This window comes from Amycolatopsis pithecellobii, assembly GCF_009707865.1.
GTDB classification, from domain to species: domain Bacteria; phylum Actinomycetota; class Actinomycetes; order Mycobacteriales; family Pseudonocardiaceae; genus Amycolatopsis_E; species Amycolatopsis_E pithecellobii.
The window spans coordinates 1-56,767 of record NZ_WMBA01000041.1 but is presented as its reverse complement, the minus strand read 5'-3'; the positions used below and the strand labels follow the sequence as shown (position 1 = coordinate 56,767).

The window sequence follows — 56,767 nt, the reverse complement described above, 5'->3', positions numbered from 1 at the left end:
GAGCGCGAGCATCCCCCACCGCCCGGTGATGTGGTCCAACGTGGGCCGGGACGGGCATTGGCTGGAGTAGACGTCGTACTCCTGGTCCTCGGTTTCCACAGCACTCATGATACCCAAGTCACACCAGTATCCAATCCGTTGCGGTTTCCAAAAGTTACTGCAAGGCTGTGGTAACCGCCCGACTGAGGAGAGGCCTGGACATGCTCAACCGACGTTCGTTGATCACCAACAGCACCGCCGCCGCGTTCGGTGCGCTCGCGATGACCGCCGTCGCCAGCGGAACCGCCGAAGCGACCCCGTACCCGCTCGGCGGGCACCAGCCGTTGCCGGACCCGGCCGTCACCCCGGTCCCCAACCCGCCGTACCCGAAGAACCTCACCGCCACCGAGCGCAGGCACCTCCAAACGTTCGATGACCTGGACTTCCAGATTTTCAGCAACGCCGAGTGGTCGCGGCTCGGCGAGAGCCACGCGCGCACCATCCGCGTGCACTGGCCGGACGGGCACTACACCGACGGCATCGACAAGCACCTCGACGACTTGAAAGCCATGTTCGTCTGGGCGCCGGACACGCACATCCACTCGCACCCGTTCCGCATCGCGAAGAACGAACTGACCGCCGTCACCGGCGTCATGCAGGGCACGTTCAGCCGGCCGATGCCCGACGGCAAGGGCGGTTTCATTCAGCCGACCGGCAAGAAGTACTCGATCAGCATGTGCACCGTGGGAATCTGGAACCGCCAGGGCACCATGGACGAGGAATTCCTGTTCTGGGACAACCTGACCTTCAACCAGCAGCTCGGGCTGGCCTGATCACGAGGACTGCAAGGGTTTGTCGATCAGCGTCGTCGCGCCGGATTCGACGGCCTTCTTGGGCCGGCGCTCGCGGAACAGCCAGCCGCCGACGACCCCGGCGATGAAACCGAACAGGTGCGCCTGCCAGCCGATGCCCTCACCGGCGGGGATCAGCAGTGAGAACTGGTAGGCGAAGCACAACGCCATCACCAGCCCGATCACGAGGTCGATGGGGCGCCGGTCGAACAGCCCGCGCACGATGATGTAACCGAAGTAGCCGAACACGACACCGCTGGCGCCGGCCCCGACCGTGCCGGCGCCGGAGGTGAACCACGCGCCGAGCCCGCTGCCGATGACGATCAGCGCACTCACCCCGAGGAATTTCTTCACCCCGCGATAGGCGGCGAGGAACCCGAAGATGAACAACGGTCCGGAGTTGCCTTCGATATGCGCCCAGCTGAAATGCAGGAACGGGGCACTGAAAATTTCCGGCAGTGAGCCGGGCTCCCGGGCGCGGATGCCGTAATCGAAACTCAGCTCGTAGCCCAGCGCGGCGTTGATGATCTGCACGATCCACAGCACCATGAGGATGCCGACCATGACCCACAGCGCTTTGCGAGCTTCGGCAAGCAGCGCTTCGGCTTCCTCGCCGCGCGGCATGCTCATGCTGGCCTCCCGTGTCCGCTTTGAGCAAAGAGTAACGGAGGGTCCCTACTTACGGCGGATACCTCCTGGGAAAATCGGGGCTAATGTTGCGTCGCGTGAAACGTCTCGTGGCCCTCGCGGCGTCCGCATTGACTGTGGCTTCGATGATGGCGGCGACGCCCGCGTCGGCGGCCACGGAGTCCATCACCTGGGGTCCGTGCACGGACCCGGCGCTGGTCGCGGCGGGCGGTGAATGTGGTTACCTGCCGGTCCCGGTGGACTACGACAATCCCGGGGGCGCGAAGATCCAGCTCGCCGTCGGGCGGGTCAAGCACAAGGTGGCGGATTCGCAGTACCAAGGCGTGATGCTGACGAACCCGGGCGGGCCTGGTGGGTCCGGGCTGTACTTGGCGGCGCGGGGTTCGAAGCTGCCGGACCACGCGGGGGACGCCTACGACTGGATCGGCTTCGACCCGCGTGGCGTCGGTTCGAGCAAGCCCGCGCTTTCGTGTGATCCGTTGTACATGGACTACAACCGGCCGAACTACCTTCCGCTCACTCCGCAAGTGGAACAAACTTGGCTGCGGCGCTCGAAGGATTACGCGGGCGCGTGCGCGAAGAACAATGATCCGGCGCTGTTACAGCACATGAAGACCGTCGACACGGTCAAGGACATGGACTCGATTCGCGCTGCGCTCGGTGCGCAGCAGGCGAATTTTTACGGCTATTCGTATGGCACTTATCTCGGGCAGGTGTACGGCACCCTTTTCCCGAACCGCGTGCGCCGTATGGTTCTGGATAGTAACGTGGACCCGCGTTACGTTTTCTATCAGGCGAATTTGAACCAGGATATTGGTTTCGATCGCAATATCCGGATCTGGTTCGACTGGGTGGCGAAGTACGATTCGGTTTACCATCTTGGTGGCACCGGCGATGCGGTGAAGAACGTTTTCGACGAACAGCTTGCGAAGCTCTCCTTCCAGCCGGCGGGCGGTGTCATCGGCCCGGACGAGTGGCTCGATGTGTTCCAGCAGGCTTCGTACTATCAGATCCGCTGGCCGTCGCTGGGTGATGCCTTCGCGAAGTTCGTGAACCAAGGTGATTGGCAAACCATGAAGTCGCTTTTCGAGACCTTCGGCGGTCGTGGTGACGACAATGGTTTCGCGGTTTACCTTGCTGTTCAATGCACTGACGTACAGTGGCCGACAAACTGGAACCAGTGGCGCTTCGACAACTGGCGCACTTTCACGCAGGCGCCGTACTTCACTTGGCAGAATGCCTGGTACAACGCACCATGCCTGTACTGGCCGGCGAAAGCCGGTACACCGGTGCGCGTCGACGGCAGCAAGGTGCCGAATGTGCTACTGATTGACGAGACGCTCGATGCGCCGACGCCCTATGAAGGCAGTCTCGAAGTCCGCCGCCGCTTCCCCGGTGCGGTCCTGATCGCCGAACCGGGCGGTACAAGCCACGCCATAACCCCGCGCGGCAATTCCTGTGTGGACGACAAAATCGCGGACTACCTGCTGACCGGAAACCTCCCGGCGAGAAAACCGGGCAACAAAGCGGACGTAACCTGCACCCCCCTACCACAACCAACCCCACCAACGACAACAGCACAAAGCCGCCCGACCACCCACTCAAGATGACGTCGTGGCAGTGGGCGGTGGGTCCGTTGGTTGGCTTTCGTGACACGGCGGCGGTTTTGTGGGTGGAGCGCCTCGGGGCTTGACCGTTACCCCGGGTAACACTTACGTTCGTTCCCATGCAGACGGTGGTCTCCGGTGGCGTCCGGCTCGCGGTGTTCGAGGAGGGGCCTGCGGATGCGCCGACAGTATTGCTCGTGCACGGTTACCCTGACACACACCAGGTGTGGGACGACGTGGCAGCCGCGCTTTCGGGGCGCTTCCACGTGGTCCGCTACGACGTCCGGGGCGCGGGTCAGTCCGATGCTCCACGGAGCACGGCCGCATACCAATTGTCCCAGCTCAAAGATGACCTCTTCGCCGTCATCACCAAGCTGAGCCCGGACCGCCCGGTGCACATTGTCGCGCATGACTGGGGGTCCATCCAGGCGTGGGAAGCGGTCACCGAACCGGGCGCGCACGAGCGGATCGCGTCGTTCACGTCGATTTCCGGGCCCTGCCTCGATCATGTCGCGTACTGGGCACGCCGTAACCGCAGCCCGAAGCACCTCCGCAAGGTTCTCGCCCAGCAACTACGTTCCTGGTATATCGCGGCATTCCACGTGCCGATTGTCCCGGAACTGTTGTGGCGCACCGTCATCGCGCGGCGCTGGCCATCGTTCCTCAGCCGCGTCGAGGGCGTGCCACCGCGCCCCGGCCATCCCGCACCCACGATGTCATCCGACGCGGCACGCGGAGTTTCCTTGTACCGGGCCAACTTCCGCCACCGGTTCACGAAGCCGCGCGAACGGTACACCCAAGTCCCCGTGCAGGTGATCGTGCCGACCCGCGACCGCTACGTCACCCCGGCCGTCACCGAAGGCCTCGAACGATGGGTACCACGCCTGTGGCGCCGGCGTCTGCACGCCGGCCACTGGTCAACCCTGTTGCGCGAGGGCACGCAGGTCGCTCGGATGGTGACCGAACTGATCGACCACCTCGACGGCGCACCCGAACCACGCGGCCTGCGCCGAGCCCGCACCGAGACCCCGCCGCTGGTCGTGGTCACCGGCGCGGGCAGCGGGATCGGACGCGCCACCGCGCAAGCGTTCGCCGCCACGGGCGCGGAGGTCGTGGTGTGTGATCTCGACGAGGACGCGGCCCGCGCCACCGGTGGGCATGCCTACCAGGTCGACGTGTCCGACGAGGCGGCCATGCGCAAGTTCGCCGACGAGGTGATCGCCCAGCACGGTGTACCGGACATCGTGGTGAACAACGCCGGCGTCGGCCACGCGGGCAGTTTTCTTGATACCACAACAGAAGAGTGGCAGCGGGTGCTCGACGTCAACCTGTGGGGCGTGATCCACGGGTGCCAGGTGTTCGGGCAGGCGATGGCCGAGCGCGGCGAGGGCGGGCATATCGTCAACGTCGCGTCCGCAGCCGCCTACCTGCCGCTGAAATCACTCGCCGCGTATTCGACGAGCAAAGCGGCGGTGCTGGCACTCTCCGACTGCCTCCGCGCCGAGGTGAGCGGCCGAGGGATCGGCGTGTCCGCGATCTGCCCCGGCTTTGTGGCCACGAACATCACCCGCACCACCACGTTTTCCGGTGTGGACGCGGCCGAGCAGGAACGCAGGCGGGCCGGCGCCACGAAACTCTACCGCCGCAGGAACTTCGGCCCGGAAAAGGTGGCGGCGGAAATCCTGCGTGCGGTGGCCACCGGGAAAGCGACCGTCCCAGTCACCGCCGAGGCGAAGGCGGGCCTGGTCCTGTCACGCATTTCCCCGGCGGCATTACGCGCCGCGGCCCGGCACACGTAGTCACCGCCGCGCCCCTCCGTGCGACCGTCGCATGTGGACTGTCCACCTCGGCTGTCCGGCCTCGCCGGGACGCCGCCTAGGATGACTGACCATGGAGCACATTCACGCGGGCAAGGTTCGTGACCTCTATCGCGACGGCGAGGACATCCTCCTGGTCGCGTCCGACCGGGTCTCGGTCTACGACGTGGTTTTGCCCACTCCCGTACCCGGCAAGGGCGCGCTGCTCACCCAGCTGTCGAACTGGTGGTTCGAGTACTTCGGCGCGGTCGTGCCCAACCATGTGCTCTCCACCACCGACGTGCCCGAGGAGTTCGCGGGGCGCGCGGTCCGCTGCCGGCCGTTGAAAATGGTCCAGGTCGAGTGCATCGCACGCGGCTACCTGGCCGGGCTCGGCCTGCGTGAGTACCAGAAGTACGGCACGGTTTCCGGTGTCACGCTGCCGCCCGGGCTCGAAGAAGGCAGCAAACTGCCCGAGCCGATCTTCACCCCCACCACGAAAGCCAGCGAAGGGCACGACGAGTTCATCACGTTCGACGATGTCGTACAGCAGGAAGGCCGCGAAACCGCGGAGCGGCTGCGCGAGCTGACCCTCGAGATCTACCGCCGGGGCGCCGAACACGCGGCAAGCCGCGGAATCATCGTCGCGGACACGAAACTGGAGTTCGGCTGGGATTCCGCCGGTGTGCTCACGCTTGGCGACGAGGTACTCACCTCGGACTCGTCCCGGTTCTGGCCGGCGGACCAGTGGGAGCCCGGCCGGCCGCAGTACTCGTACGACAAGCAGTTCGTCCGCGAATGGTCGACAAGCACGGGCTGGGACAAGACCGAGCCGGGCCCGGAGATTCCCGCGGACGTCGTCGAAGCGACCCGTCGCCGGTACGCGGAGGCCTACGAGCGGATCACCGGCAACAGCTGGGCAGCCTGAGTCCACAGTGGACTGCATGGCTGCCCAGCCGGTGCGCTACCGGTAAGTGTCGACGACGGCCCCGTTGGAGAACCAGAACGTGATCCACCCGTGCACGAAGTCGTTTCGCCGCCCGCCGTCGATGCCGTATTCATCGGACGTCGGATAGCCGAGGGCACTGCGTTCCCAGCCCAGCGACGCCCACTTCTGCCGGATGAGACCGTAGATCGCGGACGCGGGAGTGGACGGGCTCCAGTAGATCGACGCCGCCTTACTGAAATGGTTGTAGCGTCCGAAACCGTCCGGAGTGGTCGACTCGTCGGTCACCGGATAACCCATCGGGCCTGTTTCCCAGCCCGTCGCGGCCCACTTGTCCCGGATCGCGCCGTGGATCGACCACGGGCCTGCCGACGGAGTCCAGTAGATCGAGCCGTCATTGCTGAAATGGTTGTAGCGCCCGATCCCGTCCGGGGTCCCGAGTTCGTCGGTCACGGGATAACCGAGCGGCCCCGTTTCCCAGCCCAGCGCGGCCCACTTGTCCCGGATCTGGCCCTGAATCGACCACGCGCCCGTCGCGGGCGTCCAGTAGATCGACGCGCCATCGGGACGTGAGAAGTGGTTGAACTTGCCCACACCGTCCGGAGTGGTCAGTTCATCCGTGACCGGGTAACCCTGCGGCCCCGTCTCCCAGCCCATCGAGGCCCACTTACCCCGGATCGCGCCCTGGATGAAATGCGCGCCGGTGCCGGGCGTCCAGTAGATCGACGCACCGCCCGAGCCCGCGAAATGGTTGTACCGGCCGACACCGTCCGGTGTCCCGCTCTCGTCGGTGACCGGGTAACCCAGCGCGCTCGACGGACCGCCGATCGACTTGTACTTGGCGAGGATGTCGCCGATCACCACATGCGGACCGGTGGCCGCGGACCAGTAAATCGAGCCACCGCGGAAGTCCTGCGCCTTACCGCCGTCCGCCGTCGGGTACTGAGCCGAAACCGGATCGCTCAGCACCGAACCACGCGCGCCACCGATCTTGTTGTAGTAGTCGGTGATCGGATCGGTATTTCCTTTCAGGGTCACGTATTGCGCGCCCTGCCCGTCATCACCGGTGATCTCGTACACCGCTGTCGCCGGGTACGCGTCCGTCGGCGTGAAGGTCACACTCTGCTGCAGCGAATCACCAGGAGGAATCGACTGGAACTCGCCCAGCGGATCGTCGGTGTGGAACACACCCGCCGGTGCCTTGGCCTTGGTGATGGTCAGCGGCACGGTCCCGGTGTTGGCCACGGTGAAGGAAAGCGTCACCGACTGTCCAATCGGGACAGTGTGATAGTCCACCACGGCGGGATCGAGCGTCAGCTCCGGCTTACCGGTCAGCGCGGTACCCGTGATCGGCACCGTCACCGAACCCTGGTTGCTGGACACCGTCAGCTGAGAGCTTTCGGGTGTCCCGGCGTCCGTGCCTTGCGTCGGCTCATAGGTGACGGGGATCGTCACCGAAGCCCCGGCTGCCAGCACCGTTCCGGAAGCGGGCAAGTTGTCCGCAGTGAAGGACCCGGTCGGCACGGTCACGTCGCTGATGGTCTCGGCTGTGGTACCGGTGTTGAGGATGTTGACGCTCAGTTCCTTGGCCGCTCCGGTGCGCACCTGTCCGAAGTCGAGTGACGGCGGCGTCGCACCCAGACCGGGTTGCGTACCCTGTCCGTGCAGGTCCAGCGCGGTGTCACCGACGTTCGTCCGGAACGTCAGGCTTCCCGTCGAAGCGCCCCAAGTCGTTGGCGTGTAAGAGATCGGCACGCTCAGCTGCTGACCATTGAGCAGATTCACCGGCGTGGCAAGCGAAGTCGTGAACGGCGCATCCGCGGCCACGCTGTTCAGCGTCAGGTCGCGGTTCGCGGTCACCGTGACCGTCGTGTCCTTTGTGGACCCGACGGCGACCGAGCCGAAGTCGTACGGTTTTGTCGCCAGCACCGCGGTGGTCGGCCGGCCGAACCCGAGGACCTTCCCGTCGCGCGTGCCGACATACACGCGGCCGTTATCCGTGGCAGGCACGGAAAACTTGACCGCGGTGCCGATCGGTGCGGAGTAACGCATCTTCAGCACACCGTTGACCGGAACCGGGTCATACGCGCGCAGCTGCGCGTTCGCCCCGTTCGGACCGGTGCTGTAGACGACCCAGACGAGCGCCGAACCCGACGTGGTGCCCGTCGAGGTGATCACCGGCGAACCCGAGGTGTAGCCGAAGTTGTCGCTCGTCGTACCAACGGAAGTCAGCGACGGACCGTTCGCCGAGTACTTCAACGCCCGCAACGGCCCGTTGCTGCCGACGACGTAGACGTAACCGCCGTCGCCACCCCAGAATCCGGGCCGTCCCCACACGCCCTGGAACGGGCCGGTCATGCCGACGACCGCGTCGCCACCGTTCGGGCCCTGCCCCGCCCCGCCGAGGTGGTCGGCGTCGAGCAGGTAGATCCGGCCGTCCTTGCCGACTTCGACGACGAGTCGGGGATGCGCCGTGGTGCCGAAGTCCGCCGGCAGCGCCATCGGGCCGCCCGAGCCGAGGTCGGCGTCGTCCTGGTTGAGCTTCGTGTTGTCGTGCGGGCTGAAGAAGCTTTGCGGGGTAAGGGATCCGTCATCGTTGACGCCGAGGCGCACCATCGACTCGCCCAGCGTCGCCGGCGGGTCCTCGCCGGGACCGGGCGCGGGCGCGACGCCGTTGCCGGTGGCGAAGATGATCCGGCCGGGGCCATCGGAGACCAGACCGGAGCCCGCCTGCCAGATCCCGCCTTCGTCCGAAGCGGACGCTTCGGTGGCCCACATAGTGGTCTGGGCCCCGGTCGAGGCGTTGACGCCGACGATGTAGCCGACGTAAGGCGTGTAGTCGCAGTGGCTGGCGAACCCGGCGTAGACCACGCCGTCAAGGAGCAACAGGCCGGGCCGCTGCATCGCGGTCATCGGGTTGAACGGCACGTTCGGGTTGTTGGTCGGCGAGCCCTTGATCGCGGTCGGGAACCCCGCGCGCTCGGCGCCGTTGCGTGCGTCCAGCGCGTGCAGGTACCAGTGCGGATGCTGCGGATCGGGGCCGTCATTGACTTTCGCCGTCAGGTAGACGGTGCCGGTCGACGGGTCGTAGACGGGCGTCGACGTGACGCCGATGGTCGGCACCAGGTCACCACAGCTGACCGTCGAAACGGGCCAGGCTGGGCCGAGGTTGAGGCTCCAGCGCTGCGCACCCGTCACCGCGTCGAGCCCGTAGACCTTGTTGTTCTCTGTGGCGGTGATCACCACGCCGTTCGCGACGACCGGCTGGGCATAGACCTGGCCATCCACGTTCGCGGCGAACAGTTGACCGAAATCGGCCGCGCCTACCTGCGATGGGACCAGACCGGCCTCGTCGTCATCCCAGCCGTTACGCAGGGCATTGTGGCCGGCAGTCGTGTTATCCGCGGACGCCACGGGAGCGGCGCCAAGGCCGACCAGAATGGCAACAACGGACAACAACAGAATCCGAACAGGCAGACACTTTCGGGTCGACAAAACGCCTCCGTAACCCCCACTAGGCGCAACACCCCGTCACGCCGTCCCCCGGGAGAGACTTCGCTATATGACCCGATCGTGTTACATACCGACATAACGGATAGATCACGAACCTCGGCAGGTCGCTACGCTGGACGCATGGCATCCGCGAACGAAACTGCTGTCGAGTTCTACTGGCGCCCGGGTTGCGGGTTCTCGATGATGCTCCGGGCACACCTGGAACGCGCCGGCTTGCCGTTACACGAGGTCAATATCTGGGAGGACGAGACGGCCGCAGCACGTGTTCGCGCGGTTGCGGACGGCAACGAGACCGTGCCGACGGTTTTCGTCGGACCGGCGGCGATGGTCAACCCGGACATCGACCAGGTGCTCGCCGCCGTCCGCGAGCATGCACCGCAGCTGCTCGACGCCCGCACCAAGTAGTAACCCTGGACCTGCACTTGAGACCTCGCGTGGTCTCCCGTTAGGCCGGTTGCGGAATGTCGCGAAAATCAGCGCCTAACCTTGTTCAGCGACACGGTCAGTGATTTCCGCACTTTTTCCGCACCCTGACACGTCACGGACTGGCGGGCTACGCTAGAAATACCCTCGGCGCTTTCCCCCGTTCGAAAGGTATGTCCGGTGAACGACGAAGTGTCGGTGGCCGAGCTGCTCGAACGCGAGGGCTGGGGTGGGCCCGCTCGCAAGTCCAACGGGCGCATGCGGATGACCGCCGTGATGCTCGCTGTGGTGCTGGGCTGCGGGCTCGCCGCACTCCTCGTCCACTTCGGATCGAAGGAACCGCAGGCCGATTCACCGTCCGTGTTCAACCTGCCACACCCGCCGACGGGTGGGCTCGCGGGCGGCGGAGTTGCTGTCACACCAAGTGGTTCCGAGGTTACTGCGACCAATAAGACCATCGTGGTGACCAACCAGGCACCCGGCGCGGTCGGTGCGGGCATCAACGAAATCCCGCGCACACACCGCGCGGGCGAAAGCGAAACGCAGACCGTCACGGTCACCGATTCCGCAACTCCCGGGCATGATGATTCGACCGCCGGTCCTTCGGTCACCACAACTCCGACGAGCAGTAGCCAGCCGTCGAATTCGACATCGAAAACGTCGAGCACGGCACAACCGAAACCGTCATGCCTGCTCGTTATTTGCTGGTAAAATAAAATAGCCGAGGCAGGCTCGAAAAAGCCCCAGAGTTGGGCGGTCATCCCGTCGCCTGACAAAGGAACAATCACTTTTGCTCAGGGCCGCAACAGGCGCCGGGACCGCCGCCCGAGAACACAAAGCTTGCGGCCCTGAGGAAAAGTGATATTCGAAAACCGCAGGCGACGGGATGACCACTCAACTCGACCACCTTGCCAAGGTGAGGTCCCGTTGGGCCAGTTATCCCGGAGCCTGCCCGCCGGCGAGGCATTCTTTTGATCTTGAAGTCGCGCTTCGCGCGATGCCCTTCGGGCTCTGGCGGTTGTCCGGGCGCTGGACGCCCTCGTTCTCGAGTGGGCCCACCCCCGCCCCGATCTGTGAGTGTTCGCGGACGGGGGTGGGTATGGGCGTTGGGCCCTGCTCGCTTCGCATCGACGGCCGCCGGTTTTCGCGGTGGGGCGTGGCCGGTTGGGCCCTCTCGGTTTTCGTTGACGGCCGCCGGTTTCGTGGATGGCGCAACGGTTTCCTACGCAACCACCGCCGACGGCCCGCACCACCGCCAACAACCCACCCGCTACCGCCGCAAAAGCTCGATGATCCGTGCGAACTGGTCCAGGTAGCCGGAATTCACCGTCACGTAAGAAATCCCCAGCTCTGCTCGCCAGCGCCGCAGGGTCTCCGCGCCCTGCTCGGGTGTGCCCGGCAGCACGGTGACCGCACCGGCGGCGGCCAAGTCCGCCACGGTCGCGCCGACGAAGCGTTCCAGCCACGGCGCAGGGTCGTCGCCAACGGCAAGCAGGTTCACCGCCAGCTCAACGTCATCCAGTCTGTCACAACCCGCCCGAAAACTGTCCACAATAGACCGCGCATCGGCTTCGGTGGTGCGTGGCAGCCAAGCCATGGTCACGATATCAGCTTCCCGCCCAGCCAATTTGATCATTTTCGGCCCACCGGGAGCCAGCAGCAACGGCGGACGATCGGGCTGCTTCTTCAGGAAATCAATGGTCTCTACCAAATGCGAGTACCGATGGTCCCAAGAACCCCCAAGCGCCACAACACGTTCAGCGGCATCCGGGCGCCCGGTACCGAGACCCAGTTCAAATCGCCCGCCGGTGAACTGGTGTAGCGAGCGTGCCTGCCAGTCCAGTAAACGCCGGTCCCGGAACTTGTCCACCGCGACGAAAGTGCCGACATGCAAACGTTCGGTCACCGCGGCAGCAGCGGACATGATCGTGAACGGATCCAGATTTACCTGCGGATCAGGCGACACCAGGGTGTCATAACCGGCAGCTTCTGCCCTGCGCGCGAGGGCGGTCCAGGTGGCGAGATCGGTGCCGGTACCGACCACACCGAACCGGAAGGCTCGATCAGTCATGAACCGATGGTGACTCGTCACCGCCGCCGGAACATCCACCCGGAAGCGGCAATTCCTGATACGCGCCTCAATGTACGGCGACGCTCAACGCCTGCGCGATCTCTTTGCCCAGCGCATGCGTGGTCACCTCGGGCGGCGCCCCCACCCGCACCACGAGCGGCCCGCCGAACGGCTGCCGTTCGACCACCTCGATCCGCTCCCCGATCCCGATCTCATGGTCGGCCAGGTACCGCAGCATGTTCGGGTTCGTGTCCCACACTCGCACGATCTGACCAACCGCCCCCGGCTCCAGCTCATCCAGCAACCGCGTCGGCAATTCCTCGACGCTGCCATCCGTCGCCGGGATCGGATCCCCATGCGGGTCACGCGAAGGGTGGCCGAGCTTCGCCGAGATCCGTTCGACCAGCCGATCCGACACCGCGTGCTCCAGCGCGTCGGCCTCCAGGTGCACCTCGTCCCACGTGTAGCCCAGCTCCTGCACCAGATACGTCTCGATCAGCCGGTGCCGCCGCAACACCCCGCGCGCCAGCAGCAAACCCGCCGGCGTCAACTCGATCCCCCGGTACGGCACATGCTCGACGAGCCCCTGCTGCGAGAGCTTCGTGACCATGCCCGACGCCGAGGAAGGGCTGACCTCCAACCGCGCGGCAAGGGTCGTGTTCGTGACGGGCTCGCCGCGCTCCACCAGGCCATAGATCACCCGGATGTAGTCCTCGGTCGAGGACGACGACGAGCGACTGGAAGTGTCCGGCATATGTCAACTCTACGGCCTCCCGAGCTCAGCGCCCCGCGGTCACCGCGTCCAGCTCGCCCGCATAGCGGGCGATAGTGTCCGACAGGGTCACGTCGCCACGCCCCGCGACCCAGCGCTCGAAGGCGACCCGGAACACCGTGATCCCCGCCTCGGCGGCCAGCTCAGCAGCCGGGTCCGCGACGCCGCGCCCGCGCAGCACGTCGGCGAGCGCAGCGGCGAGCGTCGCCAGCTTGATCAGCTCGCGCTCCTGCAGCTCCTTGTTCGCGAGGATGACCTCGTGGCGGCGCTGCGCGAAGCTCCGGCGCTCCTCGAAGTAGCCGTCACTCACCTGGCGCAACGCCGAGATCACCGCCTCCATCGGCGACGACGAAGCTGGGGCCGCTTCCAGCTTGCCCACCAGGAAGTCCTGAAACTCAGCGGAACCCGCGAACAGCACCTCGCGCTTGTCGGCGAAGTACCGGAAAAACGTCCGTTCCGTGAGCCCAGCCCGCTCAGCTATCTGCGCGGCGGTGGTCTGCTCGAAACCCCGCTCGCCGTACAGCTCGAGCGCGGCCTCCTGGAGACGGCCAAGGGCATCGGGCTTCCATCGGCTCATGGCCCGATAGTAGTCGGGATGACAGTCACTGTCATGCAGTGCTACGTTGATTTCAGTCACTGTCATCAATCTTGGAGGTCCTTCCCATGCGCGTGTTCATCACGGGCGCATCCGGCCACGTCGGCTCCGCCGTGCTCCCCGAACTGCGGAATGCGGGGCATCAGGTCGTCGCGCTCGCCCGCTCGGACGCCGCGGCACAGAAACTGGAGGCCGCCGGCGCCGAAGTCCGCCGTGGCGACCTCGACGACCTGGACGGCATCCGCAAGGCGGCGACCGACGCGGACGGCGTCATCCACCTGGCGTTCCGCCATGACGTCGCCTTCTCCGGTGGCGCCACCCTCGCGGCCGAGACGGACCTGAACCTGATCGAGGCGGTGGGTTCGGCGCTCGAGGGCAGCGGCAAACCGCTCGTCATCACCGGTGTCACCACGGTGCTCGCGCACGCCGGCACCTTGGGGCGCCCGGGTACGGAAGAGGACATCATCGAGGGCAGCGGCTACCGGATCGACTCCGAAAACGCGACGATTGCGCTCGCCGAACGTGGAGTGCGCCCGTCGGTGATCCGCCTTCCGCCGGTGGTGCACAGTGACCTCGACAAGACCGGGTTCACCCCCACCCTCATCGGGATCGCCAGGGAGAAAGGCGTTGTCGGGTACCTCGGCGACGGCGCCAACCACTGGCCCGCGGTGCACACCCGCGACACAGCCCGGCTCTACCGGCTCGCGCTCGAATCGGCGCCGGCCGGCTCACGGCTGCACGCGGTCGCCGAGGAAGGCGTGCGATTCCGCGAGATCGCCGAGGCGATCGGCCGCAACCTCGGACTGCCGGCGGTCAGCGTCCCCGCCGAGGACGCCACGAAGTATTTCGGGTTCCTCGGCGGATTCGTCGCCATCGACAACCGCACTTCCAACGCACTGACCCGGAAAGTGCTGGGCTGGGAGCCGAGCCACGCGGAGCTGATCGCCGATATCGACGAAGGGCACTACTTCGCCTGAGCCGACCACCGGTACTTGATCCAACCGGGCACAGGCTGGGCACCGAGCTGCGCATAGAAGGCGGCCGCCTTCTCGTTGCCCTCCTGCATTTCCCATTCGACGCGCCCGCTCGTGCGACCCCGCAGCGCGGCGAGCAACTCACCGCCGAGGCCGTGGCGCCGGTACTCGGGCCGGATGAACAGATCGTCGAGCCACACACCGGGACGTCCCTCCCAAGTGGAGAAATTCCACGAGCAGAACGCGAATCCCGCGACCGCCCCCGGTTGTTCCGGCGGCTCGGCGATGAGTACCCACGCCTTCGGTTCCGGGCCGAACAGGTGCTTGGTCATCTCGGCGCGGTCGAGGACAAGCGTTTCGTTCCCCTCGTACCGCGCGTGTTCCTCGATGAGCGCGCAGATCTCCTCGGCATCGGCGACCTCGGCGTCACGGACGGGCATCGGTCATCCCCCTTTCGTAGGCCAGCCTGCCACCGATAACGGTGGCCAGCACGCTCAAGTCCTCCACCTGTTCGGTCGGATCTCCTGACAGCACAACGAAATCCGCGAGGTACCCCACGTCAAGGGTGCCGACCTCGCGTTCCCGGAACGCGGCGAACGCCGAGCCGTACGTATAGGCACGCAGGGCTTCCCGCGGCGTCAGGCGTTCCGCCGGCCCGAGGAGGCGGCCGCTGGAGGTACGCCGGTGAACCAGGTCCGCCAATCCAAGTAGCGGCGCGCCGTTCACCACCGGACGGTCCGAACTCCCCGGCAGCACACAACCGGCGTCGAGAAAAGTCCGTTGCCGGTAACACCACGGCTCGCGCTCCGGCCCGAGCGCGGCGACCATCCCGTCCCCGATCTCGTTGACGAACCGGCCCTGTGGCACGGGAATCAGGCCCAGCGCTGCGATCCGGGCGACGTCGTCAGGGGAAACGACACCGCAGTGCTCGATGCGGTGCCGGTGATCCGGGCGCGGGTTCGCGGTCAGCGCCGCCTCGTACGCGTCGATGATCGTCGCAATCGCCCGGTCGCCGATCGCGTGCGTGGCGATCTGCCACCCCGCCGCGTGCGCCCGGAAAATCGTCTCCGCCAGCTCTTCCTCAGGCTGTTGCAGGTAGCCACGGTTACCAATCCGACCGAAAGGAGGCGGATACGGTCCGCAGCCGTTCTGCTCGTCGACATCCGTTTCCGCCGTGGCTGCCGTCGGATTGGTAACGGACGGCAGAGTACCCTGCTCGTTCGCGAAATCCTCGCGCATCGCGGCTGTCCGGCCGATGAGCGAACCGTCCGCGAACAGTTTCATCGCCCCGATGCGCAGCCACTCGTCGCCCATTCCGGTGCGCAGCCCCAGATCCAAGCCGAAACCGGCGCCGTCGGGCAGCTCGTGCAACACCGCGGAGGACACCATGAGCGTACTGCGTACACGCAACACTCCGCGATCCCGCGCGAGTTGATACGCGAGCACTTCCGCCGGGGTCTGGCCGACGAGGCCGCCGCCGACCCCGGCCTCCTGCACGCTCGTGATGCCTTCGGCGAGGTACTGTTCACCGGCGCGATCGATGGCCCGCACCAGTGTGTCCAGCGGGGTCGGATAAATCAGTGGCCGCAACAGCAACTGCGCCTGCTCACGCAGCAACCCGGTCGGCGAGCCGTCGTCATCCAGCACGACATCTCCGCCTGCCGGCACGTTCGCCAGGTCCAGCTGGTCGAGCACGTTCGAGCTGACCACGACCATATGCCGCGAATTGTGCTGCAGTCGCACCAAATGCCCTGGTGCGGCACGGTCGAGCCCATGCCTGGTCGGGTGTCCGCCGATGAGGCGGTTCTGGTCGTACCCACTGCCGACGATCCACCCGCCGGGCGGCACCTGCGCCGCGCGCTCCGCGACCGCCGCGTACACCTCGTCGACGTGTTTGCAGTCGCCGAGCGGCACTTCGTCCAGCGTCATCCCGAACATGGCCTGGTGGTTGTGCGCGTCGTGGAATCCGGGCACGACGACCGCACCACCGAGATCGACACGCACCAATGTGGACAGAGACTCCGCATCCTCGCCGAGTGCGACGATCCGCCCGTGCAGCATGGCCACCGCGGACGTCCACGACGAACCCGTGAACACCCGCGCGTTCTCGTAAACGGCGTCGACTCGCATCCGCCCAGGCTATCGATCGATCGATTGCCTCGCTAGGCTCTGTGGTATGGGTTCGGTGGAAGTCTCGATCTCCGACGGTGTCGCCAGGATCTGGCTCAACCGGCCGGAACGGCTCAACGCGGTCGCGCCCGTGCTGGTGGACGGCCTGCTCGCCGCGCTGGACACGGTGGCGAGCTCCGATGTGGGCGCGGTGGTGTTGTCCGGTCGCGGCCGGGCATTCTGCGCGGGCAACGACCTGAAGGAATCCGCTCCGGCAGGCGATTCGCGTGCGCGGCTGGAGCGGTTGCAGGACGTGACGCGACGCCTGCGCGCGTTGCGGCAGCCGGTGATCGCCGCCGTCCACGGGTATGCGATCGGTGCGGGGGCGGAATTCGCGCTGGGCTGCGATCTGATCCTGGCCGCCGAGGACGCCGTGTTCGCTTTTCCCGAAACCGGTCTTGGGCTCAGCGTCACCGGCGCGGCCTCGCGGTTGCTGCCGCAGCTCGTCGGGCCGTTGAAGGCAAAGGAACTCCTCCTGCTCGGCGAGCGGATCGACGCGCCGGGTGCGCTGCGGCTCGGGCTGGTCAATGCGGTGGTGCCCGATGTCCAAGCCACCGCAGGCGAGTGGGCGAAACGCATCGCCGAACGTCCCCACGGCGCGGTCACCCTGGCCAAACGCGCGCTCGACGCGAGCATCGACCTGGACTCGGCGCTGGAACTCGAAGTCAGCCACGCCCTGATCACCGAGCACACCCCCGAGGTGACGCGTTCGGCCGAAGAGTTCCGGAGCCGCGCATGATCCCGCTCGACGACGTGGACGACCTGGCCACACTGGTGCGCCGCGCCGCCGCGCTGTGGCCGGACCGTGAGGCCTGGATCTTCGACGAGACCGGCGCGCGCTATACCTTCGCCGACGTCGAACGAGCCAGCACCCGATACGCGCTCGCGCTGCGCGAACTGGGCCTCGAGCCCGGTGACCGGGTGGCGGCGATGCTGCGCAACCAGCCCGAGTTTCCCCTGCTGTGGCTGGCATTGGCGAAGATCGGCGCGGTGCTCGTCCCGGTGAACGTCAATTACCAGGAGTTCGACGGCGCGCACGTGCTGCGGCATTCGGGAGCCAGATTCGCCGTCGTGGCACCGGAGTTCGTCGAGCTGCTCTCCCGGATCGCGCCGGACACGAAGCTGGAACGGGTGCTCACTCCCGATGCGCTGGACGCGGATCCCGGAGCGAGCGCCCGGTTCGAGGTGGCCGGCGAGTCACCGTCGAATATCCAGTACACGTCGGGCACCACCGGCGCACCCAAGGGATGTGTCCTGCCGCACCGGTACTGGCTGACGTTGGCTCGCGGGCTGGTCACGGACTTTCCCGCGGTGTCGCACGAGGACAGGATCCTCACCGCGCAACCGTTCCACTATATTGATCCACAGTGGAATGTCGCATTGGGACTGGCGTCCGGCGCGTCACTCGTGGTGCTCGACCGGTTCCACCCGGCGACGTTCTGGGACAAGATCCGCGAGTACGACGTCACCTGGTTCTACTGTCTCGGCCTGATGCCAACCCTGCTACTGCGGCAACCGGAGTCCACTCTGGACCGAGCGCACCGGGTCCGTGCGATCAGCGCGTCCGCGATCCCTCGTCACCTGCACGCGCAGCTCGAGCAGCGGTGGGGTGTGCCGTGGTTCGAGGCGTTCGGGATGACCGAGACCGGCGGCGACATCCGGATGTCCGAAGTGGATCACGACGAGTTCGTCGGCACCGGTTGCCTCGGCCGCCCGACCCGGGAGCGGGAGGCGATGATCGTCGATGACACATGCCGGCCGCTGCCGCGCGGAAAAACCGGCGAGCTGGTGCTACGCGGAATCGGCCTGATGCATGGCTATCACGACGACCCGGAAGCGACCGCACGCGCGTTCGCCGGTGGCTGGTTCCACACCGGCGATCTGGCCACAATGGACAGTCAGGGCCGGATCTTCTATGTGGGGCGCACGAAGGACATGATCCGGCGCAGCGGCGAGAACATCTCGGCGGACGAGGTGGAGCGCGTGCTCCTGCTGCACCCGGCGGTGAAACTGGCCGCGGTCATCGCCGTGCCGGACGAGCTGCGCGGTGAAGAGGTCAAGGCTTTCGTTGTGCCCGCAAGGGAAACGATGCCGGACGAGCTGGCGGAGTTCTGCTCGGCCAAGCTCGCCTATTTCAAGGTGCCGCGCTATTGGTCGCTCGCCGATTCCCTGCCGCTCACCCCGTCGGAGCGGGTCGCCAAGGGGGAGCTGCGTTCCTGGACGTTGCCGACCTACGACCGGGTGAGGCGCGCGTGGCTCTGACGACCGAGCAGCGGGTGCGCCGTGCCGCGGTGAAACTGTTCGCCAGCAAAGGTTTCCACGGTACCGGCATCCGGGATCTGGCGCAGGAAGCGGGGATCTCGTCCGCGAGCCTCTACCATTACATGGGCACCAAGGAGGAACTGCTCGCCGGGATCATGCGCGAGTGCCTGGAACGCCTGCTGGCCGGCGCCCGCGAGGTGACCGATGACGTCGTGGATCCGCGGCAGCGGCTCGCCTCACTGGTCGCTCTGCATGTGCTGGCACACGCGCGCCAGCCCGCGGAAACGCGGGTCGTCGACAACGAGGTGCATGTGCTTTCCGCAGCCACTCGGCGACGCATTGTCAAATTGCGTGATGCGTATGAACAGTTGTGGGGGGACGCGATCGACGACGGGATCCGGCAGCGGTCGTTCGTGACCGCGGAACCGGCCGTGACCAGGCTGGCACTGCTGGAAATGTGCAGCGGCGTGGCGCATTGGTATTCGCCACGCGGGCCGCTTGGCCTGGACCGCCTGGCAAACCACTACGCGAATCTCGCGCTGCGCATGCTCGGCAGTGCCGGACAGGACTGCCCTGAAGCCCTCGCGCGTGCCCGTAAGGCGGTATCCACGGTGTGGGGAACAACCCTCTAGCTGGGGATTCTCGATGAATACCTTGCCGAGGCGGCTCATCTGAGGGACCCTCGAACTGTGAGTGAGCAGACGATCCATCTGGAACTGAACGACTCAGGCCTCGCTCCGGGGCTTCCGGTTCCATCCAACCCTCGCGATCAGATTCAGGACGTGCCCTACCGTCCGGTCGAATTCCGTGACGATGACCTTGCTTCCGCACTGGAAAGGTGCGCGGCGTGGCTGCGCAGCGCACAGGAGTGGCTGGGCGAGCCGCTCGATGTGCTGGCACTGCACCTCGACTACGACGACCGGGAAGGCGCCCCGTACTACGACGTCAAGTTGTTGTGCAACGAGGAGGACCTAGCGGGAGCGCCGCTGGCGTTGCGCTCCCAAGCCCGGTAACACCGACCGAAGCCGGGGAGGAGGACGGTTTCGCAACGAGCCCCTCTTCCCCGGCTGTTTCACGCCTCGAACTTCCCGCTCGATTGTCGACAATCGACGCCTGGTGTTCTAGCCGAGGATGCCGGTCACCTTGACGTGCCCCTTGAGCAGGTTCCGCGCGATCGTCCGGCGCTGGATCTCGTCGGTACCTTCGTAGATGCGCAGCAACCGCAGCTCGCGGTACCAGCGCTCGATCGGCAGTTCACGCGTGTAACCCATCCCGCCGTGGATCTGCAGCACCCGGTCGACGATCTCGTTCGCCTTCTGGCCGCCGTACAGCTTGGCGATCGACTGCGCGTGCCGCGAGTCCATGCCCTGGTCAACCTGCCACGCCGCGTGCAGCACCAGCCAGCGCAGTGCCTCCAGCTCGACCCCGGAGTCCGCGATCATCCACTGAATCGCCTGCCGCTCCGCGATCGGCGCACCGAAGGTCTGCCGCGTGTTGGCGTGCTCGATCGCCATCGACAGCAGCCGCTCGCACGAGCCGATCGCGCGGGCCGGCAGGAGGTAGCGGCCTCGGCCGATCCACTGCATCGCCAGCTCGAAACCCCGGCCGAGTTCGCCGAGGATCTGGCTCTCGGGCACCCGGACATCCTGGAAAATCAACGAGGCCGGGCCCCATTCGCCCATCGTGTCGATGTACTCGGACTTCCAGCCCATCTCACGGTCGACGAGGAAGCACGTGACACCACCGTTCGCGCCCTTCACCGGGTCGGTGACCGCGAACACCATGGCGAAATCGGCTTCGTGGCCACCGGTGATGAAGGTCTTCTCACCGTTGATGATCCAGTCCGCACCGTCCTTGCGGGCCGAGGTGCGGATCGCCTTGGCGTCCGACCCCGCGCCGGGCTCGGTGATCGCGAAACACGACCTGCGCTCACCCGAGATGGTCGGCAGCAGGTAGCGCTCCTTCTGCTCATCGTTGGCGTGGAACAGGATGTTGTCCGCCGCGCCACCGAACCGGAAGGGCACGAACGTGCGGCCGAGCTCGGCTTCGAGCAGCGCGGTCATCACGGCTGACAACCCCATGCCGCCGTACTCTTCGGGCGTCTGGACCCCCCAGAAGCCGGATTCCTTGGCCTTGAGCTGGAGTGCATGCAGCTCCTCGGCAGTGACGCCCGGCTGGCCGGCGCGCTCCCGGCGCAGCACTTCCTGCTCCATGGGCGCCAGTTCTCGCTGCACGAACGTGCGCACCCAGTCCCGCACTTCGCGTTCTTCCGTGCTGAGGGTGAAGTCCATCGCGTACCTCCGACGCACTAAGCGCTTGCTTACCCTCAGGCTAGCGGACCTGGCCGTGGAGAGAAACCGGTAGGTTGGACCGGTGATCGAGTGTGCGGTCTGGTGGGCCCGCCCCGTGCGCGGCGAGGCGAACGAGTTGGCCCTGCTGGACGAGCTGGAACACGGTCGTTTCGAGGCGTACCGGCGGGAGATCGACCAGCGGCGCTTCCTGACCGGGCGGATACTGGCGAAGACCGTGCTGGGTGCTCAGCTGGGTGTCGCGCCCGGCGATGTGCGGTTCGACGCAACCTGTGATGACTGTGGAAAGCCACACGGGAAGCCGAAACTGGCCGGCGTGGAATTCTCGATTTCCCATTCGGGCGAACGCATCGGCCTCGCGGTCACCACGGTGCCGGTCGGCCTTGACGTCGAGACCGACACCCGGCGCGCAGACGACCAGCTCATCGAGTACGCATTGAACGAACACGAGCAAGCCGCGTTGCGCGGCTTGGGTTCGGCGGAGCGGGTAAGCGCTTTCTTCCAGTACTGGACCCGAAAAGAAGCCTTGATGAAGGCGACCGGACGTGGCCTCAAAATCCCCCTGCAAAGCATCACCCTCGACGGTGCCCGCTTGGCTTCATCGGCGGATCCCGCCTTGGACCCGGAGACGACACAGCTGGCGGACCTCAACCCTGGTGACGGGTATCGCGCAGCGGTGGCGTTCCTGACGACGGAGCCGGTGAGTATTACAGAGCAGCAGTGGGAGAGCTGAGATTAAAAGTGGCGGCCGTCGACGAAAGCCAATGGGCCCCAACCGGCCACGCCCCACGACGAAACCGGCGGCCGTCGATGCGAAGCGAGTGGGCCCAACGCCCATACCCACCCCGCTGGAACGAGGGCGCCCCGCGCCCGGTCACCCGCCAGAGAGCCCGAAGGGCATCGCGCGAAGCGCGACCACAAGATCAAAAGATGTCCTCGCCGGACGGGCTGCCTCCGGGATGACCACCCAACTCTGGGGTTCTACAGGTCTAGGCCCATTGCTCTCAGCAGTGTCTGAAACTTTGCTGAGGTTTCGTCCAGTTCTGCTTTGGGGTCCGAGGCGGGGACGATGCCGCCGCCGGCGTAGAGGCGCAGGGCTCGGGGGGCCACTTCGGCGCAGCGGATGGACACTGCCCATTCGCCGTCGCCGTCTGGGGTCATCCAGCCGACCGCGCCGGCGTAGTAGCCACGGTCGAACGGCTCCAGTTCTCCGACCAATTGCCGCGCCGCTTCGGTGGGGCTGCCGCAGATCGCGGGCGTCGGGTGCAGTGCGGCGGCCAAGCGGAGCGCCGTGACATCCCGGTCCGCGAGCTCACCCTTCACCACTGTGCCAAGGTGCCACATCGTCGGCGTCGAGACGAGGGACGGTGAGCGGGGAACATCGAGCCGGCGGCAGAACGGGCGCAGGGTTTCGACGATCGCCTCGGTCAGGATCGCGTGTTCGACATGGTCCTTCCGCGAGTTTGCCAAGATATCCGCATTTTCCCGGTCCGTGACGGGATCCGCTGAGCGTGGCATCGAGCCGGCATGCGGGTGCGAGATGACCTGCCCGCCGACCCGCGACAAAAGTAACTCCGGGGTGGCACCGATCAACGATCGCCCGTTCGGCAAGCCTGCCGCATAGGTGTAGGCGCCGGCCTTGTCCGTCGCCAGGTTGTGCAGGATGGCTTGCCCCGGCACATCGAAATCGAATTCCAGATCCAGGGCCCGCGCCAGCACGACCTTCCGCAGGCCGCCATCGCGAAGGATTTTTACCGCACGCCCGACAGCCTCAACATGCCGGACGGGATCAGGCACCGCACGCACCGCGCTCGGCGCACCGATGAACTTTCGCTCCCGGGGCCGCGCAGGCCCGGCGACACGTACCGTCTCCGGGATGATGATGTGCCCGGGGACGCCCGCCGTGTCGAACGGCAGCACACCGACCGCCAACGACTCCGGCGAACCGGCCAGGGCTTCAGGCACGATCTCGCTCAGCGACACCACATCGGCACCGGTGAAGACCTGCTGGGAGCCGGACCCCAGGATCGCGCGCCGGGAAGTGCCGAAAAAGAAATCTCCGGGCGTGTAGTCCTCGAGCAATCGGTCGGCGTCCACGCCTCCATTGTGAGCGCACTTCGGTGGGCACGTGGCGCGACGTGCCTGGCGTCACGTGCCCACCGGCGCCGGCTTACTTGAGCGCGTCGATCAGCGCTTCGCGCTGGCGCTCGCCGAGTCCGGCCGCGCGCCGGTCGGGGTCGATACCGGCCTGCTCCAGCAGGGCGGCCACCTTGACGGCACCGAGTCCGGGCACGGCCTTCAGCAGCTGCGTGACCTTCGTCTTGCCGATGGTCTTGTCCTCCTTGGCTTTCAGCAGCACCTTGTCGATGCTCTGCTTGCCGGACTTGATCGACGCGAGCAGCTCGGAACGAGCCTTGCGAGCCTCGGCCGCCTTGGCCAGAGCCTCCTTGCGCTGCTCCGGAGTCAACGTAGGCAGAGCCAACGTACTAGTCCTTCCTCTTTCGGATGTCCGCTTTCGCGGCGACGGCCGGGCACCCAGCTGGTGCTTGCACGAGCAAGCGCTGGCCAGGCCGTCTGGTCCACGCGCCCAGTAAACGCCACCTGGGCCGATGCCGCGAAATCGACACGCGTGCACTCGCCCGGTCGGGGAAGGGAAAGAGGGTTGTGGCGGCCACCACTCACCAAGCCCTAAAGTCGCACTAAGCCATCGCTCACCGTTGGATCACCGGCCGGGAGTAGCCCCATGCTCAGCACCATGCAGGACGGACACCTCTCCATCGGCACCCTGCTGCGATACGCCAGCAAAGTGCACTCGACCAGCGAAATCATCACCTGGACCGGGTCCGGCTCCCGCCGGGAAACCTTCGCCGACGTGGCCCGCAACGCCGCGAGGCTGGCCAACGCGCTGCGCGGCCTGGGGATCACCGGTGATCAGCGGGTCGGCACCTTCATGTGGAACAACGCCGAGCACATGGCCGCCTACTGCGCGGTCCCCGCGATGGGCGCGGTGCTGCACACCCTCAACATCCGCCTGTTCCCCGAGCAGCTCACGTACGTGGCCAACCACGCCGAGGACCAGGTCATCCTGGTCGACGGGACGCTCGTGCCGCTGCTGGCGAAGGTGCTGCCGACCATGAAGACGGTGCGCCACATCGTCGTCGCGAACGGTGACCCGGCCGCCCTGGATGCGCCGGATGGTGTGGAGGTGCACTCCTACGACGAGCTTCTCGCGGCCCAGCCGGACACCTTCGACTGGCCCGACGTGGACGAACGCTCGGCCGCGGCGATGTGTTACACCTCCGGCACGACGGGTGACCCGAAGGGCGTCGTGTACTCGCACCGCTCGGTCTGGCTGCACTCGATGCAGGTCACGATGTCCGACTCGATCAACCTCGCCCAGAGCGACACCGCGCTCGTGATCGTGCCCATGTTCCACGTGATGTCGTGGGGCTTGCCCTATGCCGCGCTCATGATCGGCGCCTCACTCGTGATGCCCGACCGGTTCCTGCAGCCCGAGCCGATCGCCCAGATCCTCGCGGCCGAGAAGCCGACGTACGCGGCCGCGGTACCAACCATCTGGCAGGGCCTCCTGCGGCAACTGGAAACCCACCCGCAGGACATCAGCCACCTGCGCGAAGTCATCGTCGGGGGATCTGCGGCGCCGCCGTCGCTGATGCACACCTTCGAGGAGCGCCACGGCGTGCCGATCCTGCATGCCTGGGGCATGACCGAGACCTCGCCGCTGGGCAGCGTCGCCCGGCCGCCGAAGTCGGCCACGGGTGAAGAGCGGTGGGCCTACCGCTACACCCAGGGCCGCTTCCCCGCCTCCGTGAACGCGCGCCTGATCGGCGATAACGGCGAGGAAGTGCCGTGGGACAACGAATCCGTGGGTGAACTGGAGGTGCAGGGCCCGTGGATCGCCGCATCGTACTTCGGCGGTTCCGCGGTGGACCCGGAGAAGTTCCACGACGGCTGGCTGCGCACCGGCGACATCGGCAAGATCAGCCCGGACGGCTACCTCACGTTGACCGACCGCTCGAAGGACGTCATCAAATCCGGCGGTGAGTGGATCTCCTCCGTGGACTTGGAGAACGCCGTCATGGCGCACCCCGCTGTCGCCGAAGCCGCGGTGATCGGCGTCCCGGACGAGAAGTGGGACGAGCGGCCACTGGTCGCCGTCGTCGTCCGCGAGGGCGAGAACGTGACCGCCGACCAATTGCGCGAATACCTGCAGGACAAGGTCGCCAAGTGGCAACTGCCGGAGCACTGGACGTTCATCGACGAGGTGCCGAAGACGAGCGTCGGGAAGTTCGACAAGAAGCGGCTGCGGGCCATGAACTCGGAGGGCAAGCTTGACGTCCGGCACTTCTGACTCCGACGAAGCCGGGACGGCGTTGTTCCACCAGACGATGCCGTTCACGAAACAGCTCGGCGTCGAGGTGCTCGGGCACAGCCGCGAGGTGGTGACCTCGCGGCTGGCCTGGGCGGAATCGTTGTGCACCGTGGGTGGCGTCCTGCACGGGGGCGTGCTGATGTCGCTGGCCGACGCCACAGCCGCGGTGTGTGCGTTCCTCAACCTGCCAGAGGGCGTGAAGGGCACCACGACGATCGAGTCCAAGACGAACTTCCTGCGCGCGATCCGTGATGGCCACGCGACGGCGACGTCGCGTGCGCTGCACACCGGGCGCACAGTCATCGTGGTCGAGACGGAAATCCGGGACGACGCGGGGAAACTCGCCGCGAAAGTGACGCAGACCCAGGCCGTGCTTTCGTAGGAAACTAACCTGATGACAGGTAGGTGCGTCAGTGGTTTGCTTGTGGTCCCGGCGATCCTGGCGGCGATGACCGCGCCGCCCGCGGCCGCCCAGCCGACCCGCGCCGGTGACGAGGCGATCAGCTACCACGACTGGCACGATCCCGTCGCGCGGCCGTCCGGCCGCATCGACTTCGGCGGAAAGGCGTACGAGTACGCGCAATGGACTTCGCCCGAGTTCCGGCCCGGGTTCGGCGCGACGCAACTGATCGCTTCGTGGAACGCACAGACGCCACCGCACAGCTGGCTCCAGGTCGAAGCTCAGGGCGAAACGAGCACGGGCACCGGGACCGCGTGGTACGTGCTGGGCCGCTGGGCCAGTGCTGACACGGATTTCCGGCGCACCAGCGTCGAGGGCCAGGACGACGCGAACGCGTCGGTGAGCGTCGACACGCTTGTCATGAAGCCGGGCGTGACCCTGCGGTCGTACCGGTTGCGGGTGAGCCTGTACCACGAGCCCGGCGCGCGCGCCCCGGCGGTGCGCACGATCGGGGCGATGGCGTCAGACGTCCCGGACCGGTTCACCGTGCCGGTTTCCCCGCCGGGCAAGGCAACCGGGGTGGAACTGCCGGTGCCCGCGCATGCCCAGAACCTCCACAAAGGACACTTCCCGGAGTACGGCGGTGGCGGCGAGAACTGGTGCAGTCCCACCGCGACGGAAATGGTCGTCGAGTACTGGGGGCGCCGGCCCACCGAAGCCGACATGTCATGGATTCCCGCGGACGACGTCGACCGCACGGTGGATTACGCGGCCCGCAACACCTACGACTATTCCTACCAGGGCACCGGGAACTGGCCGTTCAACACCGCCTACGCCGCGGAATTCGGCCTGCACGGGCACATCACCCGGCTGCATTCGCTGACCGAACTGGAAGACTACGTCGCGCGCGGGATCCCGGTGATCACCTCACAGTCGTTCCGCGCCGGCGAGCTCGACAACGCCGGTTACGGGACGGCAGGCCATATCTGGGTCGTCACCGGGTTCACGAAGGACGGTGACGTGATCGTGAACGACCCGGCCGCGAGCAGCAACGACCGTGTGCGAACTGTCTACAAGCGCGCCCAGTTCGAAAACATCTGGCAGCGCACCCAGCGTTACACCGAGGACGGCACGGTCGCGAGCGGCAGCGGCGGGATCGCCTACCTCATCACGCCGTAGCCATATCGCGATATCACCACGTTTCATGGCAAGCTTCGGGGCAAGCGAACAGTAGGGAAGGTGGTCGCACGATGCCGCACGAAGTCCGTGGAGTCGTTTCTCGCGCCAAGGGTGAACCGGTCTCGCTGGAAACCGTGCTGGTGCCGGACCCGGGACCCGGTGAGGCGGTTGTGTCGGTCAAGGCCTGCGGCGTGTGCCACACCGACATGCACTACCGCGACGGCGGGATCAACGACGACTACCCGTTCCTCCTCGGGCACGAGGCCGCAGGCTATGTCGAGCAGGTCGGTGACGGCGTCACCGACCTCGAACCGGGCGACTACGTCATCCTGAACTGGCGCGCCGTCTGCGGCACCTGCCGCGCCTGCAAGCGGGGTAAGCCGTGGTACTGCTTCAACACGCACAACGCCGCGCAGCCGATGACGCTGGCCGACGGCACGAAACTCAGCCCCGCGCTGGGCATCGGCGCGTTCCTCGACAAGACGCTCGTGCACGCCGGGCAGTGCACCAAGGTCAGTCCCGACGCGGAACCCGCCGTCGCCGGCCTGCTCGGCTGCGGAGTGATGGCCGGGATCGGCGCGGCGATCAACACCGGTGCGGTCGGCCGCGGGGACACCGTCGCCGTGATCGGCTGCGGTGGGGTCGGTGACGCGGCGATCGCCGGTGCGCGGCTCGCCGGTGCCGGAAAGATCATCGCCGTAGATGTGGACGACCGGAAACTCGGCTGGGCCAAGGACTTCGGCGCGACCCACACCGTCAACTCACGCGGCAAGAGCGAGGACGAGGTGGTCGAGGCCATCCAGGACCTGACCAGCTCGTTCGGGGCCGACGTGGTGATCGACGCGGTCGGCCGTCCCGAGACCTGGCGGACCGCGTTCTACGGCCGCGACCTCGCGGGCACGGTGGTGCTCGTCGGCGTGCCGACGCCGGACATGCGCCTGAACGACATGCCGCTCATCGATTTCTTCTCGCGCGGCGGCTCGCTGAAATCGTCGTGGTACGGCGACTGCCTGCCGTCGCGGGATTTCCCCGCGCTGGTGGACCTGTACCTGCAGGGTCGGTTGCCGGTGGACAAGTTCGTCACCGAGCGGATCTCGGCGGACGGGGTGGAGCAAGCGTTCAGCCGGATGCATCACGGTGAGGTGCTGCGCAGCGTGGTGGAATTCTCCTGATCTTCAGTGATACCGACTATCCGGCCGATCCCTATCCCGGGGCTCGGCCGGATTGTTCGTTCGTCCATCGCGACGGGCACGGATACGAGCTACCCGTTGACCTCGACCACACCGGCCGCATCCCGGTGCTGGCCTACGGTTCCAATGCCTGCCCGTCGAAAATGACGTGGTTGCGCCAAAATCTGGGCCTGACCGGTGACGTCGTGGTGCTGCGCGCGTACTGCACCGACATGGCCGCGGTGTGGGCGGCGGGGTTCCGGGCCTCGGACGGGCAACGGACGGCAACGCTGGCCGCATGCCCGGGAGTCGTGGAGACCCACGCGGTGTGGCTCGCCACGCCGGAGCAGCTTGCGGTGCTTGACGTGTGCGAAGGACGGGGCGAGCGATACCACCTCGCACGCCTCGAAAACGGGGTCACACTCGAGGACGGCCGGGAACTGCCAGAGGTTTTCGCCTACGTCGGTGCGAGCCCGGCGCGGATGCCATTGCTCGTGAATGGTGCCCCAGTGCGCACAGTGGGCTTCCCTCAAGGGAAAGCCAGGGCGTTGAACGGTGTTCCAGCGTACTCACATGGGCTAGACATTGAGATCGTCTAACATCGCCCGCCTGAAACCTGAAGAGGCATGGTGACACATGGACGACGAAGGTCACACCGCGTTCAGTCAGTACCACCAGGTTTCTTCCCATGGCTCACGCCAAGATGCACGTTCATCTGCACGCGCATCCAGCCTGGCGAACGCGCGTGCACGGCCGAGCACGGCACGGGTCGCCGACGATCTTCTCCTTGACGCCGCAAGGAAATGTGTGCTCGCGGTCGGGCTCCGCCGCACGACATTGGCGGAGATCGCGCGGACCGCGAAGGTCAGCCGGATGACGTTGTACCGCCGCTTCCCGGACGTGCAGAGCGTGCTGTCCGCCCTGATGACCAAGGAATTCGGCACGCTGCTGCACCGGGCGAACGCCGAGGGGGCGAACGCATCGACCGCACGGCAACGGCTGGTGCGCAGCGCCGTCGCCGCGGTCCGCCTACTCAACGGCGACGATCTCATGCGCACGGTCATCGACGTCGACACCGTACTTCTGGTGCCGTACATAGTGGAGCGGCTCGGCGGCACACAACGCGTCGGCGAAGAGGTGATCCGGGCGCATCTGGAGGCCGGCCGCGGCGACGGCTCGATCCGCGAGAGCGACCTGGCCGCACAGGCACGTGCCGTGCTGCTGGTGGTTCAGTCCTTTGTGCTCTCCTTGCGCGCGGCCACGGCCGACGTCGACCCCAACGCCCTGCTCGCCGAGATGGCGCACCACCTGGACGCGGCGCTGCGCCCCTGACCTGCCGACTGTCCAAAAGCTACGATGCGATGGTCACTGGCCGCAGAGGGGCAACGATGAGGACGATCGCGCTCGTCGCCAAACGGGAACTGGACGCCCGGTTGCGAAGGCGATCGTTCGTCATCGGCACGATCGTCATCCTCGTCGTGCTGTGCGGGTACCTGCTGTTCCAGCACAATCTGGTCGGCGACGCGAACAAGGTGCGGATCGGGCTCACCGGCCAGACCGCCGGAATCGCCCAGGAATTGCAGGCCGGCACCGCGCGGATCGGCAAAGAGACACAGATCGCCGTGGTCTCCGACCCGGAGGAGGGCATGGCCGACGTCCAGAACGACAGGCTCGACGTCCTGCTTTCCGGTAACGCGGCCAATCTCGACGTGCTCGTGAAGTCCGATGTGGACCCTCAAGTGCGCGCGCTGCTGAACGGCATCTCACAGCAGCAGGTGCTCAACGCGAAACTGCTGGAAGCGGGCCTGGATCCGGCGCAGGTGATGAGCGAAGTGGACAGTGCGCAGATCACCGTGTCCACTATCGACACTCCCGACCCCGAACGCACCCAGCGGCTCGCGATCGGCTTGATCACGGTGTTCCTGTTGTTCTTCGCCATCCAGACCTATGGCGGCCTCGTCGCGCAGGGCGTGGTCGAGGAGAAGGCCGGCCGGGTGGTGGAGATGGTGCTGTCGACGGTGCGGCCGTGGCAGCTGATCCTCGGCAAGGTGCTCGGTCTCGGACTCACCGGGCTGGTGCAGATCGGGATCCTCGCCGTGGCCGGGCTCGCGGTGGCGTCCTCGACGGGCATCCACCTGCTGTCCTCGGTCGCGACCGGCACCGTGTGGTGGGGCCTGCTCTGGTATGTGCTGGGCTTTTTCCTGTACGCCATGGTGTATGCGGCCGCCGGCTCGCTGGTGTCGCGGCAGGAGGACGCGGCGTCGGTGATCACCCCGGTCACCATGGTGCTCACCATCGGGTTCGTCGCGGGATTCACCGTGCTGCTGCGGAATCCCGCAGGCGACGCGGCTCGAACGCTGTCGCTGATCCCGTTGTTCTCCCCGATCCTGATGCCCGGCCGGATGGCGATCGGCACCGCGACGGGCTGGGAGACAGCGCTTTCCCTCGTGCTGACACTGGCCCTGGGTGCGCTACTGACCTGGGTGGGCAGCCGCATCTACCGGAATGCCGTGCTGCACATGGGAAGCCGCCTCAAGCTCGCCGACGCGCTGCGCGGCTGATCCGGGCGAACCGGTCGAGGGCGACCCGGCGTTCGTGCGCATGGTCGACGATCGGCGCGGGGTAGCCCTCGGGCTGGGCTTTCAGTTTCCACGGCTGGTGCACGGCTTTGCCGCCGATCCCACGCAGTTCGGGCAGGTAGCGGCGCACGTAGTCGCCTTGGGGGTCGAACTTTTCGCCTTGTGTCGTGGGATTGAACACCCGGAAGTACGGTGCCGCGTCGGTGCCCGAGCCCGCGACCCACTGCCAGTTCAGCTGGTTGGAGGCGAGGTCCCCGTCGACGAGATGGCGCATGAAGTGCCGGGCTCCACACCACCACGGTTGATGCAGATCCTTGACCAGGAAGCTCGCCACGATCATCCGGACCCGGTTGTGCAGCCAGCCCTCCGTGAGCAGCTGGCGCATCCCGGCGTCGACGATGGGGTACCCGGTGCGACCCTGGCACCACATCTCGAAGGCCGCTTCGTCCTCGTCGTACTCGAGATCGTCGAACCGCTTGTCGTAGTTGGCACGCGCCGCGTCCGGCCGGTGCCACAGCACGTCGGCGTGAAACTCGCGCCACGCGAGTTCGCTGCGCAGCGCCTGTGCCCCCTCGCCGCGACGCTCGGCCAGGTCGGCGAGGAGCGTGCGCGGATGCACGCAACCCCAGTGCAGATACGGCGAAAGCCGGGTGGTGGCATCGAAATCCGGCCGATCGCGTGCAGTGTGATAGTCATTCAAGCCGTCGTCCAGAAAGCGCTTCCAGCGCCGCAACACGGCCCGCTCACCCGGCTGCGGAAGCTTCGTGTCACCGAGCGGCGGAGCTTTCAGGACCGCGTTGCTCCGCGCGGGCTCAACCCAGTCCACAGTGGACTTGCCGGTTCGAGCGGGCGAAGGCCAGCTGTACTCACGCCATGCGCGGGAGAACGCGGTGAATACCTGGTACGGCGCACCGTCCGGTTTGGTCACCCGGCCCGGCGTGATCGCGTACGGCGAACCGGTTTCCACCCATTCGATCCCACGGCTTTCGAGCTCTTTGGCCACGGCTTCGTCGCGTCGGCGGCCGTACGGGGCACAGTCGGCGCTGACGTGCACGCTCTTCGCACCCACCGACGCCGCGGCCTTCACCACCTCACGCACCGGGTCGCCGTGCACCAGCAACAGCCTGCCGTCCAGCTGTGCGGACAGTTCTTCAAGGCAGCCACGGAGAAACGCAAGCCGCGGCGCGCCGGAGGGGTTGAGCAGCTTCTCGTCCAGGACGAACAGCGCAAGCACCTTGTCCGCCCGCTCACTCGCGCTCAGCAGCGCGGCATGGTCGTGCAAGCGCAGGTCGCGCCGGAACCACAACACTGCCGTCTCACCCGGAGCACTCATCGCACCAGCGTAGGCACGGCGGCGCGATCCGGCTGGGCGCCGCCGTTACCCGGCCGCCGGCCGCCGGGCCGCCCGTGGCCTTCGTGCCGCGGACCTGGTCACCGACGCCCACCGGGCCCGCTGCTGCTCGACCGCGGCGTCGATCGCGTCCAGAATGGACTCGACGACCAGGTCGAAGATCTGCCCGGCGGCCAAGCCGCGTTCGGCCATCGCCCGCGCCAGCGGGGCATCCCGCTCGGCGAGCGCCGCCAGCTCGCCGTCCGTGACTCGGTCCAGGGTCTCTTGCATCGAGCTGCTGATGGTGAACGCGGTCAGCGCGTCCAGCATCGGCACCACGGCGGCGACGGGCACGCCCTCGTCCAGGAGCCTGCCGGCCGGTGCACCGAGCAGGCTCGCCCCCAGGTCGTGCCGGCGCAGGCCGGCCACGACGGGTACCAGTTCGGGATGCGCCAGCAGCGCCCGGCGGAGATTACGCGCGTTTTCGGGCAACCATTCCCGCCACGTTCCCGACGGCTCGCGATTGCCATGGGCCTGCGCCAGTACGAACTCGACCGTCCCGGCCAGGATCTCTTCCTTGCCGGCGAAATGGTGATAGAGCGAGGCTCCGTTGACTCCGAGTTTGGCCGCGAGACGGCGGATACTCAACGCGTCCAGCCCGTCGCGGTCGATGATCTCCAGCGCGGCTGCCAGCGCGTTCTGCCGCGAGATCAACGGAACTTTGGGCCTCGGCACAGTTTTACTATAAACCAGCCACTGTTAGCACCCAGCGCCCGAAAATTTGCTTTGACGTTAATACAGTGCCGTTCGTTACCAATCTGGGTCACCAGAGGATTCCGGCAACAAGCCGGGAAAACTGTTCAACGACTTTCTCCAGTTGCTCGTGAGTCCCCATGAAACCCGCGTAGAGGCCCATTCCCCACATCACCGCGATGAGCATTTCCGTGACAGCCGGGACGTCGAGGTCGGCCCGGACTTCCCCGTTGTCCACCGCGGCGCCCAGCGCCTGCCGCACGAACGTCCGGACCTGGTCCACCTGTCCGCGCGTGTGTTCCTGGAGTTGCGGATGCCGGAAACCGTCCAGCACCGACGCCGCGATGAACCGGGCGAACGACCGGTCCTGCGAGTCGACCTGCACCGCCCCTTCCAGGAACCCCGACAGCCGGCCGGGAAGTGTCTCGTGCGCGACGGCGTGCTCGACCCCGCCGTTGATGACGGTGTCCCGTACGGACTCCAGCGAAGCGTGGTACAGCGAAGCCTTGTCGGGGAAATGGTGGTTGATCGCGGGACGCGTGTACCCGGCCCGCTCGGCGATCTCGGTGAACGTGGCGCGCTCGTAACCCATCTCGGCGAACACCTCACGGGCGACGCGCAGAATCTCGTCACGCGCGCGCCCGCCTCCGGAACGAGACGGCCGGCCACGTCGCCGCTTGTCCACGCGGTTCCCCTCCCCTGTCCGTCCCCCCAGGCCGGCGGCGTCAGCGTACTGCGCCGGCTGCGGCCCCCTGTCCGCCTACTTTCGGTCGGCTTGGTAACGGGATCACCCGCTAACCATTCACTGTCAGGTTTATGCGCACAAGAATGCTCGCGCACCCTCTTACCTTGGCGCTGCAAACAGGGCTATTATCCGGGCTCCATGGGCCCGGCGTCGCGCCCAAAAAAACCAAACATCGATTGGTGTCGTCTCCCCCCGACACCCCGAATCGCACGATCCGGAGCTGCTCATGCCCTCCCTGTCCCCAGGACTGGACCCGCTCGACAACGAAGTCTGTGCCGCCGGCGTGCCCTGGACCACCGGTAACGTCGCCGAAGCCTTCCCCGGCGTATCGACGGCGCTCGGCTTCACCTTCATCCATCAGCCGATGGAGCTCGCCTTCCGCAAGATGTTCCGCGGCCTCGGGGTGTTCGGCCGCGAACAGCTGACCGTGCCTGAGCACATCGAGGACCAGTTCTGGACCGCCTTCGCGGGCCGCGCGGCCGCGAACATCGAGCAGTTCCGCAAGGTCGCCGGCCTCATGCCGGGAACCTCGGCCACCGCGGTGGAAAAGCAGCTCTTCGGCTACGTCCGGGAAGGCACCGTCGACGACAACTCGATGCGCCGCTACCCGATCATCGCAGTCAAGGCACCTCGCGCGGTGTTCACGGTGTCCAAACGGCACGACCGCCTGTTCGCCCAGCTGCGGCAATGGCGGCTGGACACGCTGCCGTCGGTGCCCGATCAGGATCTGGCGGCAAACATCGCCACGCTACGGGACGCGCGTGAGCGCTTCGAGCAGATCATGATCCTGCATCTGCTGGTCACCTTCGTCACTTCCGGCGTCGCGGACCGGATCACGGCCATGGTGGGCGCGGCCGGTCTCACGGGGCTCGAAGCCCGGTTGCTCTCCGGCGTGGGGTCCGACGAAAACGAGGTAGCGCAAGACCTTTGGCTGCTCGCGCACGACAAAATCGACCTTCCGTCCTTTTTGGACCGTCACGGGTATCACGGCCCCGAAGAGGGCCAGCTCCACAGTGTGTCCTGGCGCGAAGACCCGGCGCCGGTTTTGGCCTGGCTCAAGGACTATCGCGCGATTCCGGACGGTGACCCCAGGGCCCCGCGGGCTCGCAACGAGGAGCAGGCCCGCATCCGCCAGGAAGCCGCCGATCAGCTGAAGAAAGCGGTTTCCCCGCTCAACCGGCCCCTCGTCGGCCCGATGGTCAACCTCGCGGCCCGGTTCGTCGCGTTGCGGGAACAGGGAAAGGCCGGCTACCTGCTCGCTTTCGACGTCGCGAAGGCCGCCGCCCGCCGCGCGGGCGCGCACCTGGTCGAGCGTGGCCTGCTCGACGACGCGGCCGACGTCTTCCATCTCACCTACGACGAACTGCTGTCCGACGACGGAATCGACCGGCGGGTACTGGTGAAACAACGCCGGGCCCAGTACGAGGAGCGGCTCCGTTTCCGGCTTCCCCAAGCCTGGTCCGGCGTGCCGGAGTTGATCCAAGTCACGGGTGACGCCACGGTGAGCGCACCGGTGGGCACGACGATCACGGGGGTGGCCGCCAGCGGTGGTGTCGTGGAAGGACGCGCGAGGATCGTGCGTGACCCCGCCACCGCGCGGTTCGACGAAGGCGATGTCCTCGTCTGTGAAACCACCGATCCCAGCTGGGTTTCCTTGTTCCTGGTGGCGGGAGCGGTGGTCACCGATTTCGGCGGCATGCTGAGCCACGGCCCCATCGTCGCGCGTGAGCTCGGTTTGCCGTGTGTGTGCGGCACGGAGGACGGCAGTTCGCGGCTCCAGGACGGCCAGTTGATCCGTGTCGACGGCACCCGCGGGATCGTCGAAGTCCTTGCGGGAGCGTCATGAGCAGCAACACGTCGTTCTTCATGAACGCGCAGGCACCCGGATTCGGCAGCTGCACGGCCGACGACGAACTGCTGCACCGGGACCTGAACCGCGACCTGACCGATCCGGCGCTCACCGAAACGCAGTTCCTCGGTTTCAACGTGCCCGAGGCGAATGTTCAGGCTCTCTGTTATGCCTGGGCCCATCCCAGCCTCCGGACACTCACCGGAGGCGTCTGGGCGTGGCAGGGGGTCAAGTCGACGGCGCTGGCCAGTGAACTGTTCGACATGCGGCAGTACCAGGATTTCACCCCGTTCGACGATGGTGATTTCACCGACCTGCGGATGCCCAGCGGCTACCGCGTCCGGTGCCTGCGGCCGCTGGAAAAATTCCACATCAGCTACAAAGATCCCTTACGGGACAACGCTTTCGACGTCATACTGACCGCGATCATGCCACCGGCGGTCACCGCCAGCGGCCTGCATCTGGACCAGGCGATGCGCACGGAAGGCAAACTCCTGTTGCGAGGCCACGCCTATGACGTCAACGGCTACACGGTCCGCGACCGGTCATGGGGTGAGAACCGCACGGAAGACCCGCGTGGACTGCCGCCGGTGCACTGGCTCACCGGCGTGTTCGGGGACGACTTCGCCTTCCACATGACCGGCGTGGAGCACGCAAGCGCAGGCCCGATCTGGCGCGACATCTATCCGGTCGACGACACGCTCGCCGAGACGATGAACCGTGGGTGGGTCTGGGCCGACGGCGAACTACGCGCCGTGGCAAGGGCTTCCGTCCGTACACAGTGGAATCCGGACACCAAGTACCCACTGCGACACGAGGTTCGGTTGACCGACTCGACCGGCCGGGAGTACGAGTTCACCGGAATCGTGACCGCATCGAACAACTGGAGCGCGTGGTCGAACGCGTTCTTCGGAATCAGCCTGGCGCGCTGGGAACACGAAGGCCGGACCGGTTGGGGTGACTCACAGATCGGGGCTTGGACCGATTTCGTGCACGCACTCGAAAACCCGTGAAAAGACGAGTGGCCGGGGATCCCGCGCGATCCCCGGCCACTTCCGGCTCACCGGGTACTGGCGACCATGCCCTCCATGGCGACCGCCATGACGTACTCCAGGAGCCGCACCAGAACGCGCTTACTGGAGGTGTGATCACGCACATCGCAGAACTGGATCGGCACGTGGTTTCCGACGTCCAGCGAGGCGCGCACCTCGTCCTCTTCGTAGATTTCGGCGCCGTCGAAACAGTTCACCGCGACGATGAACGGGATTTCCCGAGATTCGAAGAAGTCCACCGCCGGGAAGCAGGCCTCGAGCCTGCGGGTGTCGGCGAGCACGACCGCGCCCAGCGCACCGACGGAAAGTTCCTTCCACATGAACCAGAACCGGTCCTGACCCGGCGTGCCGAACAGGTAGAGCACGACCTCCGGGTTGATGGTGATACGACCGAAGTCCAGTGCCACCGTGGTTGTGGTCTTTCCTTCGACCCCGGCCAGGTCGTCCACGCTCGCGCTGATCGCGGACAGCCGCTCTTCGGTGCGCAACGGCGGAATCTCACTGACCGCCGAAACCAGGGTCGTCTTGCCGACCCCGAAACCGCCCGCGATGAGCAGCTTGACCGCCTGCACGCCGTGCAGCTCCGGTGAGCCTGCCACCTCAAAGTTTCCGTACGCCATCGAGCACCGCCTGCAGAAGTTTGATGTCGGGCCTGCCCGCGGTCGGGGCCGGTGACCGGAAGATGAGATGTCCCGAGTTGATCAGATCGCTGACGAGCACCTTGACCGCGACCAGCAACAGGTTCATCTTGGCCGAGATTTCGGCGATCGACAGTGGCCGGCCTTGACACATGCGCAGTATTTCTCCGTATTCGCGGTCCAGCGTGGCGACGTCCGCCGCCGGACGGACCGCCACGACCAGGGTGATGATGTCGAGATCAGTCAGGTTCTTCCCGGCGCGTCCCCTGGTCACCGCGAACGGGCGGACCAATGGTCCGGGGTCGTCGTCGTAGCCGGGGTCCGGGGCGGGGCTCATGGCACGTGCGGGACTCGCAGGTCAGCGGCCGACGAACGCGGATGGACCGCCAGGTTGTCGCCCACCTGCTTGACGATCACGTTCATTTCGTACGCCACCATGCCGAGATCGGCTTCGATGGAGGCGAGCAGCGCGAGGCAGGCACCGTCACCGGCCTCGGTCACCACGAGATAACCGTGTTCGAGTTCGACGACCGTCTGGTGCACCAGGCCCTTGTCGAACTGCGAGCTGACCCCGCGGGAAAGGCTCCGGAATGCCGACGCCATCGCGGCCAGGTGCTCCGCGTCGTCGCGGTCCACCGACGCGGAACGGCCCATCAGCAAACCATCGGCGGACAGGACGATCGCTTTTTCTGCTCCCGCAAGCCTTTTCACCAGGTCGTCGAGCAACCAGTTCAGCGTGCTCCCGGTTGTCCTGACTGCCGCGTCTTCGTTCATTGCCTGACCATTCGTGTTCATCGGGTGTGCTTTCCCGAGGAGCGTCCCTGACGCGATCCCCGTTGGAAGGAGGACATCGAGCTGCGCGCCTCGTCCGGGCTGCGCAACCGCCGCCCGCCGCCCTTCTCGGCCGCCTGGTTGTCCAGTTGGAGCTGTGGTGCGAGGTGGGCCTGGCGTTGACGGCGAGGCAGCGGCGCACGTTTACGGGAGGGCGCCGGTTTGGCTTCGACGACGGGAATCTGGTGTGGCGGCGAGGTGTCCTCGAACGGCGACCACGGCGTGCCGGTGTCCTCGGTCGGCCAATGGCGCGGCTCGTTTTGTTCTTTGACGGGCATCCTCGGGATCGGGTCGCGTGCGGGCCGGGGCAGGAAGCTCGCGCTGCTTTCCGGGTTTTCCCGCGTCGTGGTGTCCTTCTGCTCGGGCTCGGGCTCGGTGTCGATGACCGTGGTCGGGATGAGCACAACCGCTTTGATGCCACCGTAAGCGGATTCCAGCAGGCTGACGGAAATGCCGTGCCGCTGCGCGAGCTGGCCGATCACGAACAGCCCCAGATGCCGCTGTCCGCTGAGCGCCATCTCCTGGAAGTCCGGTGGGTTGCGCAGAGTCTCGTTCAGCCGTTCGCGTTCTTCGAGTACCAGGCCCAGGCCTTGGTCCTCGACCTCGACCACCACACCCTTGCCGACCAGGTTGCCGCGCACCGAAACCGGCGCGTCGGGCGGCGAAAAGTTGGTCGCGTTGTCGACGAGTTCGGCCAGCAGGTGAATGAGGTCGGCGACGACGCCGCCGAGCAGCTCCACATTGGGCAGTCGCACCGCGCTCACCCGCGCGAAATGCTCGGTCTCCGAAATCGCGCTGCGCACGATGTCTTCCAGCGGCACCGGCCGCCGCCATTTCCGCCCCGGCTGACCACCACCGAGAATCACGAGGTTCTCCGCGTTGCGTCGCGCGTGCGTGGCCAGGTGGTCGAGTTGGAAGAGCAGCTCGAGGTGTTCCGGATCGCTCTGTTTCGCTTCCGCGACATCGAGCACCTCCAATTGCCGGTGCACCACGAGCTGGCTTCGGTGCGCGATGTCCAGGAAGACCTTGTTGAACCCGCCCCGGGTCCTCGCTTCGGCGGCCGCTGCCGCGAACGCAGTGCGTTTCGCGGTTTCGAATGCGTCGGCCACCTGGCCGATTTCGTCGACACCGTGATCGCGCATGGCGATTTCCGCTTCGATGTCCACGACCTGCTCGCCGTCAGCGATCCGTTTGACCAGCACCGGCATTTTCTCGGTCGCCAGTTCGAGGGTGTCGGACCGCAATCGCTGCAACCGGCGGACGACCGCGTTCGTCATCCGGACCGCGATGATGAAGACGGCGATGGCGAGGGCGAGCACGAGGGAACCGACCACGATGGACTGCGTCAGCGTCGTGTTCGCGGCATCCACGGCCAGGTTTTCGGCGTACCGGAAATGGTCGCCCCACAGTCCGAGCAGTTCACTGGACACCTGATCTTCGGCGGCGAGCCAGTCGCCGGCCGGCATCGACAACGTGCCGCGGGCAGCCAGGTTGTCCTCGACGGACGTGGCGTTCTGCCAAGCGGGGCTGGAAACCAGCCGGTCGTAGCGAGCTCGCTCGGTGTCGGTCAGCCGCGAGGTCAGCGCGTTGAGCTGGTTGCGGTAGCCGCCGGCCAGTTGCGTGACGTTCTGCCGGTCCGGTTGACTCAACACCCCGCGTGCGGCGGCGCCCGCGGCGATGCCCGCGGCGCGCGAATGCAAGTCGGTCACCCAGAACAGGTCGGTCGCGGTGATTTCCTCCGCCGCCGTGCCCGGGTCCGGAGTCGTGCGTGCACTGCCTTCCAGACCGGTGATGACGACTCCGGCGAGTTTCGTGTAGAAACCGTCCACATCGGCCGCGTTGACCCCGCGGGTGTCGACGCCCTGCCGGATCACCGGCATTTTCGCGCCGAGCTCGGCGAAAGCCGCATTGGACTTCGACACCGCGTCCGGGTTGAGGTTCTGCACCACCGCGGCCAGTCCGGTGATCTGGCTGAGCACCAGATTGGTCTGGTTCCGTTGCGCCTGCAGGTTCGCGAGCGCCGCCTGGTCACCACCGAGCGCACGGAGGCTGACGGTCCGCTCCTGCTGCACGACAGATTCGAAACTGACCAGCGGGTCGATCGCCTGCCCGAGGTAGTCTGAGAAGTTCCGTGCCGAAACCCCTTGGGAAATCAGGTAACCGGCCACCGAAGTACCGGTGATCAGCAGCGCGGCACTCGGGATCAGCACGATCGCGAGCAGCCGGGTCCTGATACTGGGGGTGGTGCCGAGCCGTAGCAGTCTTCGCCACGTCTTCCCGGATTCCACCGCGATTGATGCGCGCAAGTTGCCACCCTGTTCTGAACCAACGGGGGCCCATAAAACCATACGTCGTTTGGTTGCGGAAGAGGGGGCATCCGCAGCAACGGCAGTGACAAAAAGCCAACTGCTGCCCCATGTTCCCGCGACCTAGGTTCGCCGCATGGTTTCTTTATCAACCATTGTTCAGCTATTGTTCGGTGCCCGAAAGGGCCGAGTCCGCTGACCACTCAGCGAGAAGACGCAGGTCTTCGCCGGCCGCCGCGGAGATCTCGGCGACAGGCACCGCGCCTTTGCGCACCTCACCGGTTTCCCCGCACACCGTGACGACTTCGCCCGCCAAACCGGCCAGGCTCCCTTCACCGCAACCGACCACACAGGGCACCCCGAGCTCGCGGCTGACCAGCGCGGCATGCGAAGTCGCGCCACCGACCTCGGTCACGATCGCCGTCGCCGCGATCATTCCGGGCAGATCGTGCGGGCTCGTGGTGGGCCGCGCGAGTACCACCGGCTCGCGCTCGGCCCGGCTTTCGGCCTCGTCAGGGTCGGTCACGACGACTCCCGAACCAGCGCCGGGACAGACCGGAAGTCCCCGGGCGAGCAGCGGCGCGGCGCGGCGAGCGACCGGATCAAGGCCTGGCCGCCGGCTCGCGCGGACCTGGTCCGGAGTCACCCTGCCGGCCGCTTCGTGGGGGCTGATCAGGCCTTCCCGTACCAGCGCGACGGCGAACCGGACCGCGGCGAGTGGCGATCGCTTCGCCGACCGGGTCTGCAACAGCCAGAGATGTCCACTTTGGACGGTGAATTCGATGTCCTGCACGTCCCGGTGTTGCTTTTCCAGGCGGCGCCCGTAATCGAGCAATTGTGCGTGGACCTGCGGTAACAGCTCGGCGAGCGCGGACAGCGGGAGCGGCGCTCTGACGCCGGAGACCACGTCCTCGCCCTGCGCGCCGGCCAGCCATTCACCGAACGGCTCCGCGGTACCGGTGGCAGGGTCGCGGGTGAAGAGCACACCGGTACCGGACTCGGCGTCGGCATTGCCGAAAACCATGGCCTGCACGGTGACGGCGGTACCCGCGGCGTCGTCCAAGCCATGCCGCCGGCGATAGGCCACGGCACGCGGTGAGAGCCATGACCGGAAGACCGCCGCGATGGCCAGGCGCAGTTGCGCCCACGGGTCGACCGGGATGTCGTCGACCTCGACGATCTCCCGAAAGCCCCGTTCGAAGCGTGCACGGATATCGTCGGCGTAGTCTGCACCGTGGCCTGCGGAAAGCGCTTTCAGCACGCCCTGGTTCACGCCGAGATTCAGGACCGTGTCCATCATGCCGGGCATGCTGGTGGCCGCGCCGCTGCGCACCGAAACCAGCAGCGGCGATTCGGACGAGCCGAACGTCCGCCCGGTGCGTCGCGCCAGAAACGCCATACCACCGGAAATCTCGTCCGCCAGGGAGTCCACTACGCGCTCGCCATGTGCCAGGAATTCCCGGCACACCTCGGTGGTCAGCACGAATGCCGGTGGGACCGGCAGCCCGGACGCGGTCATCCGCGCGATACCAGCGGCCTTTCCCCCGACCAGCGCCGGGGACGGTTCCGGGTGGCCGTCAAGGATGAGTACTCTCGGCGCCCCGGCCGGCATCGTGCTCATGGTCTTCTCCTGTCCATCGCGGTCGGATTCTCTGGTACCACAAGAAAGTTATCGAGGAGGAACCGCGGATGCCCGCAGTTGTCGGCGAGCGGATGATGCACGTGCTGCTGATCAAGCACCGCGCCACCACCACCCAGCTCGCCGAGGCACTCGACGTGCCCACGGAACGGATCTTCGCCGCACTGCGGGACGCCGAGGCACTGGGCTACATCCAGGACAGCGGCAAACCGCGGTTGGGCTGGGCGATCACGGAGGACGGCGTGCGGTACGCCCAGCGGCGGGTGGACCAGACCTCTGCGGACGGCAAGGCGGTGATTTCCACCCGGTACGAAGTGTTCCGCGAGCTCAATGGCGAGCTGAAAAAGTTGTGCACGGACTGGCAAACCCGGGACCCGGCCACGAATGGAGCAGCGGAGTTCAGCGATCGGCTGGGGCCGATCGACGACCGAATCCAGCGCATTCTGGCCGAAATCCGCCCACTCGCCGACCATTTCGCCGACTATGGTGCACGCTTCGCCCGCGCGCGGACCAAGTTCGAGTCCGGCGTCGAAGGTTATCTCACCGGAGTCCTCGTCGACTCTTACCACAACATCTGGTTCGAGTGCCACGAATGCTTCCTGATCACGCTCGGTCGGTCGCGCAGCAATGAAGAGTCGGGCAGTCCACAATAGACACTCGGTGCTGGATGGTTGATCACTTTCGCGGATTGACGCTATGGTTCCGTGCGCACCTCCACTGTCGGCAGTGCGAAACCCCGCGGCCCCAGCGATGTATTCGGGGCACCTTCGCGAAAACCACCGGGCACCGTGACGGCTGCCCCGGCGTCGGACGGAGATACCCCTGTGGCGGCACACTATTCGACACCCGCGCTGCACTGGCCCCAGCAGCCGGGCCCGGATTCGAACCTGGTGATCTCCTGTCCCTTTCCCGCCCGCGTGAACCCGAACCTGCACCGGCTCACCGTCGACACGGAACTGTGGATCCGGGAACAACGCCTGTTCTCACAGCATCCCGACGCCGATCGGCTCACCAGACGGTTTCTGAGCCACCGGTACGCCGAAGTCCACGCCCGGATGTGGCCGGACGCCGAGTACTCCGGGCTCTGGCTGGCGAACCGTCTTCTCACGCACATGTGGTGCATGGACGATTTCCTCGACGAGATCTGGGGCGCCGACCAGGATGACCGCGCGGACCACGTCAGCGGTCTCATCGGCGAGGTCCTCACCGGCACGGCCACCGCGGCGGACGTGGCCGGCGAACCGCTGGCCGCGGTACTGCGGACATTGTGGACAGAGGCGAGGGCGGTCGCGCTGGACTTCTGGATGGACCGGGCCGCCCAGACCTACCTCGCCTACTTGAAAACGACCGCCGACGACCGGGCGCACCGGTCGGCGCGTTCGGTGCCGACGACCGCGCAGTACCTGGCCTCCCGCAACGACGGCGGGGGAATGTTCTACGCCGCGGCCCTCATCGAAATGGCGAACCAGGCCTGGCTACCGGAGGAGCTGGCCACCCGGTCGGAGATCATCGACCTGTCGCTGCGGCTCAACCACTCCATCGCGTGGGCCAACGATCTGTTCGCCTATCCGCGAGAAGCCGATCACGGCAACGGTTCCAACCTGATGGTCGTGCTGACGACGCACGGCGGTCTGTCCGAGCACGAAGCCGCGGCGCGGCTCGTGGACTTGATCAACGCCGAGCTCGCGACCCTGAACTTCCTGTGCGACGCCGCGGATGCTCTGCCCGACCCGGCGAGCCGATACGCCGAAGGCGTACGCACCACCGCGTCCGGCCTTCTCGAGTGGATGGCCACCACAGCACGCTACGAACGGACGGTGCCGCAGCCATGACGCAGAAGGGCGCCTTTCCCGAAGGAAAGGCGCCCCGTGGAACAGTTTCAGCGCTCCGAGATGGCGACGTAGTCGCGTGCCTTCTCGCCGGTGTAGATCTGGCGCGGGCGGCCGATCTTGGTCTGCGGGTCCTGGATCATCTCGCGCCAGTGCGCGATCCAGCCGGGCAGCCGGCCGAGCGCGAACAGCACGGTGAAGAACTTCGTCGGGAAGCCGAGGGCCCGGTAGATCAAGCCGGTGTAGAAATCGACGTTCGGGTACAGCTTGCGCTCGATGAAGTAGTCATCGGAAAGCGCGGTCTCCTCGAGCTCCTTCGCGATGTCGAGCAGCTGGTCGCTGACCCCGATCTTGGCGAGGATCTGGTCGGCCGTGGTCTTGATGATCTTCGCGCGCGGGTCGTAGTTCTTGTAGACCCGGTGCCCGAAGCCCATCAGGCGGACACCCTTCTCCTTGTTCTTCACGCGGTTGACGAAATGCGCCACGTCACCGCCGTCGGCCTTGATGCCCTGCAGCATCTCGAGCACCGCGCTGTTCGCGCCGCCGTGCAGCGGGCCGAACAGCGCCATGATGCCGGCCGAGATGCTGGCGAACAGGTTCGCCTCCGACGAGCCGACGAGCCGCACCGTCGAGGTCGAACAGTTCTGCTCGTGGTCGGCGTGCAGGATGAACAGCAGGTCGAGCGCCTTGGCGACGTCCGGATCGATCTCGTACGGCTCGGCGGGCAGGCCGAACGTCATCCGCAGGAAGTTCTCGACCAGGCCCAGCGAGTTGTCCGGGTACAGGAACGGCTGGCCGATCGACTTCTTGTACGCGTACGCGGCCAGCGTCGGCACCTTGGCCAGCAGCCGGACGGTGGAGAGCTCGACATTGGGTTCGTCGAACGGGTTGAGCGCGTCCTGGTAGAAGGTGGACAGTGCGGACACCGCGCTGGAGAGCACCGGCATCGGGTGCGCGTCACGCGGGAAGCCGTCGAAGAACCGTTTGAGGTCCTCGTGCAGCAACGTGTGGCGGTTGATCTTCTGCGTGAAGTCCTCGAGCTGGCTCGGCGTCGGCAGCTCACCGTAAATCAGAAGATAGGAGACCTCGATGAACGTCGAGTTCTGGGCCAGCTGCTCGATCGGGTAGCCGCGGTAGCGCAGAATGCCGGCGTCACCGTCGATATACGTGATCGCGGAAGATGTGGAACCGGTGTTGACAAAACCCGGGTCGTAGGTGATGTACCCCGTCGACGCCAGCAGCTTGCCCAGTTCGATACCGGGAGCGCCCTCGACGGCGTTGACCACCTTAAATTCGTGCTCGCCGGTCGGCAGGCGCAGCGATACCGTGCTGCCGCCGGGCGCCGCAGTCGCGTCGGACATACAAGTCCCTCTCACGGTCACACGGGCCGGCGGGCGCCTGCAGATCGCACAGGCGGCCATTTGTTCGCACGTGACCGCGTCATTTCGGGTCTCGCCGCACACCGCCCCGCTGGGGTATGAATTCACCTCTCACGCTAGTCGAACAACCACGCTTCGCGCACTCATTGTGTTACCCACAGCAAACCGTTGGGATCAGTTTCACACCATTTCCGCGGCCGTCGGTGGTTCCGCTCCGCTGCGGGACACGGTGATCGCCGCCGCACGGGCCGCGTAGCCCAGCGCCGCACGCCAGCCCGCCGTGTCCAGCTCCGTGATCATGCGCACATCCCGCTGGTGCAGCCACGCGAGAAGTGCTCCTTGGACGGTGTCCCCGGCGCCGATCGTGTCGACCAGTCGTGCGGGTGCAGACGGCACGAAAACCTCCGCGGAAGTCGTGTGTACCGCGATTCCGTCGGCACCCTGAGTGAGCACGACGGCGTCCACTCCGGCATCGAGCCAGCTTTTCGCGGCCGTTGCCGGATCTGCGCCGTCGGCCAGCCACGCGGCGTCGTCATCGGACAGTTTCAGCAACCGGACGTCGGGCAGCCACGAGCGGAAGCGCGCGCGGTAGGCCGCCGGGTCGGCGATGAGGTCGGCGCGGATGTTCGGGTCGAGCGCGGTGAGCACGCCGCGGGCGGACTCGCGGCGCAGGATCGTCTCGTACGTCGTGGCGCCGGGCTCGAGGATCATGCCGAGCGTGCCAAGACACAGGGTGGTCACGTTCTCCGGCAGCGGGCCGGGGTCGGCGACCAGCCGGTCGGCGGTGCCCTCGGTGTAGAAGGTGTAGCTGGCCGAGCCGTGCGCGTCGAGCGCCACCACGGCGAGCGTGGTGGGTTCCGGGCCGGCCTGCAGGAGCGACATGTCGACATTCGACGCGGCGAGGCGTTCGCGGAGTGCGACGCCGAACCGGTCGGTCGAAACGCGCGAGAGGAACGCCGCCGGGACGCCGAGTCTGCCCGCCGCGAGCGCCACGTTGTAGGGCCCGCCGCCGAGCCTCGGCACCAGCGGCCTCAGCCCATTGTCCATTGTGGAATTGCCGGGCACCAGGTCGACCAGTGCCTCACCAGCTACGACGATCACTCTGGGAGACTACTGCGGCGCGGCCAGGCCCCCGAGGAGAAGTTCTGCCAACGCTGTGAAGGCCTCCGCGTCGGACACACCGGCCCGCGAACCCACCACACCGCTCTGGATGCTTTCCACGAGTACACCCGCCATCTCCGCGATGAGCGTCGCGTGCACGTCCCGGAACACACCGTCCTCGACACCGCGGGCGATGAACGAGCGCAGGTGCGCGGCAGCGGCCCTGCTGTTCATCTCGTACGCTGCCCGCGCGGGCGGAAAGTCGTTGATATCGCGCATGAACGCCGGGGACGCGCGGTTGAGGTACTGGGCGATCCCGGCGAGATAGGCCTCGATGATCGCGCGGGCGTCGTCGAGATCGGCGATGCGCTTTTCCATCTCCTCGGCCGCGCCGCGGAAGAAGTGCGCGACGACGCGGACCGCGAGCTGCTCCTTACTCGGCGCCAGTGCGTACAGCGTCGACTTCGAGCAGTGCATCTTCGCGGCCAGGTCGTCGAGCGTGAAGTCGATGAACCCCTCGACGAGGAACAGCTTCTCGAGCTCGGTGAGCAGCACTCGCTGCCGGGCGGTGAGCCGGCGGCCGCCCGGGGCGCGCAACGGGACGCGATCTGCCATCCTGATACCGTATGTTGTGTACTGTTGCTGATTATTACGTACCATTTAGCGTACGCTCCTGCTGGAGGCTGGGATGCCGGTCGAACGACTGTTGCCCGACCGTGAGTCGGCGGACCTTCTCGCGCTGGCGACCGAACTCGCCCGCGACGAACTGAAACCACACGCCGCGGCGTACGAGGAAACCGAGCGGTTCCCGCGCGAGCAGTTCCGCACGCTGGGCAAGTCGGGGCTGCTCGGCCTGCCGTACCCGGAGCGCTGGGGCGGCGGCGAGTTGCCCTACGAGGTGTACCTGCAGGTGCTGGAAGAGATCGCCGCCGCGTGGATGTCGGTCGGCGTCGGGTTGTCGGTGCACACGATGTCCTGCTTCGCGCTCGTCAACCACGGGACGGAAGAGCAGCGCGACCGCTGGCTCCCGGAGATGCTCGAAGGCGACCTGCTGGGCGCGTACGCCCTGTCGGAACCACACGCCGGCTCCGACGCCGGTGCGCTGTCCACCCGCGCCCGCCTCGACGGTGATCAGTATGTCGTCAACGGGACGAAGGCGTGGATCACACATGGTGGACGGGCGGATTTCTACACGACGACGGTGCGCACGGGCCCCAACGCGATGTCGTGCCTGCTCATCGACCGCGCGACACCGGGCATGGAAGCCGGTCCGCCGGAACGGAAAATGGGACTCACCGGCTCGACCACCAGCCAGCTGATCTTCTCCGACGCGCGGGTCGACGCGGATCGTCTCATCGGCGCCGAAGGTGCCGGCCTGCGCATCGCACTGTCCTCATTGGACTCTGGTCGGCTCGGGATCGCCGCCTGTGCGGTCGGTCTGGCGCAGGCGGCGCTGGACGAGGCCGTCGAGTACGCGAAAGGCCGCAGTCAGTTCGGCAAGCCGATCATCGAATTCCAGGGCCTGGAATTCCTGCTTGCCGATATGGCCGCCGCGGTGGATTCCGCTCGTGCCACCTATCTTGACGCGGCCCGCCGCCGGGACCGGGGAATGTCGTTCCGGCGGCAGGCCTCCGTCGCGAAGCTGGTCGCCACCGACGCCGCGATGAAGGTGACGACCGATGCCGTTCAGGTGCTCGGCGGGGCGGGGTACACCAGGGATTTCCCGGTCGAGCGTTATCTGCGCGAAGCGAAGGTGCCGCAGATCTTCGAAGGCACCAACCAGATCCAGCGCATGGTCATCGCACGGGAATTGAAAAACAGGTGAGTCCGCTTCACCGCCCGCTGTTCACCCGGCTCACCAGATCCTGAACCTGGCTTCGCAGCAAGGAATTCGCCGTCTCCAGCACGCGTGGCACGACCCCGCCGCCATGGCCGGCCGGGCCGGCGACCGGATACACCTTGTCCTCGTTCGGCAGCGGGACACCGGGGCAGGTCGCACTCGCCGGGCGGGAGTTCTTGGTCAGGAACGTGTTCACCATCCCGTCCACGCACGGGTTCCCGGAAATGGCGTACTGGCCGTGGAAGGGCGAGTCGTCCACCGAGATGAGCGGCACGCCGGCCGAGCGTGCCGCGGCCGACGCCTGCTCGTACCCCGTCTGCGGATCGAATTCTCCTTGCACCACAAGAACATTCGCCTTCACGGACGCGGGCAGGTTCGGCAGTTCGTGCTGCGGCGCGTCGGACCAGAATCCGCACGTTTCGCTGAGCCCGTACAGCCAGCCGAACAAGGGGTACTGCGGACCCTGCCGGTCACTGAGCGACTTGTACCAGCTCGCCGGCCGGGTCGGCTGGTCACCACACGCGACCGCGTACCGGGTGCCCGGCGCCTGCGAGTAGTCCGGTGCCGGTGTTTCTGCCGCGACCTTCGCCGCCGTCAACTGCGCCAGCGGAACACCGAACGCCGCCTGTGACTCGGCATCCAGCTTTCCCCGCAGCGCGGCCGGCACCTGCGCCGGCTGCCCGTCGAGCGCCGCGTCACCGGCCACGAGCACCAGCGCGCCCAACAGCCACCGCAGTTCACTTCCGTTGCCGACGAAGATCTGGTCGAAGGTGTCGGGCGCAATGCCGTGACTACTGTAATACCCGCGGATCCGTTCCCAGTCCGCCTTCACCGCGGCCGGGGTGGCACCGAGCTGGCCGGGAAACTGCCGCGACAGCCACGGCACGTACACGTCGTCGAACTGGCGCTGGTCGATCACCGGGAACGCCTCGAAATCGGCCTGTAACCGCCCCTGGAAGTTCACACTGGAATCGAGGACGACCTTGCCCGCGTGGCCCGGGAACAGCGACGCGTACTTCGCGCCGAGCCAGGTTCCGTAGGAATAGCCCAGATAATTCAGCTTTTCGTCCCCGAGCAGCGTCCGGATCAGGTCCATGTCGTGCGCGGTCTGCCATGTCGTGAGGTACGGCGCGATCGCGTCGCTCTGGCACGCTTCGGCGATCGCGCGCGGGGTTTTCAGGTGCTCGGCGATGCTGTGCGCCGACCGGTCCCGCGCATCCAGATCGGTCTCCTGGGGCAGGCGGCCGTTCGGTACCTGGCACTGGAAACCGTTGTCCCCGCCGGCTTGTCCCGTGCCACGCGGGTCCATGCCGACGAAGTCGTACAGCTCGCTGACCGAGGGCTGGAGCCCGGCAACCTGCCCGGCCAGCGGCGTGCCCTGCCCGCCCGGCCCGCCGGGGTTGACCAGGATCGCGCCCTCGCGCTTGCCCGTGGCGGCGACCCGGCTGATCGACACCTTGAGATCCACGCCGGCACCGGGGTTCGCCCAGTCGCGCGGCACGGTGATTTGCGCACACTCGGCGGGTTTCGCGCCCTTCGCGGGAGTGAACGCGCAACTGCCCCAGGTCACTTGCTGGCCCGTGTAACGCGCGAGCGGATCGTCGGCTGCGGAGGCGGGTGCCGCGGCGGCGACGAGTGCCACCGCGGCCGTCGCCGCGGCAACTCGGATTGTTCGCACTCCAGGTCCCTTCGTAGATGGTCCGGACCTGTCGAGTCTGTCGTGATCTTGAAGCGGGGCAATCGGCCTGGAGTACGATTTTTCGTTGCCCGATCGGCCCTTCGCCCGAGCGCAACGCTGCGAGGTGCCGCCGCGCTTGTGATGATGTTCCGCATGAGCACACCTTCACCGCCGGGACGCGGCGTGGTGGTCAGGCGGATCATTCAGTCCGCACTGGACGGATTGCTCGTCATGGTGCCGTTGGTCGTGCTCGCGGCGGCGGTGGTGATCGTGTTCCATCCGCGCGGTCTGCTCGCGCTGGTCACGTTCGTGAAGGTCGTGTTCTTCACGATGCTCGCGCTGGACTTCATCCTGGTCTGGTGGCTGGCGATCTGGTGGCCGTACCGGCACGGCGGGCAGACCCCGGGGATGCGCTGGCTGCGGCTGCGCGTGGTCACCCTCGACGGCGAGCACCCGTCGCTGGGCATGTTCGTGCTGCGTTCGGTGCTGATGGTGGTGGACGGGTTCGCGTGGGGTCTGGTCGGCGTGGTGCTGATACTGAGCACACCGCGGCGTCAGCGCCTCGGGGACATCGTCGCGCGGACACTCGTGGTGCGGGTACCGAAGTCAGCGGACGAGCCCGCTCTCCCACGCCCAGATGGCGATCTCGGTGCGGTTTCGCGCACGTAGTTTGCGTTGTGCCGCAGCGAGATGGGTCTTGACCGTCGACAGTGAGACCACAAGCGCCTCGCAGATTTCGGCGTTGGTGCGGCCACGCGCGACCGCCTTGACGACCTCGACTTCGCGCTGTGTCAACGGACTGTCCGGTTTGGACACCTTTTTCGGTGCGCTGCCAACGAAATGTTTCAGCAGGCGCGTGGTGATGGCCGGCGACACCAGCGATTCCCCTTGTGCGGCGGCATGGACCGCCTCGATGAGCAGTGTCGCGCCCGCGTCCTTGAGCAGGAACCCGCAGGCGCCCGCGCGCAGTGCGGCGTGCACGTTCTCGTCCAGCCCGAACGTCGTGACCATCACGACGTGCAGCGGGTCGGGAACGTCCGGGCCTGCCAGCAGTTTCGTGGCCTGCAAACCGTCGACACCGGGCATCCGGATGTCCATCAGTGTCACGTCGGGACGCAGCTCGCGCGCGAGGCGCACGGCCTGCTCGCCGTCCGCCGCTTCGCCGACGACCTCGATCTCCGGCTCGCCTTCCAGGATGAGCCGGAAGCCGGTCCGGACCATCGCCTGGTCGTCGGCGATCAGTACGCGCAGCGGCACCGTTTCTCTCCTCATCCCGCGCGGAGCGGCAGCCGCGCGGCGACCCGCCAGCGCCCTCCCGGCTCCGGGCCCGCGGAAACGGTACCGCCCAACGCACTGACCCGTTCGGCCATCCCGATCAAACCGAACCCGCCGGCACCGGCGGCACGCGCGGCGCCGTCGTTGTCGATCTCGATCGTCAGCTCGCCCCGGCCGTCGTGACGCACGCTCACGTGGACGCGCGTGGCGCGCGGGGCGTGCCGGCGAGCGTTGGTGAGTGACTCGGTGATGAGCCGATGGACCGTCGTGACCACCTCGGGCGCGACGGTCAGCGTGGCAAGATCGCCGGGTGCGTCGAGGGTGACGCTGCCGTCGTCGGGCACGGCGCGGTCCACAGCCGCGGTGAGCCCGGACGGTGGGCTGAACAGGTCCTCGCCCTCGGTGCGCAACGTACCGACCAGCCTGCGCATGGACGCCAGCGCCTCGGCGCCCGCCTCCTCGATCTCCGCGAACGCCGTGGTTTCACCGCCTTGACGCTCGGCGACCCGCCGGGCCGCCTGGACGCGCACCACGAGGCCGGTGATCTGGTGGGCGACCAGATCGTGCAGCTCGCGGGCGAGGTTGAGCCGTTCCGCCGTGCGCACCTCCACGATCTCCACCCGGTTGCGGGCATCGGCGTCGCGCAGGACGAGGCCGATCGCGAGCGCGACACCCCAGGCCAGCGCGGCGACTGCGGCGAACAGCGCCGGCGGCGAGCCGACGCCGTAACGCACGATCGGCGCGCTCGCCGCGGCGAGCCCGCCGAGCACAGCCTGGCCGATCGCGGGCCGTGGCCGAAGGTGATGGCAGCTCGCGCCGACGACGAGGCTGATCGCGAGTGCTTCACACCCGGTGGGCTGCGGCGGGAGACGCTGCCCCAGCGCGGCGATCGCGGCCGTGATTCCCGTGCCCAGCAAGGAAAGTCCGGACACGGCGGTCGCGACCACGGCGATGTGCTCGGGAAAACGCCGGCGCAGCACGGCAAGCACGGCGACGACAGGGCCGAGTCCTGGCGCGAACTCCAGCGCGATCGTCGCGAGCCAGCCCGTGGCCGGCCCGGAACGCAGCAGCAGGACGGTGTCGAGCGCGGCGAGCGCACCGAGCGCGATCACCTCGGCGACGAGCGGCCCGCGGCGGCCTGTCCATGGGATACGGCCGGTCATGTCCTTGATCGTGCCCGGCGCCCTGCCCGGGTGCCTCGGGTGGGAGGACGACCCGGGTCGGCCGTGGGTACGAGTTGCCCGGCGCTACCGGTGCGCGAGGCCGTCGATCATCAGGCCGAGGGTGAAGTCGAATCGGTCGTGGCCCTCGCCAGCGGTGAGTTCGACGGCGTGCCGGGTGGTGTGGGGAAAGGTCTCGGCGGGCAGCGCGGCGAACCGGCGTAGGAGTTCGTCGCGGTCGAGGACCCAGGCCACGTCGTCATGGGCCGCTCGCCGGCGCGCGATCGAGGCCTCGAGGCAATAGGCGGCCACGTACAGGATGAGCGCATCGATGGCCCAGGCGGCGGTCTGCGGCGCGATACCACCGGCGAGCAGGATCCCCAGCATTCCTTCGCTGACACGCACGATCTCGCGGTCGGTGGGGACCATGGCGAGCGCGGCCCGGGAGATTCCGGGGTATTTCAGGTACTGGTCGCGCAACTGGGTGCACACGTCGCGGATCTGCTCCCGCCACGCCGCGGGCTCGGGCTCGGGCAGTACGAGCTCCGCGCACAGCTGCCCGATGAGCAGCTCGTCGAGGTCGGCCTTGTTGACCACGTGGGCGTAGAGCGAGGCCGGTCCGGTATCGAGCTCGGCGGCCAGCCGGCGCATGGTCAAGGCCTCGTAGCCCTCCTTGGCGATCACGCCCAATGCGGTGTCGATGACCCGCGCGGGCGTGATCGGCGCCGTGCGGCGCCGCGGTTTCGGGTCGCCCTCGGGGTTCGGCGGCTGGTGGCGCGCCGCACGCCGCTCTCTCGGGTTCACCTTGTCATCATAGCTTGACACGAACACTGTTCGTAAGTAGAACGGTGTTCGTGAACGAAGACGTGGACGTGACGGTCGTCGGGGCCGGGCCGGTGGGCCTCGTACTCGCCGCGGAGCTGGCGCTCGCCGGGGCGAAGGTGCAGGTATTCGAGCGACGGGCCGAGCCGGATGCGGCGATGAAGGCGCAGTCGATCAACGTGCCGACGGCCGAGGCGCTCGACCGGCGCGGCCTACTGCCCGCCGCCGAACAGATACAGCGTGCGGTGCTCGAACGGGTCGGGTCGTTCGCCGGCGGGCGGCGCACGACCCGATTCACCGGGCATTTCGCGGGCATGAGCCTCGACCCCGATCTCGTGGACTGGTCCGATCCCGACCTCGCCACGCACGCCGCCGCCGACGGCGCGCGGATGGTGCCGCAGCCTCAGCTGGAGGCGCTGCTGGGCGAGCACGTCGCGCGGCTCGGTGTCCCGGTGCGCCGCGGTGTGGAGGTCACCGCGCTCCACGACAGCGGGGACAGTGTGCTCGTCGGCACCACCGCCGGGACGGCGCGCACCGGATGGCTTATCGGGTGCGACGGCGGACACAGCGCCGTGCGCCGCCTCACGGGCATCGACTTCCCCGGCACCGACCCGGAACTCACCGGCTACCAAGCGGTCGTCGACATCGAGGACCCGGAGAAGCTCGCCGACGGCTGGACGTGGTCGCCCCGCGGGGCCTACCGCTACGGGCCACAGCCGGGCCGGGTGGTCACCCTGGAGTTCGGCGCTCCCGCCGACCGGTCGGCGCCGGTCACCCTCGAGGAGGTCCAGACCAGTCTGCGCCGGGTCTCCGGCACCGACGTGACGCTGACCGCGCTGCGTGCCACCCCGACCCGCTGGACCGACAACACCCGCCAGGCCGCGCGCTACCGGTCGGGGCGGGTGTTCCTGGCCGGCGACGCCGCGCACGTTCACCCGCCGTTCGGCGGTCAGGGGCTCAACCTCGGCGTCGGCGATGCGATGAATCTCGGCTGGAAGCTCGGGGCCGTGATCGCCGGGTGGGCCGCCGATGGACTGCTCGACACCTACGACACCGAGCGTCGTCCCGTCGGCGCCTGGGTCATGGACTGGACGCGGGCGCAGATCGGGGTGCTACGCGGGGACGCCAAATCGGCCGCGCTCCGGGCCATCGTCGCCGATCTGCTGAACACCCGGGATGGCACGACGTACGCGGTCAAGAAGATCGCCGGTGTCACGCAACGTGTCGACCTGCCCGGTGGCCATCCGCTGGTCGGGCTGTTCGCCCCGGACCTGTGGCTGGCCAACGGCTCGCGGTTGGCCGACCACGGTCACGGCGGCGGGTTCCTGCTGCTCGACCGCACACCGGACGGCGCGTTCACGCGCCTCGCCACGGGCTGGGCCGGGCGAGTGAGCAGCGTGACCGACGCCCCTGCGACGCCGACCGGGGTGCTGGTACGCCCGGACGGCGTGGTCGCGTGGGCGACAGACGCGACGGACATCGCCGGTCTGAAAGCGACCCTGCACCGATGGGCCGGCGCGCCGTCACCGTCGCCCGAGCACGAGCCGGTGAGCTGAACCGGCTCACTCGCGGTATCGACGCTCCGCGACCACGCCTTCACACTTGGCCTCGTCGAAGTAATAGACCTCCTGGCCGCGCACGAAAACACGCAGGGCGCGGTTCATCACGTCCAGCGGATCTCCGGACCAGATCACGACATCCGCGTCCAGACCCGGTTTCAGCGCACCGACCCGGTCCTGCAAATTGAGCATGCTCGCCGGGTTCACGGTCAGCGCGCGCAGCGCCGCGTCGGGTTCCAGGCCGTCCTTGACGGCCAGAGCCGCTTGGTAGACAAGGAAGTTGACCGGCACGACGGGATGATCGGTGGTGATCGCGATGCGCACACCCGCCCTGGCCAGGATGCCGGCCGAGCGCAGTGTGCGGTTGCGCAGTTCGACCTTCGACCTGGTGGTGAACAGCGGACCGAGGATCACCGGAATTTCCTTGTCCGCCAGCACATCCGCGATGAGATGACCCTCGGTACCGTGGTTGACCACCAGCTTGTAGCCGAACTCCTCGGCGAGCCGGATCGCGGTCACGATGTCGTCCGCGCGGTGGGTGTGCTGGTCCCAGTAGAGCTGCCCGTCGAGTACTTCGGCGAGCGTCTCCAATGTCAGGTCCGTGTCGAACGGTTTACCTTCGGCCAGCGCGTGATCACGCCGGGCCGCGTAATTGCGGGCGTCCGTGAACGCCTCGCGAATCAGCGCGGCGGTGCCGAGTCTCGTTGACGGGGTTTGCTTTTTCTCGCCGTAGATGCGCTTGGGGTTCTCGCCGAGCGCGCTTTTCACGCTGACCTGTTCGGCGAACACCATGTCCAACGTGGTGCGGCCCCAGGTTTTCACGCCGATGGTCCGCCCGCCGATCGGGTTGCCGGAGCCCGGTTTGACGACGACGCTGGTCACCCCGCCGGAGAGCGCGTCGTCGAACCCGACATCGAACGGGTCGATCCCGTCGAGGGCGCGGAAGCGGGCGCCGTTCGGGTCGGTCATCTCGTTCGTGTCGTTACCCGACCAGCCTTCGCCTTCCTCGTGCACGCCGAGGTGGACGTGCGCGTCGACGAAGCCGGGGAGGACCCAGGAGCCTGTCGCATCGATCAGCTCGGCGTCCTCGGGAATGTCGACGTCGGCATCCGTGCCGACCGCGATGATCTTGCCGTCCTCGATGAGGACCGTGCCGCCGTCGATCGGCTCGCCGTCGACCGGCACAACGTACCCGCTCACAATCGCGCTCACCATGCCTCGACACGCTAACGAACGGCTCATAGGTGGACTCGAATGCCCCAGCTACCGGACCATGAGGTGCCGGGCTCGAGTGCGATCAGGTCGGTGCCGGAGTTCAGCGCGTCGGCGGGACAGGTCATCGGCTCGATCGCGATCGCCCGGCCACGGCCGACGAGGTCCTGCGGCGTGAAAACCTGAACCCACTTGAAATCCGGGCCGGTCCACACATCGACACTCTGGCCTCCGTGGGAGAGCACATGGTGGTGCAGACCATCGTCGGACAGGGTCAGCCCACCGAACGCGGTGTCAAGATCCACTTGCCCGACGAGCGTGCCGGCGCGAAAGTCGTACTCCGTGCCGGCGACGTCTTGTTCGGGCCGGTAAGGCATTTGTTCGTCAGGGTCTTGCGCTCGGACCCGGGTCGCCGGCAACGTAAGGGTCAGGTCGTCGGTCGGCACGTCGCCGATGCGGAAGTACGGGTGCGTGCCGACGCCCACCCCGATCGCCGACTCGCCCTCGTTGCGGATTTCATGCGTCACAGTCAACTCACGCGGCGCGAGCACGTAGGTGATGCGCGCGTGCAACGGCACCGGCCACCCTTGCCGGGCCGGGATTTCGATCTCGAACGTGATGGACGATTCGGCATGCTCGACGAGTGTCCACTCGCGATGGCGGGTCAGCCCATGGATCGCGTTGCCCCTGGCCGGCTCGGTAACCTCGAGTTGTTGCTTGCGGCCTTGGTAAACCCACTGCGCACCCTTGGTCCGGTTGGGCCACGGCAACAACACCTGCCCCGCCCCCTTGGGCGGCTTGGCATCGGCGTCGAAGGTCTCGAGGTAGGGAACACCATTGATCGAGAAGGCCCGCAACCCGGCGCCGACTTCAGTGACCACCGCCCGAGCTGAACCACGGACGATCTCGAACTGCTGCCCCGTAGGATTGGCCATAGTGGGAAACAGTAGCCGGTAGGCCGGTCGATGTCCGGGGCACACACATGTGGCCGCCCTCCCGCACGCCCCGAAAACCGCCGCCATGCAAGAAAAGCCGGCCATGGGACCCACCGCCCACTCCCACCCCCGGACCAACACGAAGCCTCCTTAGCGGTCCGCACGCCGGGTCAAGGGTGGACGAAGTCCATCGCGAAGC

General features: G+C 67.0%; 54 protein-coding genes (1 of these 54 cut by a window edge). 26 read left to right on the top strand and 28 right to left on the bottom strand.

What is annotated here, in order from left to right; genetic code table 11:
• A protein-coding gene (locus tag GKO32_RS23830) for a winged helix-turn-helix transcriptional regulator (protein ID WP_154759115.1) crosses the window boundary here: on the bottom strand, positions 1-108 show its 5' portion. The gene continues 273 nt to the left of window position 1, outside the view; 108 of the gene's 381 nt are visible here — the first part of the coding sequence; its start codon is at positions 106-108; its stop codon lies off the left edge, out of view.
• A 92-nt stretch (positions 109-200) separates the two neighbouring features.
• On the opposite strand from GKO32_RS23830, the gene GKO32_RS23825 reads away from it, so the two are divergent.
• The gene (locus GKO32_RS23825) at positions 201-812 is read left to right on the top strand and encodes an ester cyclase (RefSeq protein ID WP_154759114.1); all 612 of its coding nucleotides are present in this window, start codon (positions 201-203) and stop codon (positions 810-812) included.
• Here the strand turns inward: GKO32_RS23825 and GKO32_RS23820 are convergent, their stop codons facing one another.
• Positions 813-1,460: a rhomboid family intramembrane serine protease gene (locus tag GKO32_RS23820; protein WP_154759113.1), complete on the bottom strand. Its 648-nt coding sequence runs from the start codon at positions 1,458-1,460 to the stop codon at positions 813-815. It abuts the gene before it with no gap.
• Positions 1,461-1,555: 95 nt separating this feature from the next.
• On the opposite strand from GKO32_RS23820, the gene GKO32_RS23815 reads away from it, so the two are divergent.
• The 3 genes from GKO32_RS23815 (at position 1,556) to GKO32_RS23805 (ending at position 5,809) form a co-directional block, all read left to right on the top strand.
• Positions 1,556-3,088 carry an alpha/beta hydrolase gene (locus GKO32_RS23815; RefSeq protein WP_312868446.1) on the top strand — a complete coding sequence of 511 codons (1,533 nt, stop codon included), beginning with the start codon at positions 1,556-1,558 and terminating at the stop codon, positions 3,086-3,088.
• A 116-nt stretch (positions 3,089-3,204) separates the two neighbouring features.
• Entirely contained in the window at positions 3,205-4,884 is a 1,680-nt protein-coding gene (locus tag GKO32_RS23810; RefSeq protein ID WP_154759111.1) for an SDR family oxidoreductase, read from the top strand.
• A gap of 91 nt (positions 4,885-4,975) precedes the next feature.
• A complete protein-coding gene (locus GKO32_RS23805) occupies positions 4,976-5,809 on the top strand; it encodes a phosphoribosylaminoimidazolesuccinocarboxamide synthase (RefSeq protein WP_154759110.1) in 834 nt (277 codons plus the stop codon).
• 36 nt (positions 5,810-5,845) lie between these two features.
• Here GKO32_RS23805 and GKO32_RS23800 read toward each other — a convergent pair whose 3' ends face one another.
• Positions 5,846-9,283 (bottom strand): choice-of-anchor D domain-containing protein, encoded by a 3,438-nt coding sequence (locus GKO32_RS23800; RefSeq protein WP_166459704.1) that lies wholly within the window; start codon positions 9,281-9,283, stop codon positions 5,846-5,848.
• Positions 9,284-9,460: 177 nt separating this feature from the next.
• On the opposite strand from GKO32_RS23800, the gene GKO32_RS23795 reads away from it, so the two are divergent.
• Entirely contained in the window at positions 9,461-9,745 is a 285-nt protein-coding gene (locus GKO32_RS23795) for a glutaredoxin family protein (RefSeq protein WP_154759108.1), read from the top strand.
• A 198-nt stretch (positions 9,746-9,943) separates the two neighbouring features.
• Positions 9,944-10,474 (top strand): hypothetical protein, encoded by a 531-nt coding sequence (locus tag GKO32_RS23790; RefSeq protein ID WP_154759107.1) that lies wholly within the window; start codon positions 9,944-9,946, stop codon positions 10,472-10,474.
• Positions 10,475-11,033: 559 nt separating this feature from the next.
• Here the strand turns inward: GKO32_RS23790 and GKO32_RS23785 are convergent.
• The 3 genes from GKO32_RS23785 to GKO32_RS23775 all read right to left on the bottom strand — a co-directional run bounded on the left by GKO32_RS23785 (position 11,034) and on the right by GKO32_RS23775 (position 13,183).
• On the bottom strand, positions 11,034-11,834 hold the full coding sequence (locus GKO32_RS23785; protein ID WP_154759106.1) for an LLM class flavin-dependent oxidoreductase: 801 nt from the start codon (positions 11,832-11,834) through the stop codon (positions 11,034-11,036).
• A 67-nt stretch (positions 11,835-11,901) separates the two neighbouring features.
• Positions 11,902-12,588, bottom strand: a complete 687-nt coding sequence (locus tag GKO32_RS23780; protein ID WP_154759105.1) for a metal-dependent transcriptional regulator — start codon at positions 12,586-12,588, stop codon at positions 11,902-11,904.
• Positions 12,589-12,613: 25 nt separating this feature from the next.
• Complete coding sequence (locus GKO32_RS23775; RefSeq protein WP_154759104.1) at positions 12,614-13,183, bottom strand: TetR family transcriptional regulator; 570 nt, start codon at positions 13,181-13,183, stop codon at positions 12,614-12,616.
• Between the two features lie 86 nt (positions 13,184-13,269).
• Between GKO32_RS23775 and GKO32_RS23770 the strand changes: the two genes are divergently transcribed.
• Positions 13,270-14,178, top strand: a complete 909-nt coding sequence (locus GKO32_RS23770; RefSeq protein ID WP_154759103.1) for an SDR family oxidoreductase — start codon at positions 13,270-13,272, stop codon at positions 14,176-14,178.
• On the opposite strand, the gene GKO32_RS23765 is transcribed toward GKO32_RS23770, so the two are convergent.
• Together GKO32_RS23765 and GKO32_RS23760 are read right to left on the bottom strand one after the other, a co-directional pair.
• Positions 14,166-14,615, bottom strand: coding sequence for a GNAT family N-acetyltransferase (locus GKO32_RS23765; RefSeq protein WP_154759102.1), 450 nt, complete (start codon positions 14,613-14,615; stop codon positions 14,166-14,168). The two genes, GKO32_RS23770 and GKO32_RS23765, sit on opposite strands and share 13 nt — an antisense overlap.
• On the bottom strand, positions 14,602-16,305 hold the full coding sequence (locus GKO32_RS23760; RefSeq protein WP_154759101.1) for an amidohydrolase: 1,704 nt from the start codon (positions 16,303-16,305) through the stop codon (positions 14,602-14,604). Before GKO32_RS23760 ends, GKO32_RS23765 begins: the two co-directional genes overlap by 14 nt.
• 46 nt (positions 16,306-16,351) lie before the next feature.
• Here GKO32_RS23760 and GKO32_RS23755 point away from each other — a divergent pair, with 46 nt between their 5' ends.
• The 4 genes from GKO32_RS23755 to GKO32_RS23740 are packed head-to-tail and all read left to right on the top strand — an operon-like array spanning position 16,352 to position 19,619.
• Positions 16,352-17,083, top strand: coding sequence for an enoyl-CoA hydratase/isomerase family protein (locus GKO32_RS23755; protein WP_154759100.1), 732 nt, complete (start codon positions 16,352-16,354; stop codon positions 17,081-17,083).
• Complete coding sequence (locus tag GKO32_RS23750) at positions 17,080-18,606, top strand: AMP-binding protein (protein ID WP_154759099.1); 1,527 nt, start codon at positions 17,080-17,082, stop codon at positions 18,604-18,606. The genes GKO32_RS23755 and GKO32_RS23750 overlap by 4 nt, the downstream gene beginning before the upstream one ends.
• Positions 18,597-19,238, top strand: a complete 642-nt coding sequence (locus tag GKO32_RS23745; RefSeq protein ID WP_312868445.1) for a TetR/AcrR family transcriptional regulator — start codon at positions 18,597-18,599, stop codon at positions 19,236-19,238. Before GKO32_RS23750 ends, GKO32_RS23745 begins: the two co-directional genes overlap by 10 nt.
• 57 nt (positions 19,239-19,295) lie before the next feature.
• Entirely contained in the window at positions 19,296-19,619 is a 324-nt protein-coding gene (locus GKO32_RS23740; RefSeq protein ID WP_312868444.1) for a hypothetical protein, read from the top strand.
• 108 nt (positions 19,620-19,727) lie between these two features.
• Here GKO32_RS23740 and GKO32_RS23735 read toward each other — a convergent pair whose 3' ends face one another.
• Entirely contained in the window at positions 19,728-20,897 is a 1,170-nt protein-coding gene (locus GKO32_RS23735; protein WP_154759097.1) for an acyl-CoA dehydrogenase family protein, read from the bottom strand.
• 82 nt (positions 20,898-20,979) lie between these two features.
• Between GKO32_RS23735 and GKO32_RS23730 the strand changes: the two genes are divergently transcribed.
• On the top strand, positions 20,980-21,648 hold the full coding sequence (locus GKO32_RS23730) for a 4'-phosphopantetheinyl transferase family protein (RefSeq protein WP_312868443.1): 669 nt from the start codon (positions 20,980-20,982) through the stop codon (positions 21,646-21,648).
• Between the two features lie 248 nt (positions 21,649-21,896).
• Here GKO32_RS23730 and GKO32_RS23725 read toward each other — a convergent pair whose 3' ends face one another.
• Complete coding sequence (locus GKO32_RS23725; protein ID WP_312868442.1) at positions 21,897-23,012, bottom strand: isochorismate synthase; 1,116 nt, start codon at positions 23,010-23,012, stop codon at positions 21,897-21,899.
• Between the two features lie 73 nt (positions 23,013-23,085).
• A complete protein-coding gene (mihF, locus tag GKO32_RS23720) occupies positions 23,086-23,397 on the bottom strand; it encodes an integration host factor, actinobacterial type (protein WP_154759096.1) in 312 nt (103 codons plus the stop codon).
• A gap of 261 nt (positions 23,398-23,658) precedes the next feature.
• Between mihF and GKO32_RS23715 the strand changes: the two genes are divergently transcribed.
• From GKO32_RS23715 to GKO32_RS23685, 7 genes are all read left to right on the top strand, one after another.
• Complete coding sequence (locus GKO32_RS23715; protein ID WP_154759095.1) at positions 23,659-25,287, top strand: long-chain fatty acid--CoA ligase; 1,629 nt, start codon at positions 23,659-23,661, stop codon at positions 25,285-25,287.
• Between the two features lie 37 nt (positions 25,288-25,324).
• Positions 25,325-25,690 (top strand): PaaI family thioesterase, encoded by a 366-nt coding sequence (locus GKO32_RS23710; protein WP_154759131.1) that lies wholly within the window; start codon positions 25,325-25,327, stop codon positions 25,688-25,690.
• Positions 25,691-25,702: 12 nt separating this feature from the next.
• Complete coding sequence (locus tag GKO32_RS23705; protein WP_154759094.1) at positions 25,703-26,887, top strand: C39 family peptidase; 1,185 nt, start codon at positions 25,703-25,705, stop codon at positions 26,885-26,887.
• A gap of 71 nt (positions 26,888-26,958) precedes the next feature.
• On the top strand, positions 26,959-28,059 hold the full coding sequence (locus tag GKO32_RS23700; protein ID WP_154759093.1) for an S-(hydroxymethyl)mycothiol dehydrogenase: 1,101 nt from the start codon (positions 26,959-26,961) through the stop codon (positions 28,057-28,059).
• A gap of 161 nt (positions 28,060-28,220) precedes the next feature.
• The gene (locus GKO32_RS23695) at positions 28,221-28,655 is read left to right on the top strand and encodes a gamma-glutamylcyclotransferase (RefSeq protein ID WP_312868441.1); all 435 of its coding nucleotides are present in this window, start codon (positions 28,221-28,223) and stop codon (positions 28,653-28,655) included.
• Positions 28,656-28,692: 37 nt separating this feature from the next.
• Entirely contained in the window at positions 28,693-29,388 is a 696-nt protein-coding gene (locus tag GKO32_RS23690; protein WP_154759091.1) for a TetR/AcrR family transcriptional regulator, read from the top strand.
• A 56-nt stretch (positions 29,389-29,444) separates the two neighbouring features.
• A complete protein-coding gene (locus tag GKO32_RS23685) occupies positions 29,445-30,617 on the top strand; it encodes an ABC transporter permease (protein WP_154759090.1) in 1,173 nt (390 codons plus the stop codon).
• Here GKO32_RS23685 and GKO32_RS23680 read toward each other — a convergent pair.
• The 3 genes from GKO32_RS23680 to GKO32_RS23670 all read right to left on the bottom strand — a co-directional run bounded on the left by GKO32_RS23680 (position 30,589) and on the right by GKO32_RS23670 (position 33,403).
• The gene (locus GKO32_RS23680; protein ID WP_154759089.1) at positions 30,589-31,968 is read right to left on the bottom strand and encodes a cryptochrome/photolyase family protein; all 1,380 of its coding nucleotides are present in this window, start codon (positions 31,966-31,968) and stop codon (positions 30,589-30,591) included. The genes GKO32_RS23685 and GKO32_RS23680 overlap by 29 nt on opposite strands.
• A 45-nt stretch (positions 31,969-32,013) precedes the next feature.
• Positions 32,014-32,700 (bottom strand): TetR family transcriptional regulator, encoded by a 687-nt coding sequence (locus GKO32_RS23675; protein WP_312868440.1) that lies wholly within the window; start codon positions 32,698-32,700, stop codon positions 32,014-32,016.
• Positions 32,701-32,788: 88 nt separating this feature from the next.
• On the bottom strand, positions 32,789-33,403 hold the full coding sequence (locus GKO32_RS23670; protein ID WP_312868439.1) for a TetR/AcrR family transcriptional regulator: 615 nt from the start codon (positions 33,401-33,403) through the stop codon (positions 32,789-32,791).
• A gap of 286 nt (positions 33,404-33,689) precedes the next feature.
• Here GKO32_RS23670 and GKO32_RS23665 point away from each other — a divergent pair, with 286 nt between their 5' ends.
• Entirely contained in the window at positions 33,690-35,309 is a 1,620-nt protein-coding gene (locus GKO32_RS23665; protein WP_154759088.1) for a PEP-utilizing enzyme, read from the top strand.
• Positions 35,306-36,325 (top strand): DUF7064 domain-containing protein, encoded by a 1,020-nt coding sequence (locus GKO32_RS23660; protein WP_154759087.1) that lies wholly within the window; start codon positions 35,306-35,308, stop codon positions 36,323-36,325. Before GKO32_RS23665 ends, GKO32_RS23660 begins: the two co-directional genes overlap by 4 nt.
• 47 nt (positions 36,326-36,372) lie before the next feature.
• On the opposite strand, the gene GKO32_RS23655 is transcribed toward GKO32_RS23660, so the two are convergent.
• From GKO32_RS23655 to GKO32_RS23635, 5 genes are all read right to left on the bottom strand, one after another.
• Positions 36,373-36,963, bottom strand: a complete 591-nt coding sequence (locus tag GKO32_RS23655; RefSeq protein ID WP_312868438.1) for a GTP-binding protein — start codon at positions 36,961-36,963, stop codon at positions 36,373-36,375.
• Position 36,964: 1 nt separating this feature from the next.
• A complete protein-coding gene (locus tag GKO32_RS23650; RefSeq protein WP_154759085.1) occupies positions 36,965-37,339 on the bottom strand; it encodes a DUF742 domain-containing protein in 375 nt (124 codons plus the stop codon).
• Complete coding sequence (locus tag GKO32_RS23645) at positions 37,336-37,776, bottom strand: roadblock/LC7 domain-containing protein (RefSeq protein ID WP_154759084.1); 441 nt, start codon at positions 37,774-37,776, stop codon at positions 37,336-37,338. The genes GKO32_RS23650 and GKO32_RS23645 overlap by 4 nt, the downstream gene beginning before the upstream one ends.
• A gap of 17 nt (positions 37,777-37,793) precedes the next feature.
• On the bottom strand, positions 37,794-40,139 hold the full coding sequence (locus GKO32_RS23640) for a sensor histidine kinase (protein ID WP_166459703.1): 2,346 nt from the start codon (positions 40,137-40,139) through the stop codon (positions 37,794-37,796).
• A 163-nt stretch (positions 40,140-40,302) separates the two neighbouring features.
• Entirely contained in the window at positions 40,303-41,760 is a 1,458-nt protein-coding gene (locus GKO32_RS23635) for a pyruvate, phosphate dikinase (protein ID WP_154759082.1), read from the bottom strand.
• A gap of 68 nt (positions 41,761-41,828) precedes the next feature.
• Here GKO32_RS23635 and GKO32_RS23630 point away from each other — a divergent pair, with 68 nt between their 5' ends.
• A complete protein-coding gene (locus tag GKO32_RS23630) occupies positions 41,829-42,431 on the top strand; it encodes a hypothetical protein (RefSeq protein WP_154759081.1) in 603 nt (200 codons plus the stop codon).
• 171 nt (positions 42,432-42,602) lie between these two features.
• Complete coding sequence (locus GKO32_RS23625) at positions 42,603-43,610, top strand: terpene synthase family protein (RefSeq protein ID WP_154759080.1); 1,008 nt, start codon at positions 42,603-42,605, stop codon at positions 43,608-43,610.
• Positions 43,611-43,657: 47 nt separating this feature from the next.
• Here GKO32_RS23625 and GKO32_RS23620 read toward each other — a convergent pair whose 3' ends face one another.
• From GKO32_RS23620 to GKO32_RS23610, 3 genes are all read right to left on the bottom strand, one after another.
• Positions 43,658-44,968 carry a citrate synthase gene (locus tag GKO32_RS23620; protein ID WP_154759079.1) on the bottom strand — a complete coding sequence of 437 codons (1,311 nt, stop codon included), beginning with the start codon at positions 44,966-44,968 and terminating at the stop codon, positions 43,658-43,660.
• 198 nt (positions 44,969-45,166) lie between these two features.
• A complete protein-coding gene (locus tag GKO32_RS23615; protein ID WP_312868437.1) occupies positions 45,167-46,087 on the bottom strand; it encodes a carbohydrate kinase family protein in 921 nt (306 codons plus the stop codon).
• Between the two features lie 9 nt (positions 46,088-46,096).
• Complete coding sequence (locus GKO32_RS23610; RefSeq protein ID WP_154759078.1) at positions 46,097-46,702, bottom strand: TetR/AcrR family transcriptional regulator; 606 nt, start codon at positions 46,700-46,702, stop codon at positions 46,097-46,099.
• Positions 46,703-46,775: 73 nt separating this feature from the next.
• On the opposite strand from GKO32_RS23610, the gene GKO32_RS23605 reads away from it, so the two are divergent.
• Positions 46,776-47,912, top strand: coding sequence for an acyl-CoA dehydrogenase family protein (locus GKO32_RS23605; protein ID WP_154759077.1), 1,137 nt, complete (start codon positions 46,776-46,778; stop codon positions 47,910-47,912).
• 7 nt (positions 47,913-47,919) lie between these two features.
• Here the strand turns inward: GKO32_RS23605 and GKO32_RS23600 are convergent, their stop codons facing one another.
• Entirely contained in the window at positions 47,920-49,605 is a 1,686-nt protein-coding gene (locus GKO32_RS23600) for an alpha/beta hydrolase (protein ID WP_312868436.1), read from the bottom strand.
• 153 nt (positions 49,606-49,758) lie between these two features.
• On the opposite strand from GKO32_RS23600, the gene GKO32_RS23595 reads away from it, so the two are divergent.
• On the top strand, positions 49,759-50,274 hold the full coding sequence (locus GKO32_RS23595) for an RDD family protein (protein ID WP_166459702.1): 516 nt from the start codon (positions 49,759-49,761) through the stop codon (positions 50,272-50,274).
• Here the strand turns inward: GKO32_RS23595 and GKO32_RS23590 are convergent.
• The 3 genes from GKO32_RS23590 to GKO32_RS23580 all read right to left on the bottom strand — a co-directional run bounded on the left by GKO32_RS23590 (position 50,212) and on the right by GKO32_RS23580 (position 52,844).
• Positions 50,212-50,877, bottom strand: a complete 666-nt coding sequence (locus GKO32_RS23590) for a response regulator (RefSeq protein ID WP_154759075.1) — start codon at positions 50,875-50,877, stop codon at positions 50,212-50,214. The genes GKO32_RS23595 and GKO32_RS23590 overlap by 63 nt on opposite strands.
• A complete protein-coding gene (locus GKO32_RS23585) occupies positions 50,874-52,043 on the bottom strand; it encodes a sensor histidine kinase (RefSeq protein ID WP_154759074.1) in 1,170 nt (389 codons plus the stop codon). Before GKO32_RS23585 ends, GKO32_RS23590 begins: the two co-directional genes overlap by 4 nt.
• Before the next feature lie 84 nt (positions 52,044-52,127).
• The gene (locus GKO32_RS23580) at positions 52,128-52,844 is read right to left on the bottom strand and encodes a TetR/AcrR family transcriptional regulator (RefSeq protein ID WP_312868435.1); all 717 of its coding nucleotides are present in this window, start codon (positions 52,842-52,844) and stop codon (positions 52,128-52,130) included.
• A gap of 50 nt (positions 52,845-52,894) precedes the next feature.
• Here GKO32_RS23580 and GKO32_RS23575 point away from each other — a divergent pair, with 50 nt between their 5' ends.
• Positions 52,895-54,418: an FAD-dependent monooxygenase gene (locus tag GKO32_RS23575; protein WP_312868434.1), complete on the top strand. Its 1,524-nt coding sequence runs from the start codon at positions 52,895-52,897 to the stop codon at positions 54,416-54,418.
• Positions 54,419-54,424: 6 nt separating this feature from the next.
• Here the strand turns inward: GKO32_RS23575 and GKO32_RS23570 are convergent, their stop codons facing one another.
• Positions 54,425-55,636: an amidohydrolase gene (locus GKO32_RS23570; protein WP_154759073.1), complete on the bottom strand. Its 1,212-nt coding sequence runs from the start codon at positions 55,634-55,636 to the stop codon at positions 54,425-54,427.
• 23 nt (positions 55,637-55,659) lie between these two features.
• The gene (locus tag GKO32_RS23565) at positions 55,660-56,568 is read right to left on the bottom strand and encodes an aldose 1-epimerase family protein (protein ID WP_154759072.1); all 909 of its coding nucleotides are present in this window, start codon (positions 56,566-56,568) and stop codon (positions 55,660-55,662) included.
• Positions 56,569-56,767: the final 199 nt, after the last annotated feature.

What these genes read in the sequence shown, in the direction of transcription:
- GKO32_RS23825 (WP_154759114.1), top strand. Translation starts at nt 201, where the DNA reads ATGCTCAACCGACGTTCGTTGATCACCAACAGCACCGCCGCCGCGTTC.
- GKO32_RS23820 (WP_154759113.1), bottom strand. Translation starts at nt 1,460, where the DNA reads ATGAGCATGCCGCGCGGCGAGGAAGCCGAAGCGCTGCTTGCCGAAGCT.
- GKO32_RS23810 (WP_154759111.1), top strand. Translation starts at nt 3,205, where the DNA reads ATGCAGACGGTGGTCTCCGGTGGCGTCCGGCTCGCGGTGTTCGAGGAG.
- GKO32_RS23805 (WP_154759110.1), top strand. Translation starts at nt 4,976, where the DNA reads ATGGAGCACATTCACGCGGGCAAGGTTCGTGACCTCTATCGCGACGGC.
- GKO32_RS23795 (WP_154759108.1), top strand. Translation starts at nt 9,461, where the DNA reads ATGGCATCCGCGAACGAAACTGCTGTCGAGTTCTACTGGCGCCCGGGT.
- GKO32_RS23785 (WP_154759106.1), bottom strand. Translation starts at nt 11,834, where the DNA reads ATGACTGATCGAGCCTTCCGGTTCGGTGTGGTCGGTACCGGCACCGAT.
- GKO32_RS23780 (WP_154759105.1), bottom strand. Translation starts at nt 12,588, where the DNA reads ATGCCGGACACTTCCAGTCGCTCGTCGTCGTCCTCGACCGAGGACTAC.
- GKO32_RS23775 (WP_154759104.1), bottom strand. Translation starts at nt 13,183, where the DNA reads ATGAGCCGATGGAAGCCCGATGCCCTTGGCCGTCTCCAGGAGGCCGCG.
- GKO32_RS23770 (WP_154759103.1), top strand. Translation starts at nt 13,270, where the DNA reads ATGCGCGTGTTCATCACGGGCGCATCCGGCCACGTCGGCTCCGCCGTG.
- GKO32_RS23765 (WP_154759102.1), bottom strand. Translation starts at nt 14,615, where the DNA reads ATGCCCGTCCGTGACGCCGAGGTCGCCGATGCCGAGGAGATCTGCGCG.
- GKO32_RS23760 (WP_154759101.1), bottom strand. Translation starts at nt 16,305, where the DNA reads ATGCGAGTCGACGCCGTTTACGAGAACGCGCGGGTGTTCACGGGTTCG.
- GKO32_RS23755 (WP_154759100.1), top strand. Translation starts at nt 16,352, where the DNA reads ATGGGTTCGGTGGAAGTCTCGATCTCCGACGGTGTCGCCAGGATCTGG.
- GKO32_RS23750 (WP_154759099.1), top strand. Translation starts at nt 17,080, where the DNA reads ATGATCCCGCTCGACGACGTGGACGACCTGGCCACACTGGTGCGCCGC.
- GKO32_RS23735 (WP_154759097.1), bottom strand. Translation starts at nt 20,897, where the DNA reads ATGGACTTCACCCTCAGCACGGAAGAACGCGAAGTGCGGGACTGGGTG.
- GKO32_RS23715 (WP_154759095.1), top strand. Translation starts at nt 23,659, where the DNA reads ATGCTCAGCACCATGCAGGACGGACACCTCTCCATCGGCACCCTGCTG.
- GKO32_RS23710 (WP_154759131.1), top strand. Translation starts at nt 25,325, where the DNA reads ATGCCGTTCACGAAACAGCTCGGCGTCGAGGTGCTCGGGCACAGCCGC.
- GKO32_RS23705 (WP_154759094.1), top strand. Translation starts at nt 25,703, where the DNA reads ATGACAGGTAGGTGCGTCAGTGGTTTGCTTGTGGTCCCGGCGATCCTG.
- GKO32_RS23700 (WP_154759093.1), top strand. Translation starts at nt 26,959, where the DNA reads ATGCCGCACGAAGTCCGTGGAGTCGTTTCTCGCGCCAAGGGTGAACCG.
- GKO32_RS23695 (WP_312868441.1), top strand. Translation starts at nt 28,221, where the DNA reads ATGACGTGGTTGCGCCAAAATCTGGGCCTGACCGGTGACGTCGTGGTG.
- GKO32_RS23690 (WP_154759091.1), top strand. Translation starts at nt 28,693, where the DNA reads ATGGACGACGAAGGTCACACCGCGTTCAGTCAGTACCACCAGGTTTCT.
- GKO32_RS23685 (WP_154759090.1), top strand. Translation starts at nt 29,445, where the DNA reads ATGAGGACGATCGCGCTCGTCGCCAAACGGGAACTGGACGCCCGGTTG.
- GKO32_RS23680 (WP_154759089.1), bottom strand. Translation starts at nt 31,968, where the DNA reads ATGAGTGCTCCGGGTGAGACGGCAGTGTTGTGGTTCCGGCGCGACCTG.
- GKO32_RS23665 (WP_154759088.1), top strand. Translation starts at nt 33,690, where the DNA reads ATGCCCTCCCTGTCCCCAGGACTGGACCCGCTCGACAACGAAGTCTGT.
- GKO32_RS23660 (WP_154759087.1), top strand. Translation starts at nt 35,306, where the DNA reads ATGAGCAGCAACACGTCGTTCTTCATGAACGCGCAGGCACCCGGATTC.
- GKO32_RS23650 (WP_154759085.1), bottom strand. Translation starts at nt 37,339, where the DNA reads ATGAGCCCCGCCCCGGACCCCGGCTACGACGACGACCCCGGACCATTG.
- GKO32_RS23645 (WP_154759084.1), bottom strand. Translation starts at nt 37,776, where the DNA reads ATGAACGAAGACGCGGCAGTCAGGACAACCGGGAGCACGCTGAACTGG.
- GKO32_RS23635 (WP_154759082.1), bottom strand. Translation starts at nt 41,760, where the DNA reads ATGAGCACGATGCCGGCCGGGGCGCCGAGAGTACTCATCCTTGACGGC.
- GKO32_RS23630 (WP_154759081.1), top strand. Translation starts at nt 41,829, where the DNA reads ATGCCCGCAGTTGTCGGCGAGCGGATGATGCACGTGCTGCTGATCAAG.
- GKO32_RS23620 (WP_154759079.1), bottom strand. Translation starts at nt 44,968, where the DNA reads ATGTCCGACGCGACTGCGGCGCCCGGCGGCAGCACGGTATCGCTGCGC.
- GKO32_RS23610 (WP_154759078.1), bottom strand. Translation starts at nt 46,702, where the DNA reads ATGGCAGATCGCGTCCCGTTGCGCGCCCCGGGCGGCCGCCGGCTCACC.
- GKO32_RS23605 (WP_154759077.1), top strand. Translation starts at nt 46,776, where the DNA reads ATGCCGGTCGAACGACTGTTGCCCGACCGTGAGTCGGCGGACCTTCTC.
- GKO32_RS23595 (WP_166459702.1), top strand. Translation starts at nt 49,759, where the DNA reads ATGAGCACACCTTCACCGCCGGGACGCGGCGTGGTGGTCAGGCGGATC.
- GKO32_RS23590 (WP_154759075.1), bottom strand. Translation starts at nt 50,877, where the DNA reads ATGAGGAGAGAAACGGTGCCGCTGCGCGTACTGATCGCCGACGACCAG.
- GKO32_RS23585 (WP_154759074.1), bottom strand. Translation starts at nt 52,043, where the DNA reads ATGACCGGCCGTATCCCATGGACAGGCCGCCGCGGGCCGCTCGTCGCC.
- GKO32_RS23570 (WP_154759073.1), bottom strand. Translation starts at nt 55,636, where the DNA reads ATGGTGAGCGCGATTGTGAGCGGGTACGTTGTGCCGGTCGACGGCGAG.
- GKO32_RS23565 (WP_154759072.1), bottom strand. Translation starts at nt 56,568, where the DNA reads ATGGCCAATCCTACGGGGCAGCAGTTCGAGATCGTCCGTGGTTCAGCT.